A 57671-nucleotide genomic window follows, 5' to 3' on the forward strand; every position below is an offset into this window, starting at 1 on the left:
TTCGCCTCCCCCCGCCGTGAATGTTACCCTACAGCCTGATTTGTTAGGGAGAACACCGTGGCCGTCCACTTACTTATTGTCGATGCACTGAATCTTATCCGCCGCATTCACGCCGTACAGGGCTCTCCCTGCGTGGAGACGTGCCAGCACGCGCTCGATCAATTAATTGTGCACAGTCAGCCCACGCACGCCGTGGCGGTATTTGATGATGAAGCGCGCAATAGCGGCTGGCGTCACCAAAGACTGCCTGATTACAAAGCCGGTCGCCCACCGATGCCAGATGACTTGCATCAGGAAATGCCCGCCTTACGCGCCGCTTTTGAACAGCGCGGCGTCTGCTGCTGGGTCTCCAGCGGTAATGAAGCCGACGATTTAGCCGCCACACTGGCGGTTAAAGTTTGCCAGGCGGGACATCAGGCCACCATCGTCTCCACCGATAAAGGCTACTGTCAGTTGCTCTCCCCGACGCTGCGTATTCGCGACTATTTTCAGAAGCGCTGGCTGGATGCACCGTTCATTGAGAAAGAATTTGGCGTGCTGCCGCAACAACTGCCCGATTACTGGGGGCTGGCCGGGATCGGTAGTTCAAAGGTTCCTGGCGTGGCAGGTATTGGCCCCAAAAGCGCCACACAATTGCTGACGCAGTTTTCAACGCTGGAAGGGATTTATGCGCATCTTGATGAGGTGCCGGAAAAGTGGCGCAAGAAGCTTGAGATGCATAAAGAAATGGCGTTTCTGTGTCGCGATATCGCACGACTGCAAACGGACTTACATATCGACGGGAATTTACAGCAGCTACGACTGGCTCGGTAGTGTTATTGCCGGATGGCGGTGTAAACACCTTATCCGGCCTACTTATCGTACAACCCTGTAGGCCGGATAAACGCCGGGTGATTACCAGGCGGTATGGTACAGCTCAACGATATCGCCCAGGCTCGCTTCACGCGGATTTCCCCCGGTACAGACATCATCAAATGCAGCCTGCGCCAGCGCAGGAATATCCTCTTTGCGTACGCCAACATCGCGCAGGTGCCGCGGGATCCCAACATCGTGGTTAAGGGCAAATACCGCATCCACTGCCGCTTTCCGTGCTTCTGCCAGCGTCAGTCCTTCAACCTTCACCCCCATCACCCGGGCGATATCGCGGAATTTCTCCCCGGTGTATTCGGCGTTATAGTGCATCACATGCGGCAGCAAAATGGCATTTGCGACGCCGTGCGGGGTGTTATAAAACGCGCCCAGCGGGTGCGCCATGCCATGTACTAATCCCAGACCAACGTTGGAAAAACCCATTCCCGCCACATACTGGCCCAGCGCCATCGCTTCCCCCGCCTGACTGTCGCCCGCGACCGATCCGCGTAAAGCCCCGGCAATAATTTCAATCGCTTTAATGTGCAGCGCATCGGTAAGCGCCCACGCCGCGCGCGTGATGTATCCTTCAATGGCATGGGTCAGGGCATCCACACCCGTGGCCGCTTTTAACGCCGCAGGCATGCCGTCCATCATGTCAGCATCGATAAACGCCACCTGCGGAATATCGTGTGGATCGACACAAACAAACTTACGCCGGTTTTCTTCATCCGTGATCACGTAGTTAATAGTCACTTCCGCCGCCGTCCCTGCTGTGGTTGGGATAGCCATAACCGGCACGCTCGGGCAGCGCGTCGGGGATAACCCTTCGAGGCTGCGTACATCCGCAAACTCAGGGTTATTGTTGATAATGCCAATCGCTTTACAGGTATCCTGCGGGGAGCCTCCGCCAATGGCTATCAGATAGTCTGCGCCACTTTGCTCAAAGACCGCCAATCCTTCCTGCACCACCGCAATGGTTGGGTTAGGAATAACGCCTGAATAGATGTCCCACGCCAGACCTGCGGCATCCATCCGGGACGTCACCTTCTCGACAACACCGCACCGCACCAGGTTTTCGTCGGTCACAATCAGCGCCTTGCGATAACCACGACGGATGACTTCATCGGTCAATGCACCAACAGCTCCCCGGCCAAACCATGCCGTTTCGTTCAGAATCATTCTGTTCGCCATCGTATTTCTCCTTTTCGCTATGCGAAATTACTCTTCAATTCGTAATCCGTAAGATTTGAATTTCTCCAGCACAATAGCGATCTCCTCATCGTCCAACACCGGAACCGGATCAACAATAGCCAGGGTGCTCAGATAAAGGCGCGCCAGAACTTCCACTTCATGCGCCAACCACAGTGCTTTTTCCAGATTCGCTTCACAAGCAATCAGCCCATGGTGCTGTAAAAGCGTTGCCTTACGGTTTTTCAGGGCGACGCTCACATGCTCTGACAGCTCTCGTGTACCAAACGTCGCATAAGGCGCACACGGAATAGAGTTTCCCCCCGCCGCCGCAATCATGTAATGGATTGCCGGAATTGGACGGTTGAGAATCGAAACGGCCGTACAATGCACAGCATGGTTATGGACGACCGCATTGGCGTCCGGACGCGTCTGGTAAGCCGCCAGGTGAAAACGCCATTCGCTGGAGGGTAACTGACCTTTATCATATTTTCCGTCGTTATCTACATACACGATCATGTTTTCAGTAAGTCTTTCATAAGGAATACCGCTGGGCGTGATCAACATCCCATTCTCATATCGCGCACTCACATTTCCCGCCGTCCCCTGATTTAATCCAAGGCTGGTCATTTCAAGACAGGTTTCAATGATTTCTCGTGACAAACGCATTCTTTCCATAATGATTCTCCGGGTACAGTTTCTCCTCGTCTTTAATTGCGAAAAATGTAGCCGCAGAGTAAGACGGGTCAGGTTTCAGATATGGGCAGCCACTGAATGTATTTACTCAGATCCAGTTGGCCGATTTATTTATAGCAACGTATTACTGTTGTCTTACGCGCTTAATAAGTTTCATCGGTACTTTTACAGTTTCTTTAATAGGTTGGTCGTCTATGGCACTCATCATCATATCGAATGCTTTTTCCGCCCAAACATTTTCATCCTGCTGCATTGACCAGACATTATTGGCGAGGAATCCCAGCATCGGATGTTCATCGAATGTACCAATATTAATATCAGGTGGAATTGTGCCGAAACGATGGCGAATAGCGTTAATAGCACCTTCCAGTACGGGTAATGATGAGGCTATAAACGCCTGTGGCCGCCCCTGTTCACCAATCAATCTATCCATCAGTTGAAAGCCACCTTCAGGAGTGTTGTCAGGACCTTCACGCACCCAATCACGGTGATGAATACCATTATTCTTCAAAGAATTAAGGTAACCTTGCAGACGATCGCCAATACTGGGTAATCCGGTATCTCCGACTAAAAACCAGATTGGAGCCTTTCCGGCATCAAACAAACTTTGCGTCAACTTTTCGCCGCCTAAAATATTATGACTTTCAACCAATGCGTTATCGGTATACTTAAAATCACGGTCCAGTAACACCATCGGTTTTCTGACCTGGCGTAAATGGTGTTGCTGATTCTCCAATGTAGAGGGAACAATAAAAAGGCCATCAACATTGCGAGCGATTAACGCTTTGGTTAATTTATTTTCGTAATCAACATCATCATAGGTACAGCTAATCATCAACTGATAACCGGAGCGACGACAGCGTTGCTCAAGTTTCTCGGCGAGAGTGGCAAAAAAAACGTTGGAAATATTGGGAACAATCAGTCCCAATGTATCCGTTTTATTCAATTTCAGGCTACGGGCTGAATGGTTTATGACGTAACCATAGCGCTCAACATATTCATTAATACGCGTTTGGGTTTTGACACTGATTCGATATTGCTCTGCTTTCCCGTTCAGCACCAGTCGTACGGTCGTAACCGATAAATTCAGATCGCTGGCTATCTGTTCTACTGTTTTAGCCATTTATATGCCCCAGTCCACATCCAAAAACGTCAATCTCCAATCATAAAAGTATTTTAAACTTTTGTCTTACTGCATAAGTTGATTAATCGCCTGCTGCTGATCCCACATCATCAGATAAGCCTGGTATTTGCGGTCATAGAAGTCCCGCCGTGCCGGATTAGCCTTAATAATCTCGCCGGAGCGAACCATCGCCTGGCATGCAGATGGAATATTCGCCCACGCGCCGCTTGCTACCGCGCCGGTGATAGCTGCCCCTAACGTCACTGCATCTTCCTCCTGCATAAGATGAATATCGCATCCGGTAGCATCGGCATATTCCCGCATCCACAGCGGGTTATGCGTTGCGCCGCCGCACAGCGCCAGTCGGGAAATGGTATGGCCGTTTTCACGCATCACTTCCATAATGTGCCGCGTGCCGCAGGCAATCGCCTGTAACGTCGCCAGGTACAGGCGAGCCACCTGCATCTCGCCTCTCTCAAGAGTCAAGCCGCAGACGCTGCCCCGTGCATCGGGTCGCGCGCGGGGGGAGCGATTGCCATGGTGATCGGCCAGCACATGCAAATAACGACCAGGTTCAGACTCCTTCCTCTCAAGTTCCGCAACCCATTCGTTGACTAAAACGATCGGATGGCAACCCCGCGCCTCGGCCTTATGAAATAGCTCGGCACTCGCGCCTGATTCCTGGAGCGTCCAGTCGACCAATGCCCCAGCGGCGCTTTGCCCTCCCTCCGTCAACCAGTAACCAGGCAGCATGGCAGACCAATACGGTCCCCATACGCCCGGCGTATAAATTTCCTGTTTGCTGCACAGCATATGGCAGTTTGACGTTCCGCTAATCAACGCTAACGTTCCCGTAGGCTCAACGCCAGCAAGCGCCAAACCGCCTGCATGGGCATCAATCATCCCACTGGCGACGACAACAGCCGTCGTCAGCCCCAGCGCCTGGGCCGCATCGGCGCTAAGCGTTCCCACGGCGGCGCCTGGCGGAAGAATATGCGACGGGATTTTGCCCGTTAAATCCGTTAACTCTACGGCGTCGAGCAGAGAGTGGCTAAAGCGTTGTTCATGGGCCAGATAGTTCCATTTGCAGGTCAGCGTACACAGACCAGCAACGTCACTCCCGGTGGCTTTACAGACAAGATAGTCAGCCAAATCGTAAAAACGATGCGCACTGTGCCAGGTTGCAGGAAAGTGTTTTTTTAGCCACAGCACCTTGGGAAGCTCCATTTCGACGCTGACTTCACCGCCAACGTAACGTAGAGCCGGATCCTGCGTAGCGTTAATATGCTGAGCTTCCTGCACCGCGCGATGATCCATCCACATGATGATGTTATGGTCTGATGGTTCGCCTGGTGAAACCGCCAGGCCCTGCCCCTGCTCGTCGAGAGCCACCAATGAACAAGTGGCATCGAATCCCAGTGAACGGATATCCTCAATGCAGATCCCGGATGACGATACTGCCCCCTTAACCGCATCGCAAACCTGCTGCCAGATTTCTGCAGATGACTGCTCAACCCGATCGGGGCCGGGTCGAAACTGCGAGATAGGGCGTGTCGCAAAGGCCAGACGTTTGCCGCTGGCATCGAACACACCCGCCCTGACACTGGCAGAGCCGACATCCACACCGAGGAAATATCCACTGCTCATAGTAACTCCCTGACGTTAGCTAATAGTGGGGCGAGTACCTCGCCCCAACGCTCTTATTTTTTACCGAATGGGTGTAACAGCTTGTCAATTTCTGGGGTATCAATGTTCTTCGCACTAACGAATTTCACCGGAATATCAATCTCTTTTGGTACAGACTGACCGGATACCGCCGCATTCAGCGTCTTGATACCCTGATAGCCAATCTGGTAGGCGTCCTGCACAACAAAGCCCTGAATCACCCCGGACTTCAGGAAGGCAATAATGGCCTCGGTGCTGTCAAAACCAATCACCTTCACTTTGCCTTTCAGGTTTTGACTATCAATTGCGTTTGCTACGCCGAGCGTTGAGCCTTCATTCGTGCCATAAATCCCTGCAATATCCGGGTTGGCCTGAATCATATCGATGGTTTTATCCATCGCTTTTTGCGGATCGCCATCGCTATACTGGACCGGTAGCACCTGGATATCCGGATATTTCTCCTTCATGCGGGCAATAAACCCTTCTGAACGCTCAATCGCTGAGGAGGTCCCTGCTACGTGCGCAATAATGCCCACTTTTCCTTTGTTGCCCACTTCTGCTGCCAGCGCGTCTGCCGCTTCAGCCCCGGCTTTACGGTTATTCGTGGCGACAAAACTGACCGGAATATCAGAATTCACACCGGAGTCAAAGGTCACAACTTTAATGCCGCGTGAATTTGCGGTCTCAACTAATGGCGCCAGCGCATTGGCATCTAACGCGGCCAGTAATAGTCCATTAGGTTTTTGCGCCATCGCGTTTTCAACTAACTGAATCTGCTCGGCAATCTGAGTTTCATCCGCCGGGCCCACGTAGCTGGTTTTGTCACCCAACTCTTTTGCTGCCGCTTCCGTCCCCATTTTTACGGTTTGCCAGAATTCATGCTGGAAACCTTTACTGACCACGGGAAGATTCATATCTTTAGCCAAAACGCTGGATGTCATACAGGCCAGCAGGGATAACGCATAGACAAAATTCCTGGTTCTCATTGTTTTACTCCGTTCTGAGTGAGTCACCCTAAACGTCAGGGTTATGATGTCCCGTGACTTCCGGGAGCGTAAATCAACGAATTTTTTTGCGTAATGTGTCGAGATAAACCGCAGCAATGACCACTATCCCCATGGCCACCATTTGCCAGAACTGGGAAACACCCATCAGGTTCAGACCATTTTTCAACACGCTCATAATGAATGCGCCAATGATGGTGCCGCCGATGGTGCCAATCCCGCCCATCAGACTGGTACCGCCAATAACAACCGCCGCGATGGCTTCCAGCTCATAACCCACACCGACCGTCGGCTGCCCGGAGTTTAAACGTGAGGCCAGAATGACCCCGGCAATCCCGGTCAGCAGACCACAAAAGGCGTAGACGAAAATTTTCACGCGCTGCACTTTAATCCCGGAAAGATGTGCCGCCACCTCATTACTGCCCACCGCGTAAACATAGCGGCCTATCACCGTTTTCTTCAGGATGTACGCGGCGATGAGCGCCACCACCACCAGGTAAAAAACGGGATAAGGCAGCACATCAAACAACCGTCCCTGGGCCAGCATTTTGAAGGTGGGGTAATCAGCGAAGTAAATCGCGCGGCCATCGGTCATCACCATATTGATACCTCTGACGGACATCATCAGACCCAGCGTGGCGATAAAAGGCGGGATAGTCATTTTGGTGACCAGCAGACCATTGATATAGCCGCATAATCCTCCAGCCAGTACACCCGCAAGAATACAGACGGGCAGAGGCAATCCCAGCGTGGCGCAGATACCTACCGCGACACCAGAAAATGCCACGACTGAACCGAGAGAAAGGTCGATCCCTGAAGTGATAATGACGAAGGTAACGCCAATCGCCATAATGCCAATCACCGATGTTTGCAGGGCAATTGTCATAATGTTTTCAGTGTTAAAGAAAAATGGCGAACCAAAACTAAAAAATATTACCAAAATAATCAGACTTAAAAGTGGCGCAAGGCGCATTAAAAGTTCTTTGTTAATTTTTATTTTCTTATTATTGCTGTCTGAAGAGGTTACAGAGATAGTCATAAGTTAGTCCTCTAACGTCGCATATTGCATGATTTTTTCTTGTGTGGCGTCATCAGAAGCTAGCTCCCCGGTAATACGCCCATTACGCATCACTAAAATGCGATCGCACATACCCAGCACTTCCGGTAATTCAGAGGAGATCATGATAATTGATTTCCCTTTTGCCACCAGCCGATTCATTAATTCATAAATTTCAAGCTTGGCCCCCACATCAATCCCGCGAGTGGGTTCATCAAAGATGAGAATATCGGTGTCTTTACACACCCATCGGGCAATAATAATTTTCTGCTGATTACCACCACTTAAATTCAAGGCGGCTTGCTCTAAATGTGGTGTTTTAATACGTAGGGCTTTAACCTGTTCCTCGCTGGTTTTCTGGCAACGTTTGCTGTCCACATTGCCAAAACGATCGGAATACTCAGGGTAATTGCCCAACATAATATTGCGCTCAACGGACAGTCCTAATGCCAGTCCCTCTTTTTTCCGGTCCTCGGTTAAATAGCTGATACCCTGTTGGATAGCATCAGGAATATCTTTAATCACCGTAACTTTACCGTTCAGCTTAAGGGTTCCACCATCAATGGGATCCGCGCCAAAAATCGCCCGCGCCAGCTCAGTACGCCCTGCGCCCATCAGACCGGCGAAGCCCAGGATTTCTCCTTGGTAAAGCGTGAAATCAATATTGTTCAATACACCATTACGCGTCAGCCCACTCACTTCCAACACGGGCTTACGTTGAGCCAAAGGTTCACGGCGAGGATAAATATTACCGAGGTCACGCCCGACCATCATGGCAATCAGGTCGCTAATTTTGACCGCATCATAATCCACGGTGGCAATAAACTGCCCATCGCGCATTACCGTAGCGCGATCGGCTATCAGCGCCAGCTCCTCCAGTCGGTGCGAAATGTAAACAATGCCAGTCCCCTGTTCTTTCAATAAACGGGTTACCTGAAACAAGCTGTCGATTTCCGTTTCCGTCAGTGCCGCTGTAGGTTCATCCATAATAAGAATCTTGGCATTGACCGATATCGCTTTAGCTATCTCAACCATTTGTTGTTGAGCAACGGTCAGATCGGCAACCAGCGTGTCTGGGGCGATATTCAGGTTTAACTTTTGCAAAATATCGATCGCAGCCTGCCGCTGTTGTTTTTCGTCCAGACGCCAACGATTATTTTTGCAAAACTCCCTGCCAATAAATATATTTTCTTCAACGGTGAGTTCAGGGAATAGGTTAAATTCCTGATGAATAATCGTGATACCTGCACTTTGCGCACTTAACGGGTTAGCGAAAGTAACCGGCTGCCCCTCAAAAATAATCTCCCCTTCATCAGGCTGATAAACACCGGATAAGATCTTCATCAACGTAGATTTTCCTGCGCCATTCTCACCCAGCAGCGCATGAACCTCACCTTTGTGTAAAGCAAAATCCACATTACTCAACGCTAATACGCCGGGAAAACGTTTCGTAATATGACTCATCTGTAAAAATGTTTCAGACATTGCTGCTTTCCTCAATATACAGAAACTGCAGTCAGTGAATCAGGCGAAAACAAGATTCCAGAGGGCCATCGTCACCGTTAATGCGAATACTACTTACAAGTTCATATGCGTTTTATCAATTATGCTAACTCGAGTTAGCGAAGTGCCTTTTAAAGCTATTTTAGCTACTCAAATTAGCCAAATCATTTGGTTTAAAACTGTGATGCTGAACAGACAATTTATTATATTGTTATGATTTAAAAGGTTTTTATTAAAAATCTGCGTATTTGTTTATTTGACGCAGATCGAATTTTAACCACTTCTCGTGAAGCCTCTCACAGTTCCATAACAAAAAAGTTGTGTAAAAAACTCTCCAATACCTAAGCTAACTCGAGTTAGCAAAAATGGGTAATTCAGCCAACTGCGACAGTGGTGTTCAACATCCGCTTTTGCAGCACGGCACAAAGTGAGATGAGGAACCTCGAATGAGAAAAAATAGCTTACCGAAGATTGGTATCCGCCCGGTTATTGATGGCCGTCGTATGGGGGTACGTGAGTCGCTTGAAGAGCAAACCATGAATATGGCGAAAGCCACCGCCGCGCTTATTACGGAAAAACTTCGCCATGCCTGTGGCGCACAAATTGAATGTGTAATTGCCGACACCTGTATTGCCGGTCTGGCGGAATCCGCAGCCTGTGAAGAAAAGTTCAGCAGCCAAAATGTTGGCGTAACGATTACCGTTACCCCCTGCTGGTGTTACGGCAGCGAAACCATCGACATGGATCCGATGCGTCCGAAAGCTATCTGGGGCTTTAACGGCACAGAACGCCCTGGCGCCGTTTATCTTGCTGCCGCGCTGGCTGCGCATAATCAAAAAGGTCTGCCCGCGTTCTCCATTTACGGTCACGACGTACAGGATGCCGGCGACACCACCATCCCCGCCGACGTCGAAGAAAAACTGCTGCGTTTCACCCGGGCGGGCTTAGCCGTTGCCAGTATGAAAGGTAAAAGCTATTTATCCGTAGGCGGCGTTTCTATGGGCATCGCCGGTTCTATTGTCGATCATAACTTCTTTGAATCCTGGCTGGGAATGAAGGTTCAACCTGTTGATATGACTGAACTTCGCCGTCGAATTGATCAGAAAATTTATGACGAAGCTGAACTGGATATCGCACTGGCGTGGGCAGACAAGCATTTCCGCTACGGCGAAGATCAGAACGCGCAACAGTATAAGCGTAACGAAGAGCAGAGCCGCGCGGTACTGAAAGAAAGCCTGCTGATGGCGATGTGCATCCGCGACATGATGCAAGGCAATCAGAAACTGGCAGACAAAGGTCGTGTTGAAGAATCGCTGGGTTACAACGCGATTGCCGCGGGCTTCCAGGGCCAGCGTCACTGGACAGATCAATATCCAAACGGCGACACTGCCGAAGCACTGCTGAATAGCTCCTTCGACTGGAATGGTGTGCGTGAGCCGTTCGTTGTCGCGACTGAAAACGACAGTCTCAACGGCGTAGCGATGCTGTTTGGTCACCAACTCACCGGTACAGCACAGGTTTTTGCTGATGTGCGCACCTACTGGTCGCCAGAGGCGGTGGAGCGTGTCACGGGTAAACCGCTGACCGGGCTGGCTGAGCACGGCATTATTCACCTGATCAACTCTGGATCGGCAGCCCTGGATGGTTCCTGCAAACAGCGAGATGGCGCAGGGAAACCAACCATGAAGCCGCACTGGGAAATTTCGCAGAAAGAGGCCGATGATTGTCTGGCGGCGACCGAATGGTGTCCGGCTATTCACGAATACTTCCGCGGCGGCGGTTACTCCTCTCGCTTCCTGACCGAGGGCGGCGTGCCATTCACCATGACCCGCATCAATATTATCAAAGGGTTAGGACCGGTTCTGCAAATCGCCGAAGGCTGGAGCGTGGAGTTACCAAAAGAGGTGCATGCTCAGCTTGATGCGCGTACCAACTCGACCTGGCCGACCACCTGGTTTGCCCCGCGCTTAACCGGTAAAGGTCCATTCAGCGATGTCTATTCCGTCATGGCTAACTGGGGCGCAAACCACGGTGTGCTGACGATTGGCCACGTCGGCGCGGATTTTATTACCCTTGCCGCCATGCTGCGTATTCCGGTTTGTATGCACAACGTGGAAGACGAAAAAATCTATCGACCTTCAGCCTGGGCAGCCCACGGTATGGATAGCGAAGGCCAGGATTATCGTGCCTGCCAAAACTACGGCCCGCTGTATAAACGTTAATGTGGCTTAGCCCGGTGGCGCAAGCTTACCGGGCCTACGGACGAGTGAACCGTAGGCCGGATAAGCGTAGCGCCATCCGGTAGCGTTTCAGGAGTTATTATGAAACAAGACGTTATCCTGGTACTCGATTGTGGCGCAACCAACGTGCGGGCCATTGCCGTTGACCGGCAGGGAAAAATTATCGCCCGCGCCTCAACGCCCAACGCCAGTGATATTGCCGCAGAAAACGGGGCCTGGCATCAGTGGTCGCTGGAGGCCATTTTGCAACGCTTCGCCGACTGCTGTCAGCGGCTCTCCACGCAACTGGCCAATTGTCGTATCTGTGGGATCGCCGTCACCACCTTCGGCGTAGACGGTACGCTGGTCGATCAACACGGCAAACAGTTATATCCGGTAATCAGTTGGAAATGCCCGCGCACCGCAGCAGTGATGGAAAATATCCATCGCTACATGTCGCCGCAGCAACTGCAGGAAATCTCCGGCGTCGGCGCGTTCAGCTTCAATACCCTGTATAAACTGGTGTGGCTGAAAGAAAACCATCCACAACTGCTCGAACAGGCACACGCCTGGCTGTTTATTTCGTCGCTTATCAACCACCGTTTAACCGGCGAGTTCACCACAGATATCACTATGGCGGGCACCAGCCAGATGCTGAACATCCAGCAGCGCGATTTCAGTGATGACATTTTGCAGGCAACCGGCATACCGCGCCGACTGTTTCCACGTCTGGTGGAAGCGGGCGAACAGATTGGGGTACTGCAACACGAGGCCGCCATCCTGCTCGGGCTTCCAGTGGGTATTCCGGTGATATCTGCCGGGCACGACACGCAGTTTGCGCTGTTTGGCGCGGGGGCTCAGCCAGACGAACCGGTGCTCTCTTCCGGTACATGGGAAATTCTGATGGTGCGCAGTGCGCAGGTGAACACCTCTCTGCTCAGCCGTTATGCGGGTTCCACTTGTGAATTAGACAGCCAGGCCGGACTGTACAATCCCGGCATGCAGTGGCTGGCCTCCGGCGTACTCGAATGGGTGCGTAAGCTGTTTTGGACTACCGAAACGCCCTGGCAGACGCTGATTGACGAAGCCCGGTCCATTCCTGCTGGCGCAGAAGGCGTCAAGATGCACTGCAACCTGCTGGCCTCTCAGAATGCGGGCTGGCAAGGGGTTACGCTCAATACCACCCGCGGGCATTTTTATCGCGCCGCGCTGGAAGGACTGACAGAACAGTTGCAGCAGAATTTGCACACGCTGGAAAAAATCGGTCATTTCCAGGCCTCTGAATTGTTATTGGTTGGCGGGGGCAGCCGTAACGCATTGTGGAACCAGATTAAAGCTAACGTTCTCGGGATCCCTGTCAAAGTGCTGGATGACGCCGAAACCACCGTGGCAGGCGCCGCAATGTTTGCCTGGTCAGGTATGGGTGAATTTACCACCCCGGAACAGGCTCGTGCCCAGGTGAGCTACCAGTACCGTTACTTCTATCCGCAAACCGAATCTGAACTGACAGGAGTCGAGTAACATGCTCAAAACGATATCACCCTTAATTTCTCCCGACCTGCTGAAGGTGCTGGCTGAAATGGGTCACGGCGATGAGATTATCTTTTCCGATGCCCATTTTCCGGCTCACAGCATGGGACCGCAGGTGATTCGCGCCGACGGTCTGCTGGTCAGCGATCTGCTGCAGGCGATTATTCCGCTTTTTGAACTGGACAGCTACGCCCCGCCGCTGGTGATGATGGCGGCAGTAGAAGGCGACGCTCTCGATCCTGACGTCGAGGCTCGCTATCGCCAGGCGCTTTCCTTACAGACCCCCTGCCCAGACATCACGCGTATTGACCGTTATGCCTTTTACGAACGCGCGCAAAAGGCGTTTGCGATCGTTATCACAGGAGAACGGGCAAAGTACGGGAATATTCTTTTAAAAAAAGGGGTAACGCCATAATCTCTGGTCAGCATGCCCGTCTGGTACGGGCATGCTGCATAAAATGAGGATCAGAACATGAAAGCGGCGCGCCAGCAGGCCATCGTAGATCTGCTTACCCACCACAAAAGCCTGACAACCGAAGCCCTGTCATTGCAGCTTAACGTCAGCAAAGAGACCATCCGCCGCGATCTCAGTGAATTACAAACCCAGGGCAAAGTGCTACGCAATCACGGACGGGCCAAGGCCATTCACCGGAAAAATCAGGACAGTGGCGACCCGTTTCATATTCGACTCAAAAGCCACTATGCGCACAAAGCGGATATTGCGCGGGAAGCGTTGGCATGGATTGAAGAAGGAATGGTGATCGCCTTAGACGCCAGCTCAACCTGCTGGTATCTGGCACGTCAGCTACCGGACATCGACATTCAGGTTTTTACCAACAGCCAACCCATTTGCCAGGAATTGGCAAAACGCGAACACATTCAGCTCATCAGCTCTGGCGGCCGCCTTGAACGTAAATACGGCTGTTATGTTAATTCCGCGCTCATCTCGCAGCTAAAATCCCTCGATATCGATCTATTTATTTTTTCCTGCGAAGGGATCGACAGCGACGGCACGCTCTGGGACTCCAATGCCACCAACGCAGACTTCAAATCCATTCTGCTTAAGCGCGCATCGCAATCTTTATTGCTGATCGATAAAAGTAAGTTTAATCGTTCCGGGGAGGTCCGGATTGGGTGTCTGGATGGTGTGACGCATATCGTGTCAGATACGCAGCTGATTGAAACAACATAGACCGGATAAGACGTTTACGCCGCCATCCGGTCTATGTTTAGCGTTATCGCTCGTCCCGGCGACCGCCGACGGCCGCCCACAGACGACGCACGTGTACGGTCACTTCTTCCCGATCATGATACAACTGACGCGCCTGCATCTGGGCATTGACGCCATGCTCATCAAGCTGTGCCTGGATATAGGCCAGATTCTGCGATACCTCTTCATAACGTTTTTTCATCGGCAGCTTGAGGTTGAAGATCGTCTCGCGACACCAGCCGTTGACCAGCCACTGCGCCATCAGCGCGGCAACCTTCGCCGGCTTCTCCACCATGTCGCACACCATCCATGAGATGTTGTTACGATTCGGGCGATACTTAAATCCGTCTTCGCGCAACCAGGTGACCTGCCCTGTATCCATCAGGCTTTGCGCCATCGGACCATTATCCACGGAATAAACCCACATGTTGCGTTTAACCAGTTGATAGGTCCAACCGCCCGGACACGCGCCTAAATCCACGGCATACATGCCATTGGCCAGACGCTCGTCCCACTCATCTTCTGGAATGAACACATGCAGCGCCTCTTCCAGCTTCAGCGTTGAGCGGCTCGGCGCATCGGCCGGGAACTTCAGGCGCGGAATACCCATGTAGAACGGGGAGTTATTGTCAGGCCAGGAATAACCGGTATAACAACAGCCAGGGGCGATAAAGAAAACATGAACCACCGGACGTTTCGGCGTTTCATATTTTGCCAGTACGCCCGCTTCGCGCAGCGCCGCGCGCAGCGGTACGGTAAATTTACGGCAGAACTTAACCAGCTCTTTGCTTTCATTGGTGTCGGCGACTTCGACCCGCAGATTGCCGCCTTTTTCCACAACGCCCTGCAACATGCCGACAATTGGCGTAATACGGTCTTCCGGCGGTAAATATTGCAGCAGTTCGCCCACCACAAACATTTGACGGGCAAAAATCAACGAGCTAAACGGCAGCTCTTTCACTAACTTTTCGGCATCGTCCTGCTGATAGCATTCGAAGATCACATAGCCCGCATTGTCTTTTACACGGGCGAAACCGAAGATTTCCCGACGTCCTGCTTTATCCGTAATTTCTGCGGCGCACTCTTTTTCAAAACCCGGGCGACACAACAATACAACCTTATTCATGGCTAACGCCCTTACGTTTCAATCGAATAGCGCCCACTAACATCAGCGCCCAGCCCACAAGGAAGCTGAAACCACCGACGGGGGTAACAAACGCCCACAGGCGTAAATGGGAGAGCGCGAGGCAATACAGGCTACCGCTAAACAGCACCGTTCCTAATGCCAGAAACACGCTACTCCAGTAAAACCAAATGCTAATGCGTCGCTGCATGGCGACGGCCAGGCCGAAGATAGCCAGCGTATGAAACGCCTGATACTCAAGGCCAGTCTGGATCCAACCCATTTCTACGACACCCAGGGTTTTACTCAGAACATGTGCCCCAAAGGCGCCCAACGCCACAAAGATAAAACCACTTACGGCGGCAAAAATCAGCATAAAACGGCTGGTCATGTTAATACCCTACGTAATTTATTGTTCATAACGAAAGCGGAATTTTTCTTGTTCCGAGGCCGCTTTCGCCAGTATCCACTGACGGAAGGCGGCTATTTTACCCAGTTCTGCCTGACTGTCATGACAAACCAGATAAAACGCGTTTTTGCTGACCAGAACATCGTTAAACGGACAGACCAGACGTCCGGCTTCAATTTCGGACTGCGCCATAACGTTATTCGCCAGCGCAATCCCCTGTCCATGGATAGCAGCCTGTAGCACCATGGCGCTATGGCTGAAGATAGGTCCTTGCTGTACGTTGATATGATTCAGGCCAAGCTGGCGCGTATAGGCTTGCCAGTCACGCCGCGACGCATCGTGCAACAATGTGTGTTTTGCCAGATCATCCGGCGTCTTCAGCGGCTTATCACCGGTAAGTAGCAGCGGCGAGCAGACCGGCAATAAATATTCTGCGTACAATTTTTCAACGCGCAGACCCGGCCAGTTGCCGCGTCCGTAGAAAATCGCCACATCAACATCGTCAGCCAGTTTGTCTTCCTGACGGTCCACCGCCTGGATCCTGACATCGATTCCCGGATAAGCTGAGTTAAAGCTAGAGAGTCTGGGCACCAGCCATTGGATCGCGAAACTGGGCAATAAACTAACGGTAAGCGCACCTTTTGCACTGCGTGCCTGAAGTTTACGCGTCGCGTCAGTTAATTGCGAAAAAATCTCTTTGATGTCGAGGAAATAGCTTTGACCCTCTTCTGTTAACAGCAGAGATCGATTGCGTCGACGAAACAGCTTCAGCCCCAGGAAATCCTCAAGTGACTTGATTTGATGACTTACTGCGGCCTGCGTCACAAAAAGCTCTTCCGCTGCGCGGGTAAAGCTCAAATGGCGCGCTGCGGCATCAAAAACACGCAATGCATTTAGGGGTGGTAATCGTTTTGACATGACTTTTAGGCTTTGATGTTAAATGAATTTAACAATTATCTAACAGGATGTAACCTATTAGTTTTTTTTATCTGAGCCATTATAAATTGTCCGTTGAGGTTCTACCAGCAAATACCTATAGTGGCGGCACTTCCTGAAGCCGGAACGAAAAGTTTTATCGGAATGCGTGTTCTGGTGGGCTTTTGGCTTACGGTTGTGATGTTGTGTTGTTGTGTTTGCAATTGGTCTGCGATTCAGACCATGGTAGCAAAGCTACCCTTTTTCACTTCCTGTACATTTACCCTGTCTGTCCATAGTGATTAATGTAGCACCGCCAAATTGCGGTGCTTTTTTTTGTCCGACTTTCTGTCGATGGCGACCGGTTAGTTATCCAGTTCTACCATCTCTTTCACATCGGTACGGTTGATCTGCTGTTTGTTGCCGTTAGCGTCTTTATACGAAATCATTCCCGTTTCATTGTCGGTCTGTGGCTTGCCATCAGATACGATTGATCGACCATCGTTGGTGTGCATCACGTAATTCGATCCAGAACAGGCGCTCAGGGCAAAAGTCAGCATACAGGCAGAGATAATTGCGGCAGTCTTTTTCATCTTCTTCTCCTTAAAGCGATTTATGCTATTAAAAACACACTCCGTAACAGGCAAAATTGCTCGCCTAACGCTATTTAGCATAAGACACTGTGAGGACTTTGCCAGGATATCCAGAGTATTCCGATGGTTAGCACAACCCTTGTGTCAGCGCCTGTTTTGCGCGACGATCGGTTTATTGAACTGAGGATGACCATGAACGCATTTAATCCCGCGCAGTTTCGCGCGCAATTTCCCGCACTCAACGATGCCGGCGTCTACCTCGACAGCGCTGCTACTGCACTGAAGCCGCAATCCGTGATTGAGGCGACCCAGCAATTTTATAGCCTGAGCGCCGGGAACGTGCATCGCAGCCAGTTTGCCGAAGCGCAACGCCTGACCGCGCGCTATGAGGCCGCACGGGAAAAGGCCGCGCGCCTGATCAACGCCCCGGATGACAAAACGATAGTCTGGACCCGTGGCACAACGGAAGCTGTCAACATGGTTGCCCAAAGCTATGCGCGTCCGCGCTTACGGCCGGGCGATGAGATTATCGTCAGCGTGGCGGAACATCATGCCAATCTCGTTCCGTGGCTGATGGTGGCAGAGCAAACGGGCGCTAAGGTAGTCAAACTCCCGCTCAACGCCCATTTGCTACCGGACGTCGAGCGTCTGGTTGAGCTCATCACTCCGCGCAGTCGCATTCTGGCGCTGGGGCAGATGTCGAACGTCACCGGCGGTTGCCCGGATTTAGCCCGCGCCATTACGCTCGCCCATGCGGCTGGCATGGTGGTGATGGTTGATGGCGCGCAGGGAATTGTGCATTTTCCCGCTAACGTGCAGCAGTTAGATATTGATTTCTATGCCTTCTCGGGCCACAAGTTGTATGGCCCTACCGGTATTGGCGTACTGTATGGTAAGCCAGAATTACTGGAAGCCATGTCACCGTGGCTCGGCGGCGGCAAGATGATTAGCGAAGTCAGCTTTGACGGTTTCACCACCCAGGCGGCCCCCTGGAAGCTTGAGGCCGGTACGCCTAACGTAGCTGGCGTCATCGGGCTAAGCGCGGCGCTCGAGTGGCTGGCGGACATTGATGTTGCGCAGGCCGAAAACTGGAGCCGGGGTCTGGCGACGCTGGCAGAAGACGCCCTGGCGAAACGTCCCGGTTTTCGTTCCTTCCGTTGTCAGGACTCCAGTCTGTTAGCCTTTGATTTCGCTGGCGTTCATCACAGTGATATGGTGACGCTGCTGGCCGAATATGGCATTGCGCTGCGCGCAGGGCAACACTGCGCACAACCACTGCTGGCGGAGCTGGGCGTATCCGGGACCCTACGCGCCTCTTTTGCGCCCTATAATACGCAAAGTGATGTGGATGCGTTGGTCGCAGCCGTTGACCGCGCGCTGGAAATATTGGTGGATTAATGACAAGCCCTTTATTCGCCGGACACCCGTTTGGCACAACCGTAACGGAAGAGACGTTGCGTACTACGTTTGCCCCGCTCAGCCAGTGGGAGGATAAATATCGTCAGCTAATTCTGCTGGGTAAGCAGCTTCCGGCGCTGCCGGAGGCGCTAAGGGCGCAGGCAAAAGAGATAGCGGGATGTGAAAACCGCGTCTGGCTGGGATATACCCTGCACGAGAATGGCACCCTGCATTTCTTCGGCGACAGCGAAGGCCGTATTGTACGCGGGCTGTTGGCGGTATTGCTCACCGCCGTTGAAGGTAAAACCGCAGCCGAGTTACGGGCGCATTCACCCATGGCGCTATTTGACGAGTTAGGGTTAAGCGCGCAACTCAGCGCCTCGCGAAGCCAGGGCCTGCATGCGTTGAACGAGGCGATTCTTGAGGCTGCCCGGCAAGCCGGATGACGACGGCTGATGCGTCTTATCCGGCCTATAACACCGCACGAACTGTAGGTCGGATAAGCATAACGCCATCCGACACAATCAACTCTGGCGCGCCGCTTTCGCCATCATCTTCTTCAGCGCATGGGAAACGGCTACAAAGCCAAAGGTAGCCGTCACCATGGTGGCGGCGCCAAACCCTGAGGCACAATCCATACGTTTTGGCCCTTCCGCCGTCGCCTTCATGGCACACACCGAGCCATCTGCCTGCGGGTAAACCAGCGCCTCGGTCGAGAACACGCAATCCACGCCCAGCTTGCCTTTACTGTTTTTCACCAAGCCAAAATCACTCTTCAGCCGCTCACGCAGCTTGGCCGCCAGCGGATCCTGAATGGTTTTTGCCAGATCAACCACCTGAATCTGCGTCGGATCGATCTGCCCGCCCGCACCGCCGGTGGTTACCAGCGGAATCTTATTACGCCGACAGTACGCAATGAGCGCCGCTTTCGGGCGCACGCTGTCAATCGCATCGATGACATACGAATAACCCGCATTCATATACTCCGCAACGTTATCTGGCGTAACAAAATCATCAACCACGTTCACCCGGCACTCCGGGTTAATCTGGCGGATACGTTCCGCCATCACCTCAGCTTTCGCTAAACCAACGTTATCGCGCAGCGCATGGATCTGACGGTTAGTATTGGTGACGCAAACATCATCCATATCGATGAGCGTAATCGCGCCAATGCCGGTACGCGCCAGCGCTTCCGCCGCCCACGATCCCACACCGCCAATCCCGACCACGCAAACATGCGCGCCGGCAAATAACTGCAGCGCATTTTCGCCATACAGCCGCGCCGTGCCGCCAAAACGCTGACGCCAGGCGTCACTGATAACCACAGACATAGAACCTCAAATATAGAAAACAAAAAGAGCGGACAAATACCGCCCTTGATGACTGCATCACTGCCTGATGGCGGCTACGCCTTATCAGGCCTACTCAGTAATGTAGGCCGGATAAGCGAAGCGCCATCCGGCAATTAACCGCTAAATACGTTACCCGCGTTGGCCGCTGTTTTCAGCACCCATACGCGACCGTAGTGATTATACCACCCGGCACGATGTCCGGCGTCAGCGCCAATGCCCTGATAGATATCAAAGTGCTGGCCTTTAATCGCACCGCCCACATCCAGCGCCACCATCAGGCGCAGTTCGTACTGGCCGGTGAACTTACCGTTATTGTCCAGCAAGGGGACTTCCGCCAGTAACGTGGTGCCCGCAGGAATGATACTGCGGTCAGAAGCCACGGATGCGCGACCAATCAGCGGTACCGCGCTGGCCCCTTTCACCGGCGCAAAAGATTGCGGCTTAAAGAAGACAAACGATGGGTTCTGCTCCAGCAGCTCACGCACTTCGGCCTCGCTGTGCGTCTCTCCCCAGTGGCGAATGGCCTGCATTGACATATCTTCTTTTTTCACTTCGCCACGATCAATCAACACCTTACCGATACTGCGATAGGCATGGCCGTTTTTCCCGGCATAGCTAAAGAAGTTTAGCGGGCTGCCATCGCCAAAATCGATATAGCCACTGCCCTGAACATCCATAATAAAGTTATCCATCAGGGAGTTGCTGTACGCCAGAATATAATTATCGCTTAGCGCGCCTGCGTAGATCTCGGCACGAGAGGGTAAACGTCCGCGTTTTGGCGGCATGCGATAGATAGGATACTGGAACTCGCCCTGACGCGTGTGGCGCGCCTGAATAACCGGCGTGTAATAACCCGTAAACTGGACGTTACCGTAGTTGTCCGCCCCTTCCATTTGCCACGCGTCAATACCAAACTGACGCATGCTGCGCGTATCACCGCCCGCACGTAACCATTGCTGGATAGCGTTGTAGACGTTGCTCTGGTTACCGTACAAACGCGGCGAAGCGCTGCGAATTTGATTAACCTGCTCGGCGAAATCACCGGCATTGATTGGCGCGCCAACCGCATCAGGCTGGTTCACCAGTGAGAAAGGCTGGGTAAATTTCCCGTCTTTATACTGCTGCCCACGATCGGTGGGTTTTGAGGAACACGCGGCGAGCATCGCAACGACTGCTCCCGCCAGAAGATATTTTGCCCAACGTCCTTTCATTGTTCTCGTCTTATGTTGCCTGAATGCGAGACGAAGATAACAAACCCCCGTACCTAATGAAATGCGTATGCATACCCGAACGCAAATTTTGCGCAAAAAATAATCCAGAATACGTTGTTTTTGTTCATTTTCACCCTTAAAACGTGATCAAGGTGAAAAAAGGGTTGCATGAAAATGCGAGCAGAGTATAGTGCGCATCCACGGACGCGGGGTGGAGCAGCCTGGTAGCTCGTCGGGCTCATAACCCGAAGGTCGTCAGTTCAAATCTGGCCCCCGCAACCAATTAAAATCAGAAGCAGTAACGTTACTCGATGGAAGAGTAATGACGGACGCGGGGTGGAGCAGCCTGGTAGCTCGTCGGGCTCATAACCCGAAGGTCGTCGGTTCAAATCCGGCCCCCGCAACCAATCATATTTGCTGCAATATTTTTGCAAAGTAGTTCGAATCACAGCAAGGCGGCGACGCAGTGAATCCTTAGGAGCTTACTACAATAAGTGACTGAGGTGAACGAGGAAAGCCAACGCAGATGTGGTTTGAAATACGAAGCAAAAAGACGGACGCGGGGTGGAGCAGCCTGGTAGCTCGTCGGGCTCATAACCCGAAGGTCGTCGGTTCAAATCCGGCCCCCGCAACCAACACATTAAGCACCTTAACGGGTGTTTTTTTGTATCTGTCGTTCGTAAAAAAAAGCGCTTTTCAGCGCTTTTTTGTTATCCCCTTCTCGCCAGCGTCGCACCATCGGCAAAGTAAGCTTTAATCCCTGCCAGAATCGACTCCGCCACTTCCTGCTGGAAGGTCGCCGTCTTTAGCTTACGTTCTTCTTCGACGTTACTGATAAATGCCGTTTCCACGAGGATAGAGGGAATATCCGGCGCTTTCAGCACCGCGAACCCGGCTTGCTCAACCTGATTCTTATGCAGGTTGTTGATTTTACCAAGCTTATTCAGCACCGCTTTGCCAAACTTCAGGCTGTCGGCGATGGTCAGCGATTGCACCATATCGAACATGGTGTGGTCGACATAACGGTCACCGCTTTTGCTGACGCCACCGATGAGATCCGAGGCGTTCTGGGTTTGGGCCAGATATTTTGCCGCGGTACTGGTCGCCCCTTTAGTCGAGAGCGCAAACACCGATGAGCCGCTGGGTTGCCGGCTGGTAAAGGCATCGGCGTGAATAGAGACAAACAGGTCTGCACGCTGTTTCTGCGCTTTCGCCACACGCACTTTTAGCGGAATGAATATATCTTCATTACGCGTCATAAAGACCTTCATGTTGCCCTCTTTCTCAATAAGGGCTCGCAGGCGACGGGCAATTTGCAGTACCACATCTTTTTCACGCGTCTTGTATTTCCCCACCGCACCGGAGTCTTCTCCACCGTGCCCGGGATCCAGCATAATGACAATCGGACGATCGCGCCCCGCTTTACCCGGCTGCGGACCACTTTGCGCAGGCGGCACCTGTTTATCCAGATCGCCCTTGTTGTAATCTTCAAGCAGCGCCAGCAGCGGATCCTGAACATCCTGCGCATTGGCAGGATAAAGATCCATGACCAGACGCTCTTTAAAACCGGCTACGGGGGCCAGGGCAAAGAGTTGCGGCTTCACATTCTGTTTCAGCTCGAACACCATCCGCACGGTCTGCGGGTCAAATTGCCCGACTCTCGCCGACTTAATATAGGGATCGTCAGGACGAATCTGCGCGCCGATGCCCTTAAGCACCGAGTTCAAATTAACGCCTTCAATATCGACAACCACACGCTCAGGATTACTCAGGGCAAACTGTTTGTATTTCAGCAAACGGTTGGATTCCACCGTGACGCGGGTATAACTGGACGCAGGCCAGATACGAACGGCAACGACCTGACTCACGGCAGCCAGACCAACCTGACTGACGCTCAAAAGCCACATAGCACCCGCACCTTGCAGTAAACGACGGCGACTGATTGCTGAATTGGATCCCGACATGCTTCTCCCGAGCAAAAGAAATCTTTATTGAAGTAATACGTAAAACGTCCGAATTGACCGGAAACTTTAACGAATGACGCATAATCTGTCATCTATAAAAGGGTAAACATTCTTTTTATATTCACGGCATTACTGAAAAAAATCTTCGGCATGAGTAAAAATTACGCTTGCGCACAGCACCAAAACAGAATAAAAATACACAAATTACGAATAATCATGCAATGAGGGTGTGCCGTGGTGAAGGAGCGTAGAACCGAACTGGTACAGGGATTCCGCCATTCTGTTCCCTATATCAATACCCATCGGGGAAAAACGTTTGTCATTATGCTGGGCGGCGAAGCCATCGAGCATGAAAACTTTTCCAGTATCGTCAATGACATTGGGCTTCTTCATAGCCTCGGCATCCGCCTTGTCGTGGTCTATGGCGCACGACCGCAGATTGATGCCAATCTTGCGGCGCATCATTATGAGCCGGTGTACCACAAAAATACGCGCGTCACCGACGCTAAAACCCTGGAGCTGGTCAAACAGGCTGCGGGATTGCTCCAGCTTGATATTACCGCCCGCCTGTCGATGAGCCTGAATAATACGCCATTGCAGGGTGCGCATATCAATGTGGTCAGCGGTAATTTTATTATCTCCCAACCGCTGGGCGTTGATGACGGCGTGGACTACTGCCATAGCGGGCGTATTCGTCGTATTGATGAAGAGGCCATTCACCGTCAACTGGACAGTGGCGCGATAGTCCTGATGGGGCCAGTCGCCGTTTCCGTTACCGGTGAGAGCTTTAATCTGACGTCAGAAGAGGTCGCCACGCAGTTGGCTATCAAACTGAAGGCGGAGAAAATGATTGGCTTTTGCTCCTCCCAAGGGGTCACCAACGATGATGGCGATATTATTTCCGAATTGTTCCCTAACGAAGCCCAGGCGCGCGTCGAGTCACAGGAAGAGAAAGGTGACTACAGCTCAGGTACGGTGCGCTTCCTGCGTGGTGCGGTGAAAGCTTGTCGCAGTGGCGTACGCCGCTGCCACCTGATCAGCTATCAGGAAGATGGCGCGTTGCTGCAGGAACTGTTCTCCCGCGATGGCATCGGTACGCAAATCGTGATGGAAAGCGCGGAGCAAATTCGCCGCGCCACCATTAACGATATCGGTGGCATTCTGGAGCTGATCCGTCCGCTGGAACAACAAGGCATTCTGGTCCGCCGCTCCCGCGAGCAACTGGAAATGGAGATCGACAAATTCACCATTATTCAGCGCGATAACCTGACCATCGCCTGCGCCGCACTGTATCCTTTCCCGGAAGAGAGGATTGGCGAAATGGCCTGCGTGGCGGTACACCCGGATTACCGTAGTTCGTCACGTGGGGAAGTATTGCTGGAGCGGATCGCCGCGCAGGCCCGGCAAATGGGGCTGAGTAAACTGTTCGTACTGACCACCCGCAGCATCCACTGGTTCCAGGAGCGCGGCTTCACGCCGGTGGATATCGACCTGCTGCCGGAAAGCAAGAAAGAGATGTACAACTATCAGCGGCGATCAAAAGTGCTGATGGCTGATTTGGCCTAGGCGTGGCTGCCGGATGCGGCATAACAGCCTCATCCAGCCGGCAGCTACATCATGCCGTCATTAAATAACGCCGACAGTCCGCTGCGGCGTTCGGTACGCATGACAATTGCCCCGCCCAATATTCGTTCATCGGCATACAGCGAAAGGCGGCGGCGCGCGCGGGTTACGGCGGTATAGACCAGCTCGCGGGTAACCACGGGGGAATGCTGGCTGGGTAAAATCAGCGCCGCATGGTCAAACTCAGAGCCCTGCGATTTATGTACCGTCATCGCCCAGGTGGTTTCATGCTCAGGCAAGCGGCTGGGTTGCACCGACTTAATCGAACCGTCCGGCAGCGCAAACCACACCCTCAGCCCTTGTCCGCGATCGAGGGCAATGCCAATATCACCGTTAAATAACCCCAGCGAACTGTCATTGCGCGAAATCATCACCGGTCTTCCCTCATACCAACGACTGTGCGTCGAACGGTGAATTTTACGTTTTTGCGCCATCACCTGCTCAATGCGCTCATTCAAACCGCCTACGCCAAACGGGCCTTCCCGCAAAGCGCACAGCAGCTGATACTCATTGAAGGCCTGAATGATGGCATCCGGCGCGGCGCCCTCATGCAGTAAATCCAGGTAGTGCCCATAACCTGTCAGCGCCTCATCCAGCATCGCGGCGTAATCTTCACTGCTGCGTAACGTGCGTTTTTCGATATCGCTGAATCCCTGCTGGAAAACCGTTTTTACCGCAGCCTTGTCACCGCGATTAATCGCAGCAGCCAATTGACCGATCCCGGAATCACTGCCGAAACGATAGCTTTTTTGCAGCAGACACAAGCTGTCACGCAACGCCGCCGCCTGAGTACCCGTTCCCGCCGGAATAGCGCTACCGGTCAGGCGACTAAGCTGCCGGGCGCGTTCCGGGGTAAATCCTTCGCTGACAAAAGCACAAATATCCCCGAGCACCGCCCCCGCCTCGACGGAGGCGAGCTGGTCACGATCGCCGAGAAAAATCACCCGCCCGTGCGGCGGTAGGGCATCGATAAGGCGCGACATCATCGGCAAATCAATCATCGAGGCTTCATCCACCACCAGCACATCCACATGCAGCGGATTCCCCGCGTGATGACGCAAGCGCTGGCTGCCGGGCTGAGCGCCTAATAACCGATGCAGCGTACTGGCATCATCGGGAATGCGTTTCTTTTGCTCATCGGTAAGCGGCAGTTCTCGCAACGCCGCTCCCAGCGAGGCGGTCAGACGCGCAGCCGCTTTTCCCGTTGGCGCCGCCAGACGAATACGGCAGCGTTCACCGTCCGCCATCTGGATCAACGCCGCCAGAAGTCTCGCGACCGTTGTCGTTTTTCCGGTGCCCGGCCCGCCGGAGATCACTGATATACGGCGGGTCAGCGCCACAGCAGCGGCCACCTTTTGCCAGTTAACGCCTTCAGATGATGGAAACAGCGCCTCCAGCGTGTCAGTCAGCCGTTGTTCATCCACCTCAATGGCGTGGTTAACTTCACTGAAAAAACGCGCCACCGCGCGTTCGTTATGCCACATGCGGTTCAGATACAGGCGATCGCCGTATAGCACCAGCGGGGTCGGTTGCTCGCCACGGCTTACTGCCCCGGAGGCCAGCAAACATTCCGCCCAGTCTTCAGGCTCGCCCATCTCAGCAAGCCAGGCGCTTAACAAAGGATGAGCATCTTCGAGTAAGGATAATCGCGAAAGTGGTAAGCAGACGTGCCCTTCTCCCGCTTCGCGGCTGAGCAATGCCGCAGCCAGCGCAACCGCAGGATTACCATTTCCGGCCACTGCCAGCGCAAACTGGGCATCCAGAGGCCGGAGCTGTTTTTGTTCAACGGCTTCCAGTAATCGTTTCTGGATTGTCATGACATCTCCTCCAGCTCCGCACCGGTAAACATCTCATCCATCAAAGCGATCAATTCTCCGTCTGGTCGGGTGGCGTAAATTCCCTGCTGCGGATCCTCGCCATCAACGCCGCGCAGGAAAAGATAGATAACGCCGCCAAAATGGCGTTCATAGTCATAATCAGCAATGCGATGGCGTAAGTAGCGATGCAGCGCCAGGGTATAAAGTTGATATTGCAGGTCGTAGCGATGCGCCTGCATGGCTGAGGCCATCGCCTGCTGCGTGTAGGCTGCGCTGTCTTCACCCAGCCAGTTAGATTTGTAATCAAGCAGGTAATAACGCCCCTGATGACGAAACACCAGGTCAATAAACCCTTTTAGCATGCCGCGTACCTGCATAAAATCCAACGCAGAGCAGCCCGCTGAGAGCGGATCGTATTTACGGATCAACGCATCAAGTCGGCTGGCCATCAGCGGCTGCGAAATCGGCAGATAAAACTCCATCTCCACCTGTTTTTCACGGGCGGAAAGTTGGCTCAAACTGACGCCCGTCTCGTTAAGAGGCGCCTGCAAAATGACGTCCAGCCATGCGGTCAAAACCGGCGTCCAATGCGCGTCATAACCGCCCAAGGCCAGTTTTTCCTCGACCCAATGCGGATCTACCGGTTGGGTAAAATCAAGGTCCTCAAACAGGCTATGCAAAAACGTGCCCGGCGAGGCGCCGCGCGGAAATTGATGCGGGGTGAGTCCTGACTCCGCAATGACCTCGCCAACGCCTGCGGCATCAACATCCAGGCGCGGGATCAGATCCTGCGCGATTCCATGTCCGCGCTGTTGCAGGCCGGAATAACTGGTCACGCGCCAGCCATCGCCGGGGGTGCGTTGCAATGTTCTCGCACTCAATGTGGCGCTGACCGGCTGTGCAACCTGCCAGCGCTCACCGTCAGGTTGACCTGGCGTCAGGCAGGCAATATCGTCGCAACCCAGTGCGTCAATCGCGCCACGCAGTCCCACGGCATCCATTGGCTCACCTTTTTGCAACAGACGACCAAGGGCGCTCTGATGCACATCGGTATCCCCTTTTTTATCGCCCCGACGACGTATCAACGGCGCAACGCCAAGGCTGCAGTGCCATACCGAACGGGTTAGCGCAACGTAGAGCAAGCGCAGGTCTTCCGCCAGGCGTTCAGCCTCTGCCAGCTCAACGCTCTCCCTGGCGTCACTGAGGTCCAGTACCGCTTCAAAGGAGCTGCGATCGTGGTAGAACGCCTGATCCTGGACGCGGAAATTCGTGATAAACGGCAGCCAGACCAGCGGGTATTCCAGCCCTTTCGATTTATGAATAGTCACGATTTGTACCAGGTGCTTGTCGCTTTCCAGTCTGAGCTGCTGGCTTGACGCATTGCTGTCCGGTTCAAGCATATGCTGGGACAACCAGCGCACCAGCGCATGCTCGCTTTCCAGTTGCGATCCCGCTTCCTGGAGCAGTTCGCTGATATGTAAAATATCGGTTAGACGGCGTTCGCCCCCTGCCGTCGCCAGCAGGTTTTCCGCAATCTGGCGATTTGTCATCAGCGCACGCAGCATCGGCATGACGCCGCGTTTATGCCAGATTTGACGATAGCCGTCGAATTCTTCAACTACCGCATCCCAGGCATTCTCATCGTTATTTAATGCTTCAATATCCTGCGCATTCAGCCCCATCATTGAGGTCGCCAACGCGCTACGCAGTGTGTTTTCCCGTTCCGGCGTCATCACCGCTTGCAGCATCCACAGCAATTCCTGCGCTTCCAGCGTTTCAAATACGCTGTCACGGTTGGAAAGGTAGACGGAGGGAATCGCCAGTTGCGTCAGGGCATCGCGGACCAGCGCCGCCTCCTGGCGGCTACGAACCAGTACGCTGATGTCTGAGGCGCGTACCGGCCTGGATGCTTTACCGCTGACCAGTTGCGCATCACCAGAGTGTCCGGCCTTCAGCCAGTCGCGAATTTGCGTCGCGCACACCTGCGCCATGTAGTTCTGGTAGTCGCCTACGCCACAACTTTCCCCTTCCATCAGCCACATACTCATTGCGGGCTGCGTTTCACCATGTAAAACAAACCGCAGCGACTGGTTTTTCTCTGCAAATTTTACCGGGCTAAAGGGGATTTCGCGGAACATAAAGGCGTCGTCCATCTGGCTGAAAAGCGTATTCACGCTATTGACCATGCCGGGGGCAGAACGCCAGTTGGTATCGAGCGTATAGTGTGCGCTGACTTCGCTGCGCGCCTTCATATAGGTGAAAATATCCGCGCCGCGAAACGCATAAATAGCCTGTTTGGGATCGCCAATCAACAGCAGCGCGGTCTCTGGTTGATGCTGCCAGATCCGGCGGAATATGCGGTACTGCTGCGGATCGGTATCCTGAAATTCATCGATCATCGCGACCGGGAAACGGGTACGGATAGCCGCCGCCAGCGCATCGCCGCTGTCACTGCGCAACGCCGCATCCAGACGGCTGAGCATATCGTCAAAGCCAAGCTCGCCGCGTCGACGCTTCTCTTCGGCAACCGCGGTGCGGATTTCCGCCAGCGCTCGGGTGATCACCAGATCGCGGAGAGTTAACGGTTCGCTAAGTAGTTCATCAATGGCGACGAAAAGCGGGTGCTGAGGCATTACGCCCCCCGCTTTGGTGCGCTCTTGCAGAAAACGCTGTGAGAATTTCTCCAGCGCGTCAGGAAGCTGGTAACTCTGGGTTTCTTCCTGTGCCCATGCGCTGATCTTTTCGATCCACTTGCTCTGGTTACCGCGATTGAATTTACGTCGGTCGATCCCGGAGGCTTCCAGCAGCCCGTCCAGCTCATCAACAGAGCCGCGCCATTGCTGCTTAATCCGGTTAATGCGGGCGAGAATTTGTTCGTGTCGGGAGGCCAGCGTTTCGTCATCGGACGGGGGAGCCTTGATCACCGGCGCTTCGCCCTGCAGATAGCGATCGATATCCCTCAATAGCGCCTGAGGACCTTTCCACGTTTCAAAAATGACCTGCGCAATGTCGCGGGACAACGGATAGCAATGCCGCCGCCAGAAGTCCGCGCACGCCTGATAACGCAGCAGTGATTCGTCTTCAATCAGTTGCTGTTCAAACAGCATGCCTGACTCAAAGGCGTTGAGGCTCAGCATGCGCTGACAAAAACCATGAATGGTAAACACCGCCGCTTCATCCATCTGTCTTTCAGCCAATAGCAGCCACTGGGCGGCCTGTTTTTTATCGGCTATTTCGTCTAACAAACGGGCATATAGCGGGTTGTCGGTGGTTTCACGCAGGCAGGCAATGCGCAGCTCATGAATGTTGCTACGAATTCGGCCACGCAGTTCCTCTGTGGCCGCCTCGGTAAAGGTGACCACTAACAGTTCTTCAACGGTCAGAGGACGTGGAAAGGCGGCAGAGCCGCCCAGTCCAAGCAGTAAACGTAAATACAGGGCGGCGATGGTAAAAGTTTTACCGGTGCCCGCAGAGGCTTCAATCAGGCGCTCGCCCGTCAGGGGCAAGCGCAGTGGATCAAGGGACTCAGCGGCATCATTCATTCTTGTCACTCATCAGGGGTAAGGTTTGCTGCAACGCGCTGACGGTCTGCCACACTTTCCAGCCTTCCGGGCGCACGTATTCTGCTTTCCCGTTCTGACTGCCGGAAACCTGTGACAGTATCGCCATGCCTTGCGGCTCAACCACCGCCTGATGGAAGAAGTCGGCAAGTTTTTGCGGCGTCAGCAGTTTAATCTGAGCCACTATTTTATCACGTGAATCGAAGCGCATATTGCCGCGATCAAAATCTTTGCTTAACTGTGAGGCTTCTTCCCCCAGCGTTTGCGGCGCCTGTAGCATTTGCGCAATGATCGCCTGCTGAATTTGTGCAAACTCTTCAGGTTTCATTGCCCGCAGCTTCGCTTCCGCCGTCGGGAAAAATGCTTTATAACGCTCCCAGAGGTAAGACGGTTGCTTATCACTGCTTTGTAACAGGAACCCCATCCCCCACTGACGCCCAACGCTCATCGGGAAAGCAAATACGGCATAGCCTAACTGCTCTTCAGTACGCAGTTGGTTGTAGAACCACGGCTGAACAATTTGCCCTAACATGGCGCTGTAGGCTGAACTGCTGTATTCGTCATAGCCAGTTGGCACAAATACCGCCGCCAGCGCAGAATCCGTGCTACTACCCGCTTTCTCAAAGATGACGGACTGCTTCTTGTCCACGACCACTTCTTTGTTCCGGCACCACTGCGAGCCATTCGCGCCAAGCTGTTTCTGAATATCCTGCGCCATGGTTGTAGCCTGAGCTTTGCTCATATTACCCACCACCAGGAACTCAGGCCGCGCCCCCGCTTTTAACGCATCGCGGTAGGACATCACCTCTTGCAACGTAATGGATGGCAATAGCGCGCGACGTTCATCGCGTGAGAAATAGGGCACCTGAGACAGCATTTGCACCGGCATAATCGCCTGATCGTAGGCTTTACCTTTTTCCGCAGAGTCCATCATCTGGGCGTACCAGGATTTCGCCTGTGCCAGTTGTTCATCCGTTGAGGTGTAGCTGAAATAACCGCTTAATAACGCCTGAAAAAGCTGCGGCAGACGTTGAGTGTAACCGTTAGCGTTAAGCATCAGACCATTGTTAGCGTTGGTCGAAAAACCTATTCCACCCACCGATGCCTGGTTGCTTAACTGATCGAGCGCGATTCCCGCCAGGTAATCGTTCAGGGCGAATAATACCTGGTTGCGCGCGCTGTCCATCGCTTTCGGGTTACGCAGGATCACGCTGACATCAGCCTTCGGCTCGCTGGCAAAATACTGGCTCGGCGCATACACCACGCGCAAATCCGGCTCATCGACGATCAGTTCCGGGTGAGCGTATTTTTTATCCGCTTTGATCAGCGTGAAATCATCCGGAATGTAGGGGTTCAGCTCTGGCAAAGACAGCGCAATGCCCTGTGCTTTTTGCTGCCAGTCAGCAAAGGTTTTGTCGCTGATTTTGTCCACCTGATAAGGCGCATCGACAAAATAAGCGGTTTTATTATGCGGTTCTTTCGCGCTGATATACCAGATACGCGCATTCTGCGGCGTCATCATTGCCAGACGTTGCGCAATGGCTTGCGCATCATATTGGTCGGCAATATTCACCGCATCCAACGTATGCTCGACGGGAACGCGGATCATGGTATCAGCCAGCCATTCCACGTAGTCCATATCACGAGTGATTGAAGGATAACGGAAATCGAGATCCAGCACGTGCGCCAGTTCGTTAAAGTAGCGTTTATCGACGCCTTTCTCACGTAACAGATTGAGATAGCTAAAGATGGCCGCAACAACTTCATCGCGGTTCGCCAACCCTTTGTCGGTTAACGTCGCAGAAATGGCTAATACCCCGCTGTTGCCATTCACCACCGGATCGGAATCGGCGCGAATGCCCTCCACCAGCCCCTGTTTTTGCAGCCAGTCGGACAGCGTACCAGGACTACGATTGCCAATCAGGTAGGTTATCAGTTCATCAGTTTTGCTGCGGAACTTTGCGCTGTTGTTATCGATACGAAACTCGACGCGCAGGACTTTGCGCGGCATTGCCGGCACATAGTGGATGATGATGCCTTTCTGCGCGTCGGTGACAACCGGTACGGTGATTTCCGGTTTTTCGATATTTCTGTTCGGTACGCGGCCGAAAGTATCAGCGGCTATCCGCGCCAACTCTGGCAGTGGTTTATTACTATAAATCACCGCCTTCATCAGGTTCGCGGAGTAGTACTTTTCATGAAATTTTTGTAAAGCCAGCACCACCGGGTTACCCGGTTTATCGCTTAATGTCTCCAGATTTCCGCCGGAGAAACGCGAGCCAGGGTGCGCCGGGTTGATCGTCTCAGCGCTGACCTGCGCCATACGCATCCCATCCCGGGTACGCGCCAACGTCAGCTCAGAGTTCACCGCATTACGCTCGCGATCGGCATATTTTTTATCCAGCAACGGATCGGCGATCGCGTCCGCCAGTCTATCCACTGCCCCCACCAGCGCGTCGTTTTCGACTTCAAGATAAAAAGCCGTACGGTAAGGCGCTGTGCTGGCATTGTGGCTGCCGCCATGCATTTTCAGGAATTCAGCCAGGCTGTCGGGCTGCGGGTATTTTTTCGAGCCCATCAGACACATGTGTTCGAGATAATGCGCCAGCCCCTGATGATCGTCCGGATCTTCCAGCGAGCCAACAGGCACCACCAGTGCAGAAAGGGATTTCACGGCCTGCGAATCGGATACCAGCAACACGACCATGCCGTTATCAAGGCGCACGGCCTGATACTGGCGGGTATCTTTATCGCTTTTGCGGATGGTTTCAGCTAAAGGCTGCCAACCGGTATCTGCCTGACTTACGGGAACCCAAAGGGCGACGAACAACAGTAATGCGCTGAACCAGGTGCTGCGGGGCATTCACAAACCTCATCATTAACGTATTCACCTGTTCACTGCAAACCACGTATCAATACGTGGCATGAACAGGGCAAGACTTCGTGCTGAACAAGTCAGCATCTTCTCTTTTTAAGAATCAGTCCGTGACAGAATGCGCATCATAGTGGAAGCCATCAAATTGCGCAATTTTTATACAACCATCAGGACTGGTTAAAGCGAAAAATCGGTAACAGATAGCGCTGTGACTGTAAAACAATGCGTTCCAGCGTCTCGGCATCCAGTTGACGCCACAGGCGTTGATACCAGATATCATCGCCTTCGCCACGAACCATCATGTTGCCTTCATAAGCCTGCAAAAACTTACTGCGCGCTTTTTGCAGCGTATCGTCGTCCTCTAACATGGCATCATTTGCAGCGTCATAACAGGTTTTTATCCATGCGCCGCCGCTTTCCGGTAATACCAGCAATGGCGACGACATGCCTTCCCGATATCCCTCAATGAGCTGCGACAAATACAGCAGCGCCTGTTCTGCCGCCAGTGGAGGGAAACGCCATTCCCCGTCTTTGCGCAGGAACAACCGACTCTCTCCCGTACCGCCACTGGCACAATAGACAAGATGTTCCAGCCAAAGTTGCACCCCCTGGGCAATGCTTATTAATGATGGGCGCCAGCGCAACAAACCGTCCTCTTGCACCTGCGGCAGCCAACCGGTGATTTGCACACCGTTACAGATGAGATCAATCTCCATGCTCTGGCAAGGCTGACGGCAGGCGATAATGCGTTCAGCCAGCGACTGCATCTCCTGACGCTGCGTATCCCACAGAATTTCGCCAAATGACCCATAGGGCAGCACGCCTGCCGCACGAAAACGGCGAAACAATCGTTCAGCATCGTTCTCTTCAACCAGCGTGTTAAGCAATTGCTGATTAAGCTGATAGCGAGTTAATCCTTCCAGAACAAAAGGTTCTGTTTCCGGGATCTCACTTTCTTCAGAACGAAAGTTGACCTGCAAACGCATCTGGAAAAAGGCCCGTACCGGATGAGCCCAAAATCGCTGTAACGTTTCAAGCGTTAACGTGGCTGGCATTTCAAAGGGGAGAGGCTGCACAAAATCCGTGTGCGCTTTTCCTGACAGGCTCGCCGCAGGCAGCCACTCCCGGGCGTAGCTTTGCTGTTCGCCGGGCTGATAGTTTTGTGCGTCAAAAGGCATGCGGGTATGCAGACGGGTAATGTGCGCTTTTACCCGGGCCTCGCTTTGATCGCAGGTCAACGATTCGTCGCCCGGCAAATAGTGGCTTTGCCCGATGTAATCCATCAGTTCCTGCACCAATACCGACGGGAAGCGTTCACTGTTATCCTGAATTGAGCGGCCAATGTAGCTGATGTAGAGCGTTTGCTGCGCCGAAATTAATGCTTCGAGGAACAGATAACGGTCATCATCGCGACGGCTGCGATCGCCCCGCATCGGTTTTTGACTCATCAGATCAAAGCCCAGCGGCGCAAGCTGACGCGGATAAACGCCATCGTTCATGCCCAGCAGGCATACAACCTTAAAAGGAATAGAGCGCATCGGCATCAGCGTACAAATGTTAACGGGCCCTGCCAGGAAGCGCTGGCTAATGCGTTCCTGGTCGAGACGCTGCGCCAGCTCATCACGTAGCAAGGAAAGCGGTACGGCATCGCCATACTCAGCCCCCAGTCCTTCAGTAATAATGGCCTGCCACTGCTGTTCAATCAGCGTCATCGCCGCTTCGGTATCCGCATCCGGCAGGAAGAAATCATTAAGCATGTCCCGACAAACAGGCAGCCACTCTTCCAGCGGGCGCTCCTGCGCCAGTCCTCGACGCCAGAGATTAAGCTGCATCAGCAACGAGGCCAGATGCCCTACCAGTTCGGCAATCAAACCGCTCGACTCATCATAGGGCAATACCGATTGCCACTCGCCCTGGGCGCTTTCCATCGCATAGCCGAGCAGCATGCGCGTTAAACCAAATTGCCAGGTATGCTGACCCGTTGGCGGAAGTTCCAGCTCACGCACGTTATCGTCGTCAATTCCCCAGCGAATACCTGATTCATTGACCCACAAACGAAGATAGCGCAGACCATCTTCATCAATATTGAAACGTGCCGCCAGCACGGGGACATCCAGTAATGCCAGCACATCCTCAGAGACAAAACGGCTATCCGGTAGCGACAGCAGACTGATAAAGGCCTGCAAGACGGGATGAGACTGACGCGCCCGACGGTCGGAAATCGCATAGGGTAAGTAACGGTCGGCTGGCGCGCTGCCAAAAACCGCCTGAATGAACGGGCTGTAGCTGTCGATATCCGCCACCATCACGATAATGTCGCGCGGCGTCAGCGTGGGATCTGCTTCCAGCATTGCCAGCAGTCGGTCATGAAGAATTTCCACTTCACGCTGAGGGCTATGGCAGACATGGAAAGTCACGCTGGTGTCGTTCACATCAAGCAGTCGTTTGTTATCGCTCCGGGAATACTCGTCCAGCGTAACGCCCGCCACGTCCCGGCTTTGTAACTCGAGGATATCCGACTGAATGTTATGCAAAAGATTGTCTGGGGTTATATCGACAAACGCATCCAGCTCCTGGCTGTTTTCCAGTTCTGAAAGCAGATAAATATAATCACGTCCCAACTTACCCCACGAGGCCAGCATCGGGTTGCCTACATCCTGCTCACCATCACTGTTAAACAATCCTGCCGCATTCTGAGTATCACGAAACAGCGGCAGGTGACGTTCTTCAAAACTGTGCCGACGCTGACGCGCCAGCAACTTTGCCAGCCAGGCGGGATCTTTAATGTCGCCCCAATAGTAGCGACAAGGGTTGGTAAACAGCAGATGAATATCAATGTGCTTACCCAACGCCTGCAAGGCCTGCAGGTAAACCGGCGGTAGCGCCGAAATTCCGCAAATAAAGACGCGAGAAGGCAGCCCCTGCGGACATTCAGACGCATTTTCCAGGGTGTGAATAAATCGCTGATATAAATTGGCGCGATGCCAGCGCGGTTGACCCAGTTCAGCGGTGTATTCCACCAGCGCTTTCCACAACGGCGCCTGCCATGCCTGAGCCTCGCCGAGTCCTTCAATCTGGCGCCCCGCTTCCCACTGCGTTAACCAGTCAGGGCGATAAACTAAATACTGATCGAAAAGGTCCGCCGCGCGAGAGGAAAGCTGAAACAGCTTACGTTTATCGGTGTCGTCCGTCAGATAGTGTCGCAGCAGTGCGAAGTCATCGTTATCCAGCAATTGCGGCAGCAGAGTCATTAACTTCCAGCTCATGCTCTGTTTGCTGAACGCGCTCTCTTTCGGGATATCCGGCAGCACGCGCACAAACATATCCCAGATAAAACTCGCGGGTAGTGGGAAATCGATGTTGGCGGCGATACCAAATTTCTGTGCAAGGGTCATTTGTAGCCACTGCGCCATACCAGTGCTTTGCACCAGGATCATTTCCGGCTCAAAGGGATCGTCCAACCGCTCGCGCTCAACGATAAACTCCATTAACGCTTCCAGCACATCCAGACGATTGGAGTGGTAGACCCTTAACATAGCGGCTCCTGACTACTGACGGTTCGGGCAATGCAGACGTGTCATTTGACCTTGCCTGCCCAGAGGTGAAGAAATTTTAACGCTGATGCTGACACATCCTGCTTCCGTTGTCTGCATTCGGTTAACCTGCCAGTTCACAGGTGGTGAAAACGGATACAGCTGGGTTTGCTGCCAGGCGTGACGCCAGAGTTGCTGATACTGGTTTCTGACGATAAAACTGTTCATCAACGCCCGCTGGTATCCCGATAGCGCAGTCACAACCATGATCATCAGCACCATTGCCAGCATCACTTCCGGCAGGCTAAAACCACGTTGTCTGTTCAGGGAGTCTGACATAACGCTACCGCCTTTAACGGACAAAAATCGCTCCAGCCATGCGCCGAAAATTCGATATTGCCATCGATAATCGCCCCCTGACGCCATAGCGATACGCCTTCATAATGCGCAATAAGCAGCACGGAAGTCTCAGTAAGTCGTCGCAGGCAAACCGCGACGTCCTGCCCGGTATAACGCCGACACTGTAAAGCCGGTTGTAAGCCCCAGGACTGCATGCGTCCCCATTCGATGGCGGATTGCACTACCGCCTGCCGTTGCAAAGACCGACTTTCCGTTGTAACACGCGATGCAAAACTCGTTTCTTGTCGGCTAACACCCTGCAATAACAGGCTGCCGAGCACCAGAAGTAGCAGGACCATCGCCAGGGACGAAACACCTCGCTCACTATTCACAGGTTGAAACCTGTCACACTGTAAAAGGCTTCAATGACTTTTTGCGGTTCGACGTTGCTCACTCCACGCAAACGCAACGTAAGGAGTGGTTGAAATCCGCGAATATTCAGGCGCTCAACCTTAAACGCCTGAATCTCTATCGTGGCTGGATCGGTCATTTTCTCCCACCCTTTGCCATTACAACTCGTTGCTCCTCGCTGGGTCTCCAGGACTTTGTCCTGTAAACGAAATCCGATGGTATCGGACTCTTTCGCGGGAACGCTCTCCCAGATGCCGTTACTGTTGGCATCCCAACGGGCAATGACACAGTCACCCTTAGCCGATATCACCAGTCCCTCTCCGACACAGCTTCCCCGGCAATACCCTGCCCGCTGAAGATGTTTTGCCACGGTATAGACCCGCTGCCATATTTCATCCTCCAGCGCTAGCTGGCGCGTATTGCGCAGGATCTCTCGCTGCAGAGCGGGTAAAAATCGCGCTGCGCTAAGCAGTAAAATGCTGCTAATGACCATAGCAATGAGCACCTCCAGCAGTGAAAAACCCTGCTCGTTTACAGACATGACCTGGCCTCATCGCGCTCGCAAAGCCTGATCCGCCCCCAGCCTGATACCACCACGCGCCATTCGCCTGCCGCATTTTTCAGACGAATATGTCCAGCCCATGCCGTATTGCGCAGCCCATAAAAGGCCAGTGAAGGCGTTATCTCTGCCATTTCGACATCGTCCCAGCGCGGTGCAAACACCAGCGGTGAAGTCGGTTTACACCCGTCTTGTAAAGCCGCAGAACTGACCAGACACCACGATGGCCCATCCTCCATCACGCTTATCACGTGATCGCGGTTACGCCAGTTAGCATCTTCACGTAGTTGCAGCAGGTAGTCCCGCACCTGACAGGCGGTCTGCCACAGGCGCTGTTGTTGTTGCCAGGACTGCCAGCCATACAACCCGGACGCGCCAAGCGCCGCGACAATCAGCATCGCAATCAGGTTTTCGAGAAACGTGTAGCCTTGTTGTTTTTTCATGCCGCCAGTATGGCGTGAGGAAAATGAATAACGAGCGGGAAATTCGGTTTCTACGACGAGCTACGGGGAATATTTGACGCGTTGCAGAGCGTTGCAATATTTCAGGAACCCGCGCCGAAGAATGAAATGACAGACAAAAAAAACCGACGCGCGAAGGCGTCGGTTGTGACAGCATCAAGCCCGGTTAGATAGCTACTGGCGCTTTAATACCGGGATGTGGATCGTAGCCTTCGATTTCGAAATCTTCGAAGCGATAATCAAAGATAGATTCAGGCTTACGTTTGATGATCAGCTTCGGCAACGCGCGCGGTTCGCGGCTAAGCTGCAGATGCGTTTGATCCATATGATTGCTGTACAGGTGCGTGTCGCCGCCGGTCCAGACAAAATCACCCACTTCAAGGTCGCACTGCTGCGCCATCATGTGTACCAGTAAGGCGTAGCTGGCAATGTTGAATGGCAGACCGAGGAACACATCGCACGAACGTTGATACAGCTGGCAAGAGAGCTTGCCATCCGCCACATAGAACTGGAAGAAAGCATGGCACGGCGCCAGCGCCATCTTATCCAGCTCACCGACGTTCCATGCGGAAACGATGATGCGACGAGAATCCGGGTCATTTTTCAGCTGGTTTAACACCGTGGTGATTTGGTCAATATGGCGACCGTCCGGCGTTGGCCACGCGCGCCATTGTTTGCCATAAACCGGGCCTAAATTACCGTTTTCATCCGCCCATTCATCCCAGATTGAGACATTGTTTTCATGCAGGTAGGCAACGTTAGTGTCACCCTGCAAAAACCACAGCAGCTCATGAATGATCGAGCGTAAATGGCAGCGTTTGGTCGTAACCAGCGGGAACCCTTCCTGCAGATTAAAACGCATCTGATGACCAAAAATGGAAAGCGTTCCGGTTCCGGTACGGTCGTTTTTCTTTGTGCCTTCATCCAGCACTTTTTGCATCAGTTCTAAATACTGTTTCATGGTTCCTCAGGAAACGTGTTGCTGTGGGCTACGGCGGTACGCCCAAACCATCATAATAATGCCTGCGACAATCATCGGGATAGAGAGGATCTGTCCCATGCTGATGTACTGCACCCAGGTGCCGGTAAACTGTGCGTCCGGCTGGCGGAAGAATTCAACGATAATACGAAATGCGCCATAACCAATCAGGAACAGACCGGACACCGCCCCCATAGGACGCGGCTTGCGAATGTACAGGTTCAGAATGATAAACAGTACAACCCCTTCCAGCGCCATCTCATAAAGCTGCGAGGCGTGACGCGGCAGCGAGCCGTAGGTATCAAAAATGGACTGCCACTGCGGGTTGGTTTGCAGCAGTAAAATATCTTCGGTACGGGAGCCCGGGAACAGCATGGCATACTTGAAGTTCGGGTCGACGCGTCCCCACAGTTCACCGTTGATAAAGTTGCCCAGACGCCCTGCGCCCAGACCAAACGGGATCAGCGGAGCGATGAAATCAGAAACCTGGAAGAACGAACGCTTGGTGCGTCTGGCGAAGATAATCATCACCAGAATCACGCCGATAAGCCCGCCGTGGAAGGACATGCCGCCATCCCAGACGCGGAACAGATACAGCGGATTATCGAGGAACAATGGGAAGTTATAGAACAGTACGTAACCAATACGCCCACCGAGGAAAACCCCGAGGAAGCCTGCATACAGTAAGTTTTCTACTTCATTTTTAGTCCAGCCACTGCCCGGACGATTAGCACGGCGCGTCGCCAGCCACATCGCGAAAATAAAACCCACCAAATACATCAAGCCGTACCAGTGAAGCGCGACGGGTCCGATTGAGAAAATGACCGGATCGAAATCCGGAAAATGCAGATAGCTACTGGTCATCTGTCACCACAAGTTCTTGTTATTTCGCTGAAGTCAGACAGCAATTGATAAGCGCGCCTGCATAAAGCAGGCGCTCCAAAGGTGCGAATGATAGCACAAGGGGATCGCAGCGGATGCCGGGAAGATGTAAAAGATCTGTATAGGTAATCTTTCCCCCGTAATGCCTGACAGCGTTACGCTTATCAGGCCTACAGTCCCCCGCGAATCAGCCCCCCCATGCCACGGCGCTCCATAAAGGCCGCCACCTGATGGCGTACTTCTGCCGCCATCTGCGCTTCCAGGCTGCGCTGGGCCAGCGTTTGCGCCTCGCCAAAATCGATATGGCGCAGCAGATATTTAACGCGAGCCACGGATCGACCGTTCATTGATAAATGACGGAAACCCAGGCCGATCAGAATGGCCACGCACATCGGATCGCCCGCCATTTCACCGCATAAGCGCAAATCGATACCGCTTCTTTCGGCTTCTTGCGCAATCATCGCCAGCGCACGTAACATCCCCGGATGCAGGCTGTCATAAATGCTGGCCACCCGCGTATTGTTACGATCAACGGCCAGAATGTATTGGGTGAGATCGTTGGTTCCGACCGAGATAAAGTCTATCCGGTTAGCCAGATGCGGCAACATAAACACCATCGACGGAACTTCCAGCATGATGCCGATGCGCGGTTTCGGGATTGCGTAACCGATCATCTCTTCCACTTCGCGTCCGGCGCGTTCAATCAGGCGTCGCGCTTCGTCCACTTCATCAATACTGGTCACCATCGGCAGTAAAATGCTCAGGTTACCGGTTGCCGCGTTTGCACGCAGCATGGCCCGGACCTGGATCAAAAAGATCTCCGGTTGATCGAGCGTAATGCGGATCCCACGCCAGCCAAGGCATGGGTTCTCTTCACTGATCGGCATGTAGGGCAGCTGTTTATCGGCCCCGACATCCAGCGTCCGCAGAGTCACCGGCTTGTCGTTAAACATTTGCAGCATCCCTTGATACTGCGCAACCTGTTCTTCTTCCGAAGGAAAGCCGCTTTGCAGCATGAAAGGAATTTCTGTGCGATACAGACCAATGCCATCGATCCGACTGCCCAGCTTCTCTTCATGTTCCGGGCTGAGACCCGCATTGAGCATCACCTTCACGCGCTCGCCGCTTTTTAACTGCGCCGGTTGGTTAACGTCATCTTCCGCCAGGCGGCTCAGCTCGATCTCTTCGCTGATAAGGCGCTGGTATTCCTGGACCAATACCGGTTCCGGATCGACCAGCACTTCGCCACGATAACCATCCACCACCAACGTTCGACGGTGTAGTACTGACGGCTGGATATCAGCCCCCATGACGGTAGGAATACCCAGCGCACGCACCATAATCGCCGCATGAGAGTTGGCTGCGCCGTCCCGGACAACCACGCCGACTAACCGGTCCTGGGGAAGTTCCGCCAGCGTCGTAGCGGAAAGCTCATCCGCCACCAGCACAAAACGTTCCGGCCAGGCATTCGGTCCCTGGATCGAGTCGTCAAGATGGAACAGCAGACGCTGGCCCAGCGCGCGTAAATCTCCGGCCCGCTCTTTGAGATAGTTATCGCTCAGCGCGGCAAACTGTTCGGCAAATTTTTCGATGATCGTTTTAACGGCCCACTCAGCCACCGAGCCGTTATCCACTTCCGCAAACAGTTCGCGGCGCAGGCGGGTATCAGAAAGCAGGTGCGAGTAGAGATCAAAGATCGCCGCCGTTTCTTTCTGTGCCCCGGCGGTAAAGCGTTTGCTGTAACGGCGGAATTCGTTCGCCGCCTCTTCCAGCGCACCGGTCAGCCGCTCGCGCTCAAGCACCGGGTCCAGCGTTGAAGCCTGATAGACCTGCTCCATCAGCGGTAGCGTTGCATCCTGCCAGCCTTCGGCAATGGCTACGCCGGGAGCGGCAGGCAATGCACGGATACGCGTTTGCCGGTATTGGCCGAACAGTGCGTTCAGTTGCGACTGGGAAAGTATGGCCGCCATTTGCGTGGCGAGCGTCACCAGGAAAGACTCTTCGCTTTCGTCGTACTGACGTAATTCACGCTGTTGCACCACCAGCACACCTAACAGCTGACGACGCTGAATAATCGGTACGCCTAAGAACGCACGAAAGCGCTCTTCTTTTACCGAAGGGATGTATTTAAAGCTGGGATGTTTTTGCGCATCGGCGAGGTTGATAGGTTCCGCCAGCCTGCCAACCAGGCCAACGATACCTTCATCAAACGCGAGTGCGACGGTGCGACCACGTGGTTTTTTCAGACCTCGTGTCGCCATGAGGTAATAACAACGTCGGTCGTGATCGGCCAGATAGACCGAGCAGACCTCTGTATCCATCGCAAGACAGATGTCGGTAACCAGTATATTGAGCGCCTCATTAAGACGTGGAGCACTGGCCACCTTTTCGACTATTTCGCGCAGGCGGGTGAGCATAATTTGCGTAGCTTAACCTCTTTTACGTCTGTACGCAGGTGCGCTTTGCGGTTTAGGAGTGCTCTCCTGAAGCGCCATGACAACACTTGCGAATTCTTTCATCACCCTGCGATAGACATCGCGTTTAAATGACACCACCTGTCGAACCGGATACCAGTAACTCACCCAGCGCCAGCCGTCGAACTCAGGTGTACTGCTGGTTTGCATATTAATTTCAGCATCGCTGCTGACTAATTGCAGAAGAAACCATTTTTGTTTCTGGCCGATACAAACCGGCTTTGTGTCCCAACGCACCAAACGTTTCGGTAACTTGTAACGCAACCAGTTACGAGTAGAAGCAAGGATCCGTACATCTTTACGGCTGAGACCCACTTCTTCAAAGAGTTCCCGGTACATCGCCTGCTCTGCCGTCTCTCCTGCGTTTATCCCACCTTGTGGGAATTGCCAGGAGTGCTGACCAAATCGCCGGGCCCACATGACCTGCCCCTGGCGGTTACAAATTACTATCCCTACATTCGGGCGGTAGCCATCGTCATCAATCACCGGACTACCTCAACATAAACCTTATATACAAACGATTGTTTCACACTCCTGAGAGGCGGTAAACCACTCTGTTAAGGGTGCGATATTCTAATAACAATTGAATAACTCACAGCGAAGCCCCGAGTTATAAACAGAAGAAGGGCATTCTGGGCGATTTTATTCACCTTTTCTGTGGATATAGTTGTGAAGAAGTACGGAATTACTATGGGAAAACCCAGAACAGTCCGAATAAGACATTCGTCACATATAAAAAATAGTCTTATTTATTCATTAAGTTAAAAACGATCGGTACCAACGCACACACATAAATGTGATGTGTGTCACGCACACGATCTTCACGCTGATGAAAGATCGACCAGCGTTGGTTTTATCCACAGATTATGCCAATAAGTTAGGCACAATTTGTGTAAAAATTCGATTTTCGTCGCACGTCAAGGCTGTAAATTGAAACAGTAGTGGGGGTTTTTCACAGTTATCCCATCTTTCTGTGGATAACATGGTGTAAGATCCTGTTCATTGTCAGTGACCAGAATTGGAAAACCCGCATTGCTGTTGCGCAACTGCGCGCGTGTGAATATAAAAACCAATATAAATCATATAATTGAATAAAGCATGTGGAAAAAGATAAACTCTGTCCACACGGTATAAAATCATTGCTCATTTTTTCGCCTAAGGGTTAATCCGATGCCAGAACTCCATCCGCTACTTTCTCCACCTGACTCTGAAGCCCAATTGCTGACTCAGGCGCGGCAGCTTGCGGGCTACTCGTTGGGAGAATTGGCGACCATGGCGGGGCTCGTCACCCCAAGGGATCTCAAGCGTGATAAAGGCTGGATTGGCGTCCTGCTGGAGATTTGGCTGGGTGCCAGCGCAGGCAGCAAGCCGGAGCAGGATTTTGCGGCGCTGGGCGTGGAGTTGAAAACGATCCCTGTGGACAGTCTTGGCAGACCGCTGGAAACCACCTTCGTATGCGTAGCGCCGTTAACTGGCAATACAGGCGTCACCTGGGAAACCAGCCATGTGCGGCACAAACTTAAACGCGTACTGTGGATCCCGGTAGAGGGTGAACGCAGCATTCCACTGGCTGAACGTCGCGTCGGCTCGCCCTTGCTCTGGAGCCCAAACGACGAAGAAGACCAGCAATTACGGTTGGACTGGGAAGAACTAATGGACATGATTGTGCTAGGCCACGTCGAACGCATCACCGCTCGCCATGGGGAAGTGTTACAACTGCGTCCCAAAGCCGCCAATGCCCGAGCGCTTACCGAAGCGATTGGCGCCCATGGCGAACCCATCCTGACCCTGCCGCGCGGGTTTTATCTGAAAAAGAACTTCACGCGCGCATTGCTTGAGCGGCATTTCTTATTCCAGCCGCAATAGGCACTGCCCGGCCTTTCACCCGCCGCGTTACGGGCCTATAATTACCGCTTCTTTTTTTTGGCAGGACTTTGCTCGATGTTATTTGCATGGATAACCGATCCTAACGCCTGGCTTGCGCTCGGTACGCTGACGCTGCTGGAGATCGTTCTTGGGATCGACAATATTATTTTCCTCTCTCTGGTTGTAGCCAAACTTCCGACAGCGCAACGCAATCATGCCCGACGTATTGGGCTGGCGGCAGCAATGATTATGCGTCTGGCGCTGCTGGCCTCTATCGCCTGGGTAACACGGCTGACAAACCCGTTGTTCGAGGTATTTGGCGAGGCGATTTCGGCGCGCGATCTGATCCTTCTGCTCGGCGGGTTGTTCCTGATCTGGAAAGCCAGTAAAGAGATCCACGAATCCATTGAAGGTGAGGAAGAGGGACTGAAAACCCGCGTCTCTTCATTCCTGGGCGCGATTGTGCAGATCATGTTGTTAGACATTATCTTCAGTCTGGATTCCGTAATTACAGCGGTAGGCTTGTCTGACCATCTGTTTATCATGATGGCGGCGGTGGTGATTGCCGTGGGCGTGATGATGTTTGCTGCTCGCCCAATTGGTGAGTTTGTCGATCGTCACCCTTCAGTGAAAATGCTGGCGCTCTCTTTCCTGATTCTGGTCGGTTTTACGCTAATTCTGGAAAGTTTCGACGTCCACGTTCCAAAAGGATACATCTATTTCGCCATGTTCTTCTCTATCGCGGTAGAGACACTGAACCTGTGGCGTAATAAAAAAAATCCGCTCTGATGAAATCTGTCGCTCCCCGCAAGGGGAGCGAATACCGCACCGTACCTACCTCTTCTCACAGTTTAAGATTTTACTGCTTTCGTCATGCATAACTTCGCGTTATTACTAAACTATTGTCAGACGCAGGCCATGAGAGGATAAGCAGATGAAAAAATGGGCAATTTTGATTTCCGCCGTAGGACTGGCTTTTGTAGTTTCTGGGTGCAGCAGCGATTATGTAATGGCGACAAAAGATGGCCGGATGATCCTGACCGACGGAAAACCAGAGATTGACGACGATACCGGTCTGGTGAGCTACCACGATCAGCAAGGCAATGCGATGCAGATCAACCGCGACGATGTATCTCAAATCATTGAACGCTGATGGTTGAGGTCAGCAGCGCGCTGACCTTAACAATTTTACTTCCCTTTTTCTCTTCCCTCAGCCATTTTTATAATCCTTATGTTGTGATTATAAAAAGGAAACGGCTATGCAATATCACCGTATACCCCACAGCTCGCTGGAAGTCAGTACACTGGGGCTGGGCACAATGACGTTTGGTGAACAAAACAGCGAAGCCGACGCCCATGCACAGCTCGATTATGCCGTGGCACAAGGCATAAATTTGATCGACGTTGCCGAGATGTATCCGGTACCGCCGCGCCCTGAAACCCAGGGGCTCACCGAAACTTACGTGGGCAACTGGCTAGCCAAACACGGTAGCCGCGAAAAGCTAATCGTGGCGTCGAAGGTCAGTGGACCATCACGTAACAACGACAGCGGCATTCGACCGAATCAGGCGCTGGACCGTAAAAATATCCGTGAAGCGCTGCACGACAGCCTGAAAAGACTGCAAACCGATTACCTGGATCTGTATCAGGTTCACTGGCCGCAGCGCCCCACCAACTGCTTTGGTAAGTTAGGCTACAGCTGGACGGACTCCGCGCCGGTCGTCTCCCTGTTGGATACGCTGGACGCGCTGGCTGAGTTTCAGCGCGCGGGAAAAATTCGCTACATCGGCGTTTCCAATGAAACCGCGTTTGGTGTGATGCGTTATCTGCATCTGGCGGACAAACACGATCTGCCGCGCATCGCCACTATCCAGAATCCCTACAGCCTGCTGAACCGTAGCTATGAAGTTGGACTGGCAGAAGTCAGCCAGTACGAAGGGGTTGAACTACTGGCCTATTCTTGCCTGGGCTTCGGTACGCTAACCGGTAAGTATCTGAACGGCGCGAAGCCTGCCGGCGCACGTAATACGTTGTTTAGCCGTTTCACACGCTACAGCGGTGAGCAAACGCAAAAGGCCGTTGCAGCCTATGTGGATATCGCGAAACGCCATAATCTGGATCCTGCGCAAATGGCGCTGGCATTCGTGCGTCGTCAGCCGTTTGTCGCCAGCACCCTGCTGGGAGCAACGACGATGGAGCAGTTAAAAACCAACGTTGAAAGCCTGCATCTGACGTTGAGCGAAGAAGTTCTGGCCGAGATTGAAGCGGTGCATCAGGTGTATACCTATCCTGCACCATGACGGTTAGTGCCTGATGGCGCTACGCTTATCAGGCCTACAGAAAGCAATCCCTGTAGGCCCGATAAGGCAACTACACGTCACAGACTAATGGCGGCGCTGCCAAATCCATAGCGCCGCAATCGCCAGCGCAAACAGCGCGCCAAATCCAATACCAATCGCTACCGCCGGGATCCCCACCAGCACCGCCAGCGAGTAAATACCCAGCATCAGCAGCATCGCGCTGTTTTCACCCAGGTTTTGCACCGCAATCGCATTACCCGCACCGACGCTTTTCTTGCCCCGCTCCTGTAACAACGCATTCAGCGGCACCACAAAGAACCCGCCTGACACGCCAATAAGCATCAGCAACGCGTAAGCCGGAAGCAGCGCATGTTGCAGCGAGAAGATCAGCACCACGACGCCAATCAGGATCCCCGCAGGCATACAGCGCGACACGGTTTCCAGCGTCACCAGCTTCGCCGCCGCACCCGCGCCGACCACAATCCCAATCGCCACCATGGCATTCAGGTAAGTAGGTGTGGCGTTATCGGTGATGCCCAGCGCCACCGGCACCCACAGCACCAACAGAAAACGCAGCGTGACGCCAGCGCCCCAAAAGAGGCTGGTTCCCACCAATGAGAAACGCGTCTCACCGTTACGCCACAGCGAAGTGGCCGCACAGAAAAAACTGCGGGTCATTTTCCCCAAATGCCAGGACTGGCCAGGGCGAGCCGCGGCCAGCTTCGGGATAAACAGGTTAGCCACCACGGCACCCGCATAGGCCAGCGCACAGGCAGAAAGCGCAGCAATCACGTGCCAGTCGGCCAGCACGCCCCCCGCCACAGAACCGAGTAAAATCGCGGCAATGGTGGAGGCTTCCATCAGGCCGTTAGCTTTCACCAGTTTGTCGCCAGTGGTCAGTTCACCGAGAATGCCATACTTGGCTGGTGAATACGCCGCCGCGCCGATCCCCACCAGCGTATAGCCGAGAAACGGATTAACGCCGAAGCAAATACTCGCCGCGCCCAGCAGCTTCATGCCGTTAGCGAACATCATCACCCTGCCTTTGGCAAAGCTGTCCGCCACCTGCCCGACAAAGGGCGCAAACAGGATGTAAGCGCCCACAAACACCATTTGCAGGATCGGCTGACTCCAGTCCGGATAAAATTGTTCCTTAAGCAAAGCCAGCGTGGCGAACAGTAAGGCGTTATCGCCAAACGCCGACAGGAACTGCGCGGCGATAACGGACATCATCCCTTTGGACCAGATAGAAGTGTTAGTGTGCACTGACTCACTCATGTTGTTTTTCCGGCTCATCGACCCAGCTTTTCAGCGTGACAAAATCCGGCTTACCGCTGCCGAGTAATGGGAGTTGTTTCAGGTGGCGAATATCACGCGGCACGGCAAGTTCAGGCACGCCGTGCGCTCGCGCATACTGCTGCAGTTTTTCGCGCGTCAGTTCACTGTCGGTGGTGAACAGCACCAGCGCCTCGCCTTTGCTGGCATCGCTTTTGATCGCCGTGGCGTGCATTTTATCCGCAGATACCGCCAGCGCCAGTTGCTCAACCATTTCCAGCGAGACCATCTCTCCGGCAATTTTAGCAAAACGCTTGGCGCGTCCCTGGATCTGCACAAAGCCGTTTTCATCAAAGCGCACGATGTCTCCGGTGTCATACCAGCCGTGCTCAATCTCACCCTGCGCATTTTCTGCCGTCGGCACTTCCAGCACGCCGGGTTTTTCGACGCGCAAATAGCCGCTCATAATATTAGGGCCTTTTAGCTGTAAACGCCCTCCGTCCTCAATGCCTGGAACAGCTAACAGTCGGGCATCCATACCGGGCAAGATGCGCCCTACCGTTCCTGATTTCGCCGCCATCGGCACGTTGATCGACACCACTGGCGCACATTCCGTCACGCCATAGCCTTCAAGGACGCGCAGACCAAATTTCTCCTGCCACAGCTGTTTTGTGGTGTCTTGCAGTTTTTCCGCTCCCGCCACCACATAGCGCAGACGGTGAAAATCATAGGGATGCGCGAAACGCGCGTAGTTGCCAAGGAACGTTGACGTACCAAACAGTACGGTGCAGTTCCGGTCGTAGACCAGCTCCGGCACAATGCGGTAATGCAGCGGGCTGGGATAAAGAAACACTTCTGCGCCGGTCAGCAACGGCGTGAATAATCCCACCGTCAGACCAAAGGAGTGGAATAGCGGCAACGCAGACATAAAGCGGTCGTCGGCGGTGAAATCGGCGATGGTTTTAATCTGCTCGACGTTCGCCAGAATGCTCTTGTGGCTGTGTACCACACCTTTCGGATGACCTTCCGAGCCAGAGGTAAAGAGGATTACCGCGGCCTCTTCCGGCTGCTGTTTCACCTGCGCCAGATGCGGCGCCAGCAGGTGTGAGAAAATCCACAGCTTATCGCTAAACGTCACATCGGCTTTCAGGTCTTCCAGGTAAACCCAGCGCACCTGGGTGAGCTGCTCCGGTAAATGCCAAAGTTTGCCTTTATCGAGAAACTGTCGGGAAGTGAAGATAGTTTTGATTTCTGATGCAGTAATGGCGCTGGTTAGCCCTTTTACACCTGCTGTATAGTTCATCATCGCCGGAATACGTCGACGCGCAATAGCGCCAAAAATGACCGCCGCGCTGATCCCCGCGTTTGGCAGCATCAGGCCAATTTTTTCACCCTCAGAGGTATATTTTTCCAGAATACGGGCCACAAACAGCGTCTTAGTCAACAGTTTACGGTAGCTGTCCGGCGTAAAGTTAACATCTTCAATGCAGTTTTTGCCTGCGCCATAGCGATATTTCGCCGCCAGCAGAGACTCATAAAGCGTTTCACGCGGACGTACCGCCATGCGCGCTTCCATCATAATTTGATGCAGCATTTCGCCCGCGATTTTGCGGCGATCGCGAGCACGCGGCGCTTCCGGCATCGGCATATGGGTCGGCGGCAGGATGTGCAAGCGAATACGCGGGAAGAATCGCTGTTTAACCAGACCTTTCAGGCGACTAAAGCGTGACAGCTCCGCGCCTTCGATGCGCACAGGAACCACCGTGGCCCCTGACTTTGCCGCGACAAACCCGGCGCCGTCATAGATTTTCATCAATGAACCGGTAGTCGAAATACGCCCTTCCGGGAAAATAACCACCGGACGCCCCTGCTCGACCAGGCGAACCAGATGTTTAATCGACATCGGTTTGGTCGGGTCTAACGGCACGAAATCAATCAGCGGGGTCAGCCAGCGCATGTACCATTGCTGACTAATAGAGGTGTAAACAGCAAAAACGGGGCGGATCGGTAAAAAAAGCGCCAGCAGGATGCCGTCGATAAATGAGACATGGTTGGGAGTAATTAGAACGCGTTCTCCCTGTAGCGCGCTGATATCGCCCGTGACGCGAACGCGGAAAAGCACGCGAAACAGATTACGAAAAAAGCCAAATAGCATCTCAACTCCCTGTGCCATTAATTACATAAACATTAATGATGGGAGAGTATACGAGTTGGGGAATGGGCGCGACAGGTAACTGGTGAATACAATCCGAAAAAAAACCTGCGCATCCGCGCAGGTCGGTGCAAGAGACAGGTACGAAGTGCGTACCGAATAATCTCACCAATCAATACCTCTGGGATCTTGATTGTGGTCGTCAGCAGCCAGATACGCCAGTGCGAAAACGCAAAGGAATGAACCCAAATGCAACGAGTTGTGTAAATTATCGGTTACTGTTACAGATAGGCCGAAGACAAAAAAAAACCTGCGCATCTGCGCAGGCTGGTGTAAATCTAGTGATCAACCCGAAAGTTGATTTCACCTATCAATACCTCTGGGATCCCAACTTTAGCAATCTGCTCAGTGCCCTCACCAGCAAACAATCGCAACAGCACATCGCAAAGTGTAAGTAAAAATTAGCGTTTTCTATTTTCTGTCTTACTTCGCTCGTGCGCGCTCACATTTGCGACGTCCTGACAGGCAATCTGCTTGAACAGCCAGCCGTTTTCCGTAACACTGACACAATGTAAGCGTTTACCCACAACAGGTACTATCATGGCGACCATAAAGGATGTAGCCCGACTAGCTGGTGTATCAGTCGCCACCGTTTCTCGAGTGATTAATGATTCCCCCAAAGCCAGCGAAGCATCGCGTCTGGCCGTAACGAGTGCAATGGAATCACTCAGCTACCACCCCAACGCCAACGCGCGTGCGCTGGCGCAACAATCTACCGAAACCGTCGGACTGGTGGTTGGTGATGTGTCAGATCCATTTTTTGGGGCAATGGTTAAAGCTGTCGAGCAGGTGGCCTATAACACCGGTAATTTTTTACTGATCGGCAACGGCTACCATAATGAACAGAAGGAACGTCAGGCGATTGAACAGCTTATTCGCCACCGCTGCGCTGCGCTTGTTGTCCACGCCAAAATCATCCCGGATGCAGATCTGGCTTCATTAATGAAGCAAATCCCCGGCATGGTATTAATCAACCGAATTCTGCCAGGATTCGAACAACGCTGCGTTGCCCTCGATGACCGCTTCGGCGCGTGGTTGGCTACCCGACACCTTATTCAGCAGGGCCATACGCGTATCGGTTATCTGTGCTCCAATCACACCATTTCAGATGCGGAGGATCGCCTGCAAGGCTATTACGATGCGCTGACGGAGAGCAATATACCGATTAACGATCGGCTGGTGACCTTTGGCGAGCCGGATGAGAGCGGCGGTGAGCAGGCCATGACCGAGTTGCTTGGCCGTGGTAAAAACTTCACGGCTGTAGCCTGCTATAACGACTCAATGGCGGCTGGCGCGATGGGCGTGTTAAATGATAACGGCATTGATGTACCGGGAGAAATTTCCCTGATCGGCTTCGATGATGTGCTGGTTTCCCGCTATGTGCGTCCACGTTTGACCACGGTACGCTATCCGATAGTGACGATGGCGACCCAGGCCGCTGAACTGGCGCTTGCGCTGGCGGAGAAGCGACCCGCGCCTGAAATCACCCACGTATTTAACCCAACTCTGGTGCGCCGCCACTCCGTTTCGACGCTGACAGAGCCGGGCAATTCTTCGTCAAACGATTAACCAGGATAGCGTCATGACCACGATGTTGGACGTTTCACGACACGCTGGCGTCTCAAAAGCGACCGTTTCGCGCGTGCTGAATGGTACGGGTCAGGTAAAAGAGAGCACGCGCCAGAAAGTGTTTAAGGCCATGCAGGCACTTGATTATCGACCCAATTTTTTAGCGCGTTCTTTAGCGAACCGAACCAGCAATAGCATTGGCCTGGTGGTTTCCACGTTTGATGGATTCTACTTTGGCCGCCTGCTGCAACAGGCTTCGCGCCAGACGGAATCTCACGGTAAGCAGTTGATCGTCACCGACGGTCACGACACGCCGGAGCGTGAACAGGAAGCCGTGCAAATGCTGGCCGACAGGCAGTGTGATGCCATTATTCTCTATACCCGTTATATGAGTGAGCAGGCGATTATGTCACTGATGAACAGCATTGCTATGCCGTTGCTGGTCATTAACCGTGATGTCAGTCAGGCCCGCGATCGCGCGATTTTCTTTGAACAGGAAGAAGCCGCGTTCCAGGCGGTCAATTATCTGATCTCCCAGGGGCATAGCGATATTGCCTGCATCACCGTGCCGGGCCATACCCCTACCGGTAAATCACGTTTGATGGGATATCGTAAAGCGCTGGAAAAAAACGGTATTCCCTGGGACCCCGGCAAGGTTAAATACGGCGATTCAACGATGACGCGTGGCTATGAAGCCTGTCGTGAGCTGCTGGAGGAAGGGGTGACATTCAGCGCCCTGTTCGCCTGTAACGATGACATGGCATTAGGTGCATCAAAAGCGTTGCATCAGGCTGGCCTGAAGATCCCGACGGACGTCTCGCTGTTTGGTTTTGACGATGCGCCCAGCGCTAAATGGCTGGAGCCGGGACTCTCTACCGTCTATCTGCCGATTGACGCCATGATAACAACGGCAATTGACCAGGCTATCCGTCTGGCCAACGGTGAGAGCGTAGAGCCGATCCCACCGTTTACCGGCAAACTGGTGTTGCGGGAATCGGTGACAACGGGGCCGTACTTTAAGTAATCAGATGCCGGATGGCGCTACACTTATCCGGCTTTTCACAACGCTGTATTCAGATTAATTCCAGCGCCAGTAGCTCATCAATAGTCTGACGACGACGGATCAGTCGCGCCACGCCGTGATCAAACAACACCTCCGGCAGCAGCGGGCGACTATTGTAGTTTGACGACATTGACGCGCCGTACGCCCCGGTATCATGCAGCACCAGATAATCCCCCGGCACCACCGCTGGCAGTAGACGGGTTTCCACATTTCCGCCTTCCTGCTGGGTAAAGACGTCGCCGGACTCACACAGCGGCCCGGCTACTACGGTTTCTATTTGCGCGGCTTGCTCCAGAGAACGGCCATCTCCCGCCAGTGCAGAGATATGGTGATAGCTACCGTACATCGCCGGGCGCATCAGATCGTTGAAGCCTGCGTCAATCAGCACAAAGTGACGGCTGCCCATCGCTTTTACGCTGCGCACCTGCGCCACCAGCACGCCGGATTCCGCCACCAGAAAACGGCCCGGTTCGATCTCCAATTTAACAGCGTGCCCCAGATGACGCGCAATTTGATCGCGCGCGGCGTTCCATAACCCAAAATAATGATCGGTGTTGATCGCCTCTTCGCCCTCACGATATGGGATCGACAGCCCGCCGCCCGCGGAGATCGCCTCCAGATCCTGACCAAACTCGACAACCTGACGCACCATCGCGCCGCATACCTGTTCCAGATGGCCGTAGTCGACGCCGGATCCGATATGCATATGAATGCCAACCAGCTTCAACTGATAGCGCTGGATCACTTCCAGCGCCGCCGGTAGATCGCTGTACCAGATCCCGTGTTTGCTGTTCTCGCCGCCGGTGTTGGTTTTCTGACTATGCCCATGACCAAAGCCAGGGTTCACGCGTAGCCACACGCGATGGCCCGGCGAAAGCTGACCCAGTTGCTCCAGCATATCCACTGAACCGGCATTTACCGGAATGCTCAATTCATGCACCCGAGCGAGCGTCGCGCCATCGATCATATCGGCGGTAAAGACAATCTCATCTTTTCCCGGCTCAAAACCCGCCGCCAGCGCGCGTTCAATTTCGCCCAGCGAGACGGAATCGACCTTCACGCCCTGCTCGCGCATCAGGCGCAGAATATGAATATTTGAGCATGCCTTCTGGGCAAAACGCACCACGTCAAACTGGCTCAGTTTGGCAATCTGCGCGCGGATAATCTGCGCATCATACACCCACACCGGGCAGCCAAATTCAGCGGGCAGGCGTAGCAGGTTGTCGGCGGTGAGATCGGTATCAGTGCTGTTGAGTGGGCGTGGCATGGTGTGCTCCGGTATTGGCTTTTTTATGATTACGCCACAGCCCGAAAAGAATAAAAAATATCGTTTTATCGTGAGTCTATGCAAAAATGATATGGATTACATCATTCGAGGATCCGCCATGCCCGCCGTTAACCTGCGCCATATTGAAATTTTTCACGCCATCATGACCGCAGGCAATCTGACGGAAGCCGCGCGGATGCTACATACCTCGCAGCCGACCGTCAGTCGGGAACTGGCCCGATTCGAGAAAGTGCTGGGATTAACGCTGTTCGAACGTTCGCGTGGCAGGCTGCATCCGACCGTGCAAGGGTTACGTCTGTTTGAAGAGGTGCAACGTTCCTGGTATGGTCTGGACAGGATTGTGAGCGCCGCTGAAAGCCTGCGCGAATTTCGTCAGGGCGAATTATCGATTGTCTGCCTGCCGGTGTTCTCGCAGTCTTTTTTACCGCCGCTGCTGGAGCCATTCCTCACACGCTACCCGCAGGTCAATATTCAGATAGTGCCGCAGGAGTCACCATTGCTGGAAGAGTGGCTGTCGGCGCAACGCCACGATCTGGGGATCACAGAAACTCTGCATACTCCCGCCGGCACTAAACGTACAGAATTGCTGGCGCTGGATGAAGTATGCGTGCTGCCACAGGGACATCCGCTGAGCGGGAAAGCGGTATTAACGCCGCAGGATTTTCAGGGCGAAAACTACATCAGCCTGTCGCGGACTGACAGTTACCGTCAGCTTCTGGACACCCTGTTTAATGAGCATCAGGTGAAACGCCGCATGGTAATAGAAACCCATAGCGCCGCTTCAATTTGTGCCATGGTGCGGGCGGGCGTAGGGATCTCGGTGGTCAATCCATTAACGGCGCTGGATTACGCCAGTAGCGGGATCGTTATTCGCCGCTTCAGTATTTCGGTACCGTTTACGGTCAGCCTGATTCACCCGCTTCATCGCCCCGCCTCGGCGCTGGTAGATGCTTTCACCGCGCATCTGCAAGCCCATCTGCCGAAGCTAATCGATCCGCTGAACGCTATTTTACATCCACAGACGAAAGCATAAACTCCACCGCATCTTGCGCATGGATAGCCGCAGTGTCGAAAACCGGTAGTGGGCTTAGCTCGGCTGGCACCAGCAGACCAATCTCGGTACAGCCAAAAATTACCCCTTGCGCGCCCTGCTTAGCCAGCTGAGCAATCACACTGAGGTAATAATCGCGGGACGTGTTACTGAATTCGCCGAGGCACAGCTCATCGAAAATAATCTGGTTTATTTTTTGCCGGTCGTTAGCGTCAGGGATAAGCGTACTAATGCCAAATTCAGCCTGTAAGCGCCCACGGTAAAAATCCTGCTCCATGGTGTAGCGCGTACCCAGCAGCGCCACGTTGCTCATCTGCTGCTTTTGTATGGCGCGACCAGTGGCATCAGCAATATGCAGGAACGGTACATCACAGGCGGTTGCAATCGCCTCAGCAACCTTGTGCATCGTGTTGGTACACAACACGATGCCCTCAGCTCCCGCCTCCTGTAGCCCTCTGGCGGCCTGCGCGAGGATCTGCCCGGCCCGCTGCCAGTCGCCGCTGGACTGACAGGCTTCAATCTCATGAAAATCTACGCTGTGCAACAGAATCTGTGCCGAATGCAGGCCACCCAGACGCTGTTTTACCCCTTCATTAATGAGTCGATAATAAGGAATGGTGGATTCCCAGCTCATACCGCCTAACAGACCGATCGTTTTCATCGCTTCCCCTCATTTGTTGTTATCTCTTCAGTGAACCAAAGATGTGATCAACTTTCCACATCTGTTGGTGTGCATTTCTTTTTATACTTTGCTGATATAAATTTAATAAAACACCGTTTCACTAACTTACAGGAATGTCGGATGTTTATTTTTCATAAAGAGACCACGCTTGAAGATCTGGGCAATGGCGTTACCCGTCGCATTCTTGCTCACGACGGTAAAATGATGGCGGTTGAGGTGAACTTCGAGCAGGGCGCGATTGGTCCGCTGCACAACCACCCGCATGAACAGCTGACTTACGTTTTATCCGGTGAGTTTGAATTTACTATTGGGGAAGAAAAGCATGTCGTTTCCGCAGGTGACACCCTGTATAAACAGCCCAACATTATGCATGGCTGCGTCTGCTTAAAAGCAGGAACATTACTCGATACGTTCACTCCGGTGCGCGACGATTTTCTGCACGGGTAATTTCGCTGTTCTCAAACCATGCTACTGACCGGTCTGAGAACACGCTAAAATGCGTACTCAGTTCCCTAAAAATGCATACGTTACAAGGTAGGGTATTTTCCTTCGATACCAGCTCGCATAAGCGTTAATTCCGGGATGCGCCCCGCCATGTGGGCGATTACAGTCACGTTAACTTAATTAACGGTGACGGATCGCCATGACAAAAATGACAACGGCCACTCCACATGACGCGGTCTTCAAACAGTTCTTGTACCATCCCGATACCGCAAGAGATTTTCTGGATATCTATCTTCCATCAACCTTGCGGGAGCTATGTGATCTGCAAACACTAAAACTGGAATCAGGCAGTTTTATTGAGGATAGCCTGCGAGCCAGCTACTCCGACGTGCTGTGGTCATTAAAAACAAACGAAGGCGTTGGATATATCTATGTTGTTATTGAGCATCAGAGTTCGCCAGACGCTCACATGGCATTCCGGCTAATGCGCTACGCCATGGCTGCAATGCAACGCCATCTGGATGCTGGCCATAAAACATTACCTTTGGTGATACCGATGCTGTTTTATCATGGCGCTCTCAGCCCCTACCCCTTTTCACTCTGCTGGCTGGATGAGTTTGACGATCCCGCATTGGCACGACAGTTATACTCAGCAACATTTCCGCTGGTAGATATCACCGTAATACCCGATGACGAAATTATGCAACATCGCCGTATAGCACTGCTGGAATTGATGCAAAAACATATCCGCAAGCGTGATTTAATGGGATTAGTGGAACAACTGGTCTCGTTGCTGGCTACGGGATACGCTAATGACAGCCAGCTCAAAACGCTATTTAATTACATGATGCAGTTTGGAAATACGCCTCACGTTGATAAATTTATCCGTGAGGTTGCCTACCGGGTACCACAGCAAAAGGAACGTCTGATGACTATCGCGGAAGTATTGCAACAGGAAGCCAAACAACAAGAGGCATTACGCATTGCCCAGATGATGTTAGCGAATGGTATTAGTCATGAAATTATACTAAAGATAACCGGGCTGTCTGCTAAGGACCTCCTCGCCAGGCAGGCCTCTCCACATTGAAACAGGTAGCAATGGGAGCCCGATAATGAGTTGATCTATCGGGCTCTCTGCTCACTTACCCCCCAATATTTCTTAGCTTCTCACCCGACATCAGCTTGCGCTCGATGTGTTCCAGCGTGACGTTTTTGGTTTCCGGGATAAGCCAGAATGTAATACCGATAAAAGCGACGTTCAACGCGGTATACAGCCAGAATGTACCCGCCGCGCCGATGCTGTCGAGCAGCGTCAGGAACGTGGCGCCAATGATCATGTTCGACACCCAATTGGTGGTGGTCGAGCAGGTAATACCAAAATCGCGGCATTTCAGCG

Annotated in this window: 48 protein-coding genes and 3 tRNA genes (1 of these 51 only partly in view); 20 read left to right on the forward strand and 31 right to left on the reverse strand. The window is 53.1% G+C overall.

Annotation, left to right across the window (positions count from 1 at the left end; translation table 11 throughout):
* Positions 1-57: 57 nt before the first annotated feature.
* Positions 58-813, forward strand: a complete 756-nt coding sequence (gene xni / locus JSN25_RS00870; RefSeq protein WP_204525381.1) for a flap endonuclease Xni — start codon at positions 58-60, stop codon at positions 811-813.
* Between the two features lie 81 nt (positions 814-894).
* Here xni and fucO read toward each other — a convergent pair whose 3' ends face one another.
* From fucO to JSN25_RS00905, 7 genes are all read right to left on the reverse strand, one after another.
* A complete protein-coding gene (fucO, locus tag JSN25_RS00875) occupies positions 895-2043 on the reverse strand; it encodes a lactaldehyde reductase (protein ID WP_204525382.1) in 1149 nt (382 codons plus the stop codon).
* A gap of 27 nt (positions 2044-2070) precedes the next feature.
* Complete coding sequence (gene fucA / locus JSN25_RS00880) at positions 2071-2718, reverse strand: L-fuculose-phosphate aldolase (RefSeq protein WP_003034062.1); 648 nt, start codon at positions 2716-2718, stop codon at positions 2071-2073.
* Positions 2719-2860: 142 nt separating this feature from the next.
* A complete protein-coding gene (locus JSN25_RS00885; protein ID WP_038633242.1) occupies positions 2861-3859 on the reverse strand; it encodes a LacI family DNA-binding transcriptional regulator in 999 nt (332 codons plus the stop codon).
* A gap of 66 nt (positions 3860-3925) precedes the next feature.
* Complete coding sequence (locus JSN25_RS00890; protein ID WP_137351631.1) at positions 3926-5506, reverse strand: FGGY-family carbohydrate kinase; 1581 nt, start codon at positions 5504-5506, stop codon at positions 3926-3928.
* Between the two features lie 53 nt (positions 5507-5559).
* Complete coding sequence (locus JSN25_RS00895) at positions 5560-6510, reverse strand: ABC transporter substrate-binding protein (RefSeq protein ID WP_061382372.1); 951 nt, start codon at positions 6508-6510, stop codon at positions 5560-5562.
* A gap of 73 nt (positions 6511-6583) precedes the next feature.
* Complete coding sequence (locus JSN25_RS00900; RefSeq protein ID WP_038633251.1) at positions 6584-7567, reverse strand: ABC transporter permease; 984 nt, start codon at positions 7565-7567, stop codon at positions 6584-6586.
* 3 nt (positions 7568-7570) lie between these two features.
* Positions 7571-9070, reverse strand: coding sequence for a sugar ABC transporter ATP-binding protein (locus JSN25_RS00905; RefSeq protein WP_069324532.1), 1500 nt, complete (start codon positions 9068-9070; stop codon positions 7571-7573).
* 464 nt (positions 9071-9534) lie between these two features.
* On the opposite strand from JSN25_RS00905, the gene fucI reads away from it, so the two are divergent.
* The 4 genes from fucI (at position 9535) to fucR (ending at position 14029) form a co-directional block, all read left to right on the forward strand.
* Complete coding sequence (fucI, locus tag JSN25_RS00910; RefSeq protein ID WP_087856950.1) at positions 9535-11310, forward strand: L-fucose isomerase; 1776 nt, start codon at positions 9535-9537, stop codon at positions 11308-11310.
* 99 nt (positions 11311-11409) lie between these two features.
* Complete coding sequence (gene fucK, locus JSN25_RS00915; RefSeq protein WP_121529501.1) at positions 11410-12828, forward strand: L-fuculokinase; 1419 nt, start codon at positions 11410-11412, stop codon at positions 12826-12828.
* A 1-nt stretch (position 12829) separates the two neighbouring features.
* Positions 12830-13252 (forward strand): L-fucose mutarotase, encoded by a 423-nt coding sequence (fucU, locus tag JSN25_RS00920; RefSeq protein ID WP_006686989.1) that lies wholly within the window; start codon positions 12830-12832, stop codon positions 13250-13252.
* Between the two features lie 57 nt (positions 13253-13309).
* Positions 13310-14029, forward strand: a complete 720-nt coding sequence (fucR, locus tag JSN25_RS00925; RefSeq protein ID WP_199966487.1) for an L-fucose operon activator — start codon at positions 13310-13312, stop codon at positions 14027-14029.
* A 43-nt stretch (positions 14030-14072) separates the two neighbouring features.
* Here the strand turns inward: fucR and rlmM are convergent, their stop codons facing one another.
* The 4 genes from rlmM to JSN25_RS00945 form a co-directional block, all read right to left on the reverse strand.
* Positions 14073-15173, reverse strand: coding sequence for a 23S rRNA (cytidine(2498)-2'-O)-methyltransferase RlmM (gene rlmM, locus JSN25_RS00930; protein ID WP_199966489.1), 1101 nt, complete (start codon positions 15171-15173; stop codon positions 14073-14075).
* Entirely contained in the window at positions 15166-15561 is a 396-nt protein-coding gene (locus JSN25_RS00935) for a DUF423 domain-containing protein (protein ID WP_003034037.1), read from the reverse strand. The genes rlmM and JSN25_RS00935 overlap by 8 nt, the downstream gene beginning before the upstream one ends.
* Positions 15562-15579: 18 nt before the next feature.
* Entirely contained in the window at positions 15580-16497 is a 918-nt protein-coding gene (gcvA, locus tag JSN25_RS00940) for a glycine cleavage system transcriptional regulator GcvA (RefSeq protein ID WP_038633269.1), read from the reverse strand.
* A 362-nt stretch (positions 16498-16859) separates the two neighbouring features.
* Entirely contained in the window at positions 16860-17087 is a 228-nt protein-coding gene (locus tag JSN25_RS00945) for a YgdI/YgdR family lipoprotein (RefSeq protein WP_016154261.1), read from the reverse strand.
* 192 nt (positions 17088-17279) lie between these two features.
* Between JSN25_RS00945 and csdA the strand changes: the two genes are divergently transcribed.
* Both csdA and csdE read left to right on the forward strand, forming a co-directional pair.
* Positions 17280-18485, forward strand: a complete 1206-nt coding sequence (gene csdA / locus JSN25_RS00950) for a cysteine desulfurase CsdA (RefSeq protein ID WP_085048929.1) — start codon at positions 17280-17282, stop codon at positions 18483-18485.
* The gene (csdE, locus tag JSN25_RS00955) at positions 18485-18931 is read left to right on the forward strand and encodes a cysteine desulfurase sulfur acceptor subunit CsdE (RefSeq protein WP_069324527.1); all 447 of its coding nucleotides are present in this window, start codon (positions 18485-18487) and stop codon (positions 18929-18931) included. Before csdA ends, csdE begins: the two co-directional genes overlap by 1 nt.
* Positions 18932-19009: 78 nt before the next feature.
* Here the strand turns inward: csdE and tcdA are convergent, their stop codons facing one another.
* Both tcdA and mltA read right to left on the reverse strand, forming a co-directional pair.
* Positions 19010-19816 carry a tRNA cyclic N6-threonylcarbamoyladenosine(37) synthase TcdA gene (gene tcdA, locus JSN25_RS00960; protein ID WP_204525383.1) on the reverse strand — a complete coding sequence of 269 codons (807 nt, stop codon included), beginning with the start codon at positions 19814-19816 and terminating at the stop codon, positions 19010-19012.
* Positions 19817-19950: 134 nt separating this feature from the next.
* Complete coding sequence (gene mltA, locus JSN25_RS00965) at positions 19951-21048, reverse strand: murein transglycosylase A (protein WP_042310759.1); 1098 nt, start codon at positions 21046-21048, stop codon at positions 19951-19953.
* 205 nt (positions 21049-21253) lie between these two features.
* Between mltA and JSN25_RS00970 the strand changes: the two genes are divergently transcribed.
* From JSN25_RS00970 to JSN25_RS00980, 3 genes are all read left to right on the forward strand, one after another.
* A tRNA-Met gene (locus tag JSN25_RS00970) sits at positions 21254-21330 on the forward strand.
* A gap of 48 nt (positions 21331-21378) precedes the next feature.
* Positions 21379-21455, forward strand: a tRNA-Met gene (locus JSN25_RS00975).
* Between the two features lie 151 nt (positions 21456-21606).
* Positions 21607-21683, forward strand: a tRNA-Met gene (locus JSN25_RS00980).
* Between the two features lie 75 nt (positions 21684-21758).
* On the opposite strand, the gene amiC is transcribed toward JSN25_RS00980, so the two are convergent.
* A complete protein-coding gene (gene amiC / locus JSN25_RS00985) occupies positions 21759-23012 on the reverse strand; it encodes an N-acetylmuramoyl-L-alanine amidase AmiC (RefSeq protein WP_042310761.1) in 1254 nt (417 codons plus the stop codon).
* 234 nt (positions 23013-23246) lie between these two features.
* Here amiC and argA point away from each other — a divergent pair, with 234 nt between their 5' ends.
* A complete protein-coding gene (argA, locus tag JSN25_RS00990) occupies positions 23247-24578 on the forward strand; it encodes an amino-acid N-acetyltransferase (RefSeq protein ID WP_038633289.1) in 1332 nt (443 codons plus the stop codon).
* A 44-nt stretch (positions 24579-24622) separates the two neighbouring features.
* Here argA and recD read toward each other — a convergent pair whose 3' ends face one another.
* The 12 genes from recD to rppH all read right to left on the reverse strand — a co-directional run bounded on the left by recD (position 24623) and on the right by rppH (position 43011).
* Positions 24623-26452 carry an exodeoxyribonuclease V subunit alpha gene (gene recD, locus JSN25_RS00995; protein ID WP_204525384.1) on the reverse strand — a complete coding sequence of 610 codons (1830 nt, stop codon included), beginning with the start codon at positions 26450-26452 and terminating at the stop codon, positions 24623-24625.
* Positions 26449-29994 carry an exodeoxyribonuclease V subunit beta gene (gene recB / locus JSN25_RS01000; protein ID WP_204525385.1) on the reverse strand — a complete coding sequence of 1182 codons (3546 nt, stop codon included), beginning with the start codon at positions 29992-29994 and terminating at the stop codon, positions 26449-26451. The genes recD and recB overlap by 4 nt, the downstream gene beginning before the upstream one ends.
* Positions 29987-32875 (reverse strand): pitrilysin, encoded by a 2889-nt coding sequence (ptrA, locus tag JSN25_RS01005; RefSeq protein WP_204525386.1) that lies wholly within the window; start codon positions 32873-32875, stop codon positions 29987-29989. Before ptrA ends, recB begins: the two co-directional genes overlap by 8 nt.
* A 179-nt stretch (positions 32876-33054) precedes the next feature.
* On the reverse strand, positions 33055-36423 hold the full coding sequence (gene recC, locus JSN25_RS01010; protein ID WP_204525387.1) for an exodeoxyribonuclease V subunit gamma: 3369 nt from the start codon (positions 36421-36423) through the stop codon (positions 33055-33057).
* 12 nt (positions 36424-36435) lie between these two features.
* Positions 36436-36759: a prepilin-type N-terminal cleavage/methylation domain-containing protein gene (locus JSN25_RS01015; protein ID WP_038633302.1), complete on the reverse strand. Its 324-nt coding sequence runs from the start codon at positions 36757-36759 to the stop codon at positions 36436-36438.
* Positions 36744-37151, reverse strand: coding sequence for a DUF2509 family protein (locus JSN25_RS01020; RefSeq protein WP_121529510.1), 408 nt, complete (start codon positions 37149-37151; stop codon positions 36744-36746). Before JSN25_RS01020 ends, JSN25_RS01015 begins: the two co-directional genes overlap by 16 nt.
* Complete coding sequence (locus tag JSN25_RS01025) at positions 37148-37711, reverse strand: prepilin peptidase-dependent protein (protein WP_150345394.1); 564 nt, start codon at positions 37709-37711, stop codon at positions 37148-37150. The genes JSN25_RS01020 and JSN25_RS01025 overlap by 4 nt, the downstream gene beginning before the upstream one ends.
* Positions 37702-38172, reverse strand: coding sequence for a prepilin peptidase-dependent protein (locus JSN25_RS01030; protein WP_204525388.1), 471 nt, complete (start codon positions 38170-38172; stop codon positions 37702-37704). Before JSN25_RS01030 ends, JSN25_RS01025 begins: the two co-directional genes overlap by 10 nt.
* Before the next feature lie 184 nt (positions 38173-38356).
* A complete protein-coding gene (gene thyA, locus JSN25_RS01035) occupies positions 38357-39151 on the reverse strand; it encodes a thymidylate synthase (protein ID WP_038633316.1) in 795 nt (264 codons plus the stop codon).
* A 6-nt stretch (positions 39152-39157) separates the two neighbouring features.
* Positions 39158-40033: a prolipoprotein diacylglyceryl transferase gene (lgt, locus tag JSN25_RS01040; protein WP_038633319.1), complete on the reverse strand. Its 876-nt coding sequence runs from the start codon at positions 40031-40033 to the stop codon at positions 39158-39160.
* 188 nt (positions 40034-40221) lie between these two features.
* Positions 40222-42468, reverse strand: a complete 2247-nt coding sequence (ptsP, locus tag JSN25_RS01045) for a phosphoenolpyruvate--protein phosphotransferase (RefSeq protein WP_038633322.1) — start codon at positions 42466-42468, stop codon at positions 40222-40224.
* A gap of 12 nt (positions 42469-42480) precedes the next feature.
* Positions 42481-43011, reverse strand: coding sequence for an RNA pyrophosphohydrolase (gene rppH, locus JSN25_RS01050; protein WP_003825602.1), 531 nt, complete (start codon positions 43009-43011; stop codon positions 42481-42483).
* Positions 43012-43695: 684 nt separating this feature from the next.
* On the opposite strand from rppH, the gene mutH reads away from it, so the two are divergent.
* The 4 genes from mutH to JSN25_RS01070 all read left to right on the forward strand — a co-directional run bounded on the left by mutH (position 43696) and on the right by JSN25_RS01070 (position 46691).
* Positions 43696-44391, forward strand: a complete 696-nt coding sequence (gene mutH / locus JSN25_RS01055; protein WP_038633327.1) for a DNA mismatch repair endonuclease MutH — start codon at positions 43696-43698, stop codon at positions 44389-44391.
* A gap of 75 nt (positions 44392-44466) precedes the next feature.
* Positions 44467-45180 carry a TerC family protein gene (locus JSN25_RS01060; RefSeq protein WP_038633330.1) on the forward strand — a complete coding sequence of 238 codons (714 nt, stop codon included), beginning with the start codon at positions 44467-44469 and terminating at the stop codon, positions 45178-45180.
* A 145-nt stretch (positions 45181-45325) separates the two neighbouring features.
* The gene (ygdR, locus tag JSN25_RS01065) at positions 45326-45544 is read left to right on the forward strand and encodes a YgdI/YgdR family lipoprotein (protein ID WP_204525389.1); all 219 of its coding nucleotides are present in this window, start codon (positions 45326-45328) and stop codon (positions 45542-45544) included.
* A gap of 106 nt (positions 45545-45650) precedes the next feature.
* Positions 45651-46691 carry an NADP(H)-dependent aldo-keto reductase gene (locus tag JSN25_RS01070; protein ID WP_150345396.1) on the forward strand — a complete coding sequence of 347 codons (1041 nt, stop codon included), beginning with the start codon at positions 45651-45653 and terminating at the stop codon, positions 46689-46691.
* 84 nt (positions 46692-46775) lie between these two features.
* On the opposite strand, the gene lplT is transcribed toward JSN25_RS01070, so the two are convergent.
* The gene (lplT, locus tag JSN25_RS01075) at positions 46776-47969 is read right to left on the reverse strand and encodes a lysophospholipid transporter LplT (RefSeq protein ID WP_038633338.1); all 1194 of its coding nucleotides are present in this window, start codon (positions 47967-47969) and stop codon (positions 46776-46778) included.
* Positions 47962-50121 (reverse strand): bifunctional acyl-ACP--phospholipid O-acyltransferase/long-chain-fatty-acid--ACP ligase, encoded by a 2160-nt coding sequence (gene aas / locus JSN25_RS01080; protein ID WP_087856759.1) that lies wholly within the window; start codon positions 50119-50121, stop codon positions 47962-47964. The genes lplT and aas overlap by 8 nt, the downstream gene beginning before the upstream one ends.
* Positions 50122-50718: 597 nt before the next feature.
* Here aas and galR point away from each other — a divergent pair.
* Both galR and JSN25_RS01090 read left to right on the forward strand, forming a co-directional pair.
* Complete coding sequence (gene galR / locus JSN25_RS01085) at positions 50719-51747, forward strand: HTH-type transcriptional regulator GalR (RefSeq protein ID WP_038633343.1); 1029 nt, start codon at positions 50719-50721, stop codon at positions 51745-51747.
* A 13-nt stretch (positions 51748-51760) separates the two neighbouring features.
* Entirely contained in the window at positions 51761-52771 is a 1011-nt protein-coding gene (locus JSN25_RS01090; RefSeq protein ID WP_038633346.1) for a LacI family DNA-binding transcriptional regulator, read from the forward strand.
* Positions 52772-52820: 49 nt separating this feature from the next.
* Here the strand turns inward: JSN25_RS01090 and lysA are convergent, their stop codons facing one another.
* A complete protein-coding gene (gene lysA, locus JSN25_RS01095; protein ID WP_085048793.1) occupies positions 52821-54077 on the reverse strand; it encodes a diaminopimelate decarboxylase in 1257 nt (418 codons plus the stop codon).
* Between the two features lie 118 nt (positions 54078-54195).
* On the opposite strand from lysA, the gene JSN25_RS01100 reads away from it, so the two are divergent.
* On the forward strand, positions 54196-55131 hold the full coding sequence (locus tag JSN25_RS01100) for a LysR family transcriptional regulator (protein ID WP_160955406.1): 936 nt from the start codon (positions 54196-54198) through the stop codon (positions 55129-55131).
* Here the strand turns inward: JSN25_RS01100 and JSN25_RS01105 are convergent.
* Positions 55103-55810: an aspartate/glutamate racemase gene (locus tag JSN25_RS01105; RefSeq protein ID WP_121529515.1), complete on the reverse strand. Its 708-nt coding sequence runs from the start codon at positions 55808-55810 to the stop codon at positions 55103-55105. The two genes, JSN25_RS01100 and JSN25_RS01105, sit on opposite strands and share 29 nt — an antisense overlap.
* Before the next feature lie 141 nt (positions 55811-55951).
* Between JSN25_RS01105 and JSN25_RS01110 the strand changes: the two genes are divergently transcribed.
* Together JSN25_RS01110 and JSN25_RS01115 are read left to right on the forward strand one after the other, a co-directional pair.
* Positions 55952-56278: a cupin domain-containing protein gene (locus JSN25_RS01110; protein ID WP_085048791.1), complete on the forward strand. Its 327-nt coding sequence runs from the start codon at positions 55952-55954 to the stop codon at positions 56276-56278.
* A 196-nt stretch (positions 56279-56474) separates the two neighbouring features.
* Complete coding sequence (locus tag JSN25_RS01115; RefSeq protein WP_087856763.1) at positions 56475-57362, forward strand: Rpn family recombination-promoting nuclease/putative transposase; 888 nt, start codon at positions 56475-56477, stop codon at positions 57360-57362.
* Between the two features lie 55 nt (positions 57363-57417).
* Here JSN25_RS01115 and araE read toward each other — a convergent pair whose 3' ends face one another.
* Positions 57418-57671: the end of an arabinose-proton symporter AraE gene (araE, locus tag JSN25_RS01120; RefSeq protein WP_204525390.1), read on the reverse strand. The gene runs 1165 nt beyond the window's last position; the window shows 254 of its 1419 coding nt (coding positions 1166-1419); its start codon lies beyond the right edge, outside the window; its stop codon occupies positions 57418-57420.

It is taken from the genome of Citrobacter cronae, assembly GCF_016893685.1.
Taxonomy (GTDB): Bacteria; Pseudomonadota; Gammaproteobacteria; order Enterobacterales; family Enterobacteriaceae; genus Citrobacter; species Citrobacter werkmanii.

Coding starts and splice junctions, on each gene's coding strand:
- recD (WP_204525384.1), bottom strand. CDS start 26,452: ATGACAATCCAGAAACGATTACTGGAAGCCGTTGAACAAAAACAGCTC.
- ygdR (WP_204525389.1), top strand. CDS start 45,326: ATGAAAAAATGGGCAATTTTGATTTCCGCCGTAGGACTGGCTTTTGTA.
- csdE (WP_069324527.1), top strand. CDS start 18,485: ATGACAAGCCCTTTATTCGCCGGACACCCGTTTGGCACAACCGTAACG.
- lgt (WP_038633319.1), bottom strand. CDS start 40,033: ATGACCAGTAGCTATCTGCATTTTCCGGATTTCGATCCGGTCATTTTC.
- lplT (WP_038633338.1), bottom strand. CDS start 47,969: ATGAGTGAGTCAGTGCACACTAACACTTCTATCTGGTCCAAAGGGATG.
- JSN25_RS01100 (WP_160955406.1), top strand. CDS start 54,196: ATGCCCGCCGTTAACCTGCGCCATATTGAAATTTTTCACGCCATCATG.
- rlmM (WP_199966489.1), bottom strand. CDS start 15,173: ATGAATAAGGTTGTATTGTTGTGTCGCCCGGGTTTTGAAAAAGAGTGC.
- JSN25_RS01015 (WP_038633302.1), bottom strand. CDS start 36,759: ATGTCAGACTCCCTGAACAGACAACGTGGTTTTAGCCTGCCGGAAGTG.
- fucU (WP_006686989.1), top strand. CDS start 12,830: ATGCTCAAAACGATATCACCCTTAATTTCTCCCGACCTGCTGAAGGTG.
- lysA (WP_085048793.1), bottom strand. CDS start 54,077: ATGCCACGCCCACTCAACAGCACTGATACCGATCTCACCGCCGACAAC.
- JSN25_RS01030 (WP_204525388.1), bottom strand. CDS start 38,172: ATGAAAAAACAACAAGGCTACACGTTTCTCGAAAACCTGATTGCGATG.
- JSN25_RS01025 (WP_150345394.1), bottom strand. CDS start 37,711: ATGTCTGTAAACGAGCAGGGTTTTTCACTGCTGGAGGTGCTCATTGCT.
- JSN25_RS00885 (WP_038633242.1), bottom strand. CDS start 3,859: ATGGCTAAAACAGTAGAACAGATAGCCAGCGATCTGAATTTATCGGTT.
- JSN25_RS00905 (WP_069324532.1), bottom strand. CDS start 9,070: ATGTCTGAAACATTTTTACAGATGAGTCATATTACGAAACGTTTTCCC.
- recB (WP_204525385.1), bottom strand. CDS start 29,994: ATGAATGATGCCGCTGAGTCCCTTGATCCACTGCGCTTGCCCCTGACG.
- JSN25_RS00945 (WP_016154261.1), bottom strand. CDS start 17,087: ATGAAAAAGACTGCCGCAATTATCTCTGCCTGTATGCTGACTTTTGCC.
- ptsP (WP_038633322.1), bottom strand. CDS start 42,468: ATGCTCACCCGCCTGCGCGAAATAGTCGAAAAGGTGGCCAGTGCTCCA.
- JSN25_RS00935 (WP_003034037.1), bottom strand. CDS start 15,561: ATGACCAGCCGTTTTATGCTGATTTTTGCCGCCGTAAGTGGTTTTATC.
- JSN25_RS01060 (WP_038633330.1), top strand. CDS start 44,467: ATGTTATTTGCATGGATAACCGATCCTAACGCCTGGCTTGCGCTCGGT.
- JSN25_RS01090 (WP_038633346.1), top strand. CDS start 51,761: ATGACCACGATGTTGGACGTTTCACGACACGCTGGCGTCTCAAAAGCG.
- fucR (WP_199966487.1), top strand. CDS start 13,310: ATGAAAGCGGCGCGCCAGCAGGCCATCGTAGATCTGCTTACCCACCAC.
- fucI (WP_087856950.1), top strand. CDS start 9,535: ATGAGAAAAAATAGCTTACCGAAGATTGGTATCCGCCCGGTTATTGAT.
- JSN25_RS00895 (WP_061382372.1), bottom strand. CDS start 6,510: ATGAGAACCAGGAATTTTGTCTATGCGTTATCCCTGCTGGCCTGTATG.
- JSN25_RS01115 (WP_087856763.1), top strand. CDS start 56,475: ATGACAAAAATGACAACGGCCACTCCACATGACGCGGTCTTCAAACAG.
- galR (WP_038633343.1), top strand. CDS start 50,719: ATGGCGACCATAAAGGATGTAGCCCGACTAGCTGGTGTATCAGTCGCC.
- gcvA (WP_038633269.1), bottom strand. CDS start 16,497: ATGTCAAAACGATTACCACCCCTAAATGCATTGCGTGTTTTTGATGCC.
- JSN25_RS00900 (WP_038633251.1), bottom strand. CDS start 7,567: ATGACTATCTCTGTAACCTCTTCAGACAGCAATAATAAGAAAATAAAA.
- fucK (WP_121529501.1), top strand. CDS start 11,410: ATGAAACAAGACGTTATCCTGGTACTCGATTGTGGCGCAACCAACGTG.
- JSN25_RS00890 (WP_137351631.1), bottom strand. CDS start 5,506: ATGAGCAGTGGATATTTCCTCGGTGTGGATGTCGGCTCTGCCAGTGTC.
- ptrA (WP_204525386.1), bottom strand. CDS start 32,875: ATGCCCCGCAGCACCTGGTTCAGCGCATTACTGTTGTTCGTCGCCCTT.
- amiC (WP_042310761.1), bottom strand. CDS start 23,012: ATGTCGGGATCCAATTCAGCAATCAGTCGCCGTCGTTTACTGCAAGGT.
- JSN25_RS01105 (WP_121529515.1), bottom strand. CDS start 55,810: ATGAAAACGATCGGTCTGTTAGGCGGTATGAGCTGGGAATCCACCATT.
- fucO (WP_204525382.1), bottom strand. CDS start 2,043: ATGGCGAACAGAATGATTCTGAACGAAACGGCATGGTTTGGCCGGGGA.
- aas (WP_087856759.1), bottom strand. CDS start 50,121: ATGCTATTTGGCTTTTTTCGTAATCTGTTTCGCGTGCTTTTCCGCGTT.
- mltA (WP_042310759.1), bottom strand. CDS start 21,048: ATGAAAGGACGTTGGGCAAAATATCTTCTGGCGGGAGCAGTCGTTGCG.
- JSN25_RS01070 (WP_150345396.1), top strand. CDS start 45,651: ATGCAATATCACCGTATACCCCACAGCTCGCTGGAAGTCAGTACACTG.
- fucA (WP_003034062.1), bottom strand. CDS start 2,718: ATGGAAAGAATGCGTTTGTCACGAGAAATCATTGAAACCTGTCTTGAA.
- csdA (WP_085048929.1), top strand. CDS start 17,280: ATGAACGCATTTAATCCCGCGCAGTTTCGCGCGCAATTTCCCGCACTC.
- recC (WP_204525387.1), bottom strand. CDS start 36,423: ATGTTAAGGGTCTACCACTCCAATCGTCTGGATGTGCTGGAAGCGTTA.
- tcdA (WP_204525383.1), bottom strand. CDS start 19,816: ATGTCTGTGGTTATCAGTGACGCCTGGCGTCAGCGTTTTGGCGGCACG.
- mutH (WP_038633327.1), top strand. CDS start 43,696: ATGCCAGAACTCCATCCGCTACTTTCTCCACCTGACTCTGAAGCCCAA.
- JSN25_RS01110 (WP_085048791.1), top strand. CDS start 55,952: ATGTTTATTTTTCATAAAGAGACCACGCTTGAAGATCTGGGCAATGGC.
- thyA (WP_038633316.1), bottom strand. CDS start 39,151: ATGAAACAGTATTTAGAACTGATGCAAAAAGTGCTGGATGAAGGCACA.